Raw genomic sequence first — 57,671 nt, forward strand, 5'->3', positions numbered from 1 at the left:
GTTTCAGTAAAACGAGCTTTTTTCATCATGACCTCTGCAAATTTTAGGGCAGAAAATCTAATTATAGCTGTCTTATTTTAGGGGAAGTGGACAGAACAAATAGCTAAAAACGAAATAACTAAAATTAGCTACCCATGGTTTATATCTCAGATGCTTTTTACATTCGAACAGATTTTAGAAAATCAAAAAAAAGACAAGCAATGGGAAACAGCTATTACACATCAGCTGAAACAACATGCATGGTTCTTAAAGAAATCTAACTCAGCTGCTAGGGATGAATGGTGTTATGAGCTTAAATCTTTAATTACAATTGTAGTCAAAGATTATGAAAAGCTGAATAGCCATACAGTTAAACCACCATCAGGCACCGTTAAAAAACCAAAACTGTTATATTAGAATTCCCAGCAATTAAAATTCTTAAATATGTTTTGAGTTGAATGTTCACTATATCTAATTCAGTATAGCTGTAAAAAATGGGCACGTAAAAGTGCCCAAATGGTTGAAAGAGGCATACTGCTATTTCTCTGAATCAAACATAGGGCGTCGCCTTATTATCTTATAATAAGAAGGATTCTCCTCATCCATTTCAAAATCATAAAATAAATTACTATCTCTTAACGCAGTTAATAAGCCTTGATTACCTGTATTAACCTCAATTTTAGGCTTACCTCGCCCCAAAATTTTACTAAACTCTGATAAACCAAGCAGATCAAGATACGCTTTGCAGACAACCTTACCCAAATCCTTACCTGACAATAAAGCGATTAATAGCGCTATTTTATCCTGTATATCTAGAGCCTCTGAAGTAAACAGATCTTTCAGTAATGGCTCGGGAATGTCATCAGAGGTAGCTATCAATGTTGAGATATGCTCTATAGCCAAGCTCAGAATGAGTAACTGAGTGGACGTTGTCCATGTTTTATATGACGACGTCAGGTTTAAGAGTTCGCCTAGTTCAAAATTATTTTCTAAAATATGGTTATTAACGGCAGTAGAATATTCCTTACCATGAATAGCAAGTGGTGTTTTAACAAACTCGAGTAACTTAATTTTTATATCATCATCAACGTTCCAAGAAATTACCGATATAGCCTCATCTAAGACAAAGTTCTCTACCACCATTAGTTCAACATAGGTTTCGATATTCTTTCTGATATAATAGAAAAGCTGTTCAGGATAGCTTTCTCGTATAAATTCAAGTGAATCCACACTCATACGAATAATTTTTTTATCCACTAATATTTTGAATTTATCACCTACAATACCGTTGATGCCAAAGGAGGATTTATAAATACGCTTTAGCGAACAAATTAATTTTTCATATTTATCATTTAATAAATCGTTACAGATAATAATCGCTCTAAACAGTTTACTTTTTTGCTCATCTTCAATATCAATACTTGCAAAGTTCAACTCTGCATCAGTTCTATTGATAAATCCGATAAGTGAATCATCTAGCCCATCAACGTTTACAAAGTAAGATACTATATTTTCTTCAGAGCAAACTACTTTCTCTTTATCCAACAACGATGACCATAAGGATTCACTCTCAACCGCACTCAGGGAGGTCACGAAAGTTTGCAAAGAATTTATATATTGTTCTTTTTGCTCATCCGATATTTCCTCATTATTGAGAACAGATAAAACAATAGTTTCATCATCCGTAATTGAACCATCACAACTAGATAAAACCATATCCAGATAGTTACTAATATGATTATTAACATATCTAGCCAAGGGAGATTCAGGCTGTGACATCACTAACGTATAGTTTTTATGGCGGATATCATCTTCACTATTAAACTGATAAACCTTACTCAGCATTAAGGTTAGGTTGGCAAAATTAATACCATAAAGTGACTGCTGATAGACCCCATCAAAGAGTGCTTTATTTGCTCTTTCAAAATTAATATTAACAAAAGAGGCGTTAAGCAGCTTAAAGCCACTAATTAATTTGTCAACCTTCGGCTCCTCTATGGCTAAATAATCCGCTGAATCAGAAAGGTAATCAGTCAGACAATTATCAATGTTAATGGTCTCAATGACGTTACTGGCAGAATAATAAAGTGTGCCTATCGAGTAGCGTTTAACCCAATCAGCAGAAAACTCACTTTCTTTAAGGGCATAAGAAAAGAACTCAGGCCACAGCGTATTTAATCGATAAATAAAGCTAGGCTGAGCTTTCTCTAACTCAAAATAATCGCGAATAAACTCAACGCTTTTATTACCTCTTAGCTGTTTAAATAATCGTTTAATTAAATTAAGATGAGCTGGAGTTTGAGTTTGAAGCAGGTAAGTTAATAGATCAAAATTAAGTGTCTCTTCCTGTTCAAAATCCACCTCTCGAAGGCGGGTAACAACCATCTTGGGATTCTTGAGTTGATAGGTAAACTCTTTGCTTTTTTGATCGGTAATACTACGTAAAAACATCTTATCAATGCGACTCAAGCTATTTTCGTAAAAATAGGTCATATAGTCGGTATAGGTTTCATCAATATAGCCATCACGAATAAGGTATTTGAGCAAGTCAAAATACTCACTGCTTTTTATTTCATTAAAATTCCTTTCTTCGCCAATTTCATTGATATATGTGAGTTTAAAGAGTTTATCAATATTTTCTCTTGTTATAATTTCTTTTAGTTTTTTACTTCTGAAGTCAACCAAATCTTCTCTTAACTTTGATAAAATCTCATTAATCTTTTCTATTTTCCCATTAGTTTTATTTTCAACATTTGCTTTCCTAGACGCTCTTCTCTGCGCTACATCAGCTTTTTCTTCCTTATCATAGTAAGGGTTACTATGATACTGAGATAATTCTTTATCATATACAGCATCAACCTCCTGAATAGATCCGAGGACTTCATTATTGATGACCTCAATATCTTTTTTCCTATCACTAATTTCTTTTTCTAGTTTTTCTATTTCCTCAGTAATAATATTTTCTTTTTCACTAAAAATAGCAAAAACAATACCTTGATTAATCTGCAACTCACCGAAATCTCTAGGGAAAATATTTTTATAGGCTATGATAGCTAACATTTTATTACGATCAAGCTCTGTCGTGTTTAATCTATCGTTATACACCAAAAATTCATTATAGATATTTTTCAGTATCCTCATATCATCAATATATAATGAGAGACCTTTTAAGAAACTTTCATTGAATAATGATAAAATCCCACCATCTTTAAAAATAGAGATAAACTGATCGTAGGAGTTAGAACTATCAACAACAGGAATAACTGGGATAATATAATCAAAGAACTTAGTTCTATCCTTAGAAATGAAGATATCATCACGAAGCAGGTAAATAAAACGCAAGGTTGGTTTCTTATGCTTAGTTAAGATCCTAAATAAGAATTCAGGTAATAGTTTAGATGATATCCAAGAATCTTTAACTAAATTACGTTGAATATTAACTAACCTATTCACCTCATGAAGACGTTCAAAAATGTTATTAGCATTAAAGCGGTCCATATCTTCAAAAACAATAGCATCAGCATTAACGTTCTCAAAAAGGTATAATACTTCATTTAAATATCGGTCAAAATAAGATTCTTCACTCTCTTCAAAAATATCTATTTTATTACCCTGCAAACTTATTTTTCTCAGCATGTTCCTATTTTTTTGTGTTCTAATTAAGACATAGATAAATACACAGGATAAAATAGCGCTAATTGTACCACTAATTAGTAGAGAGTCATATTTGGTGGTGAATATTAAAAGCGTTTTTAACCAACCATCAGATAACAACGAGACAAAATCACACCATTTTTCAAATAGCATGACATGCAATATCATTGCAATAAAGAACACCATCCAAAAAGTATTTTTAAAAACGCTTTTAGATGTTACCTTTTTCTTTACTTTAAAGTTTGTTTGAGGAATATCATCAGCATTAATTTGGTGAATTAACTGGTTAAGGATTTTACCTTCTAGTGCAGTTGTACTGATAGGAGGGCTGTTAGGTTCATTAGTTCCAGTCGGTTCCGACGTTCTAAAATGAGCAAGTGAAATATGAACAAATTTTTTATTCGGATGATTTTTCTTATAGGATTCGACAAGGCTACTTTTACCTGCACCATATTGCCCTGAAATTGCAATATTCTTTAGATCGTCATTGTCAAAAGCAAAGTTGATTGCATCTTCATAAATACCTAAATCAATATCACCGACAGGCGTAAGCTTTTGAAATTTAAATTTTTTATCACCCATTACCATTCCTTATTTAACTACCTTCAGTATTATCTAATAATTTTAAACTTCAAAAATATAAGCTATATGAAGTAATTCATCCCTAAATACTATATTAAAAGCACCTATAATCAATTGACAAAAAGAATTTCTTTCCCTATTTTGGGACAAGATTTCACAATCACACTTGTTAACTGTAAAAATTTTTGTGAATCAAACTTGCTTATTTTGAACCAATAAATTCTTCATGGATTAAATGGCTGCTACTTGAAGTAAAGTAGTAATCTCTACATAAACTGATAAAATGCGAAACTATATGTATAGCTGCCCCACTAATATTAGCGTATAAAAATCAATCAAATTGTTTTTAGGCACCTTATTAGGCACTTTTTAAAAGTTGAATTGAACATTAGCACTATAAAATCATTTAGTTAAGCGACGAATTCAGACTCCGCCAGCCCAAATTTGGTGGGTCAGTGATAGGACAACAGGTTTAAAAACAGGAAGTTAGCAAAATCAGTTGGACTAGACACTGGCAACATTAAGACTAGAAAGTGCACGTGAAATGCACGCGCATTTTAAATCAAAAACCCTGAGGGTCATTCCTTGGGGTTTTCTTTTTTGTAAAAAATGAAATTAGATACCTCATCTCACCTGAACATCAACATATGTTTTGAAATAGATGATAAGCCACCAAACGGTAGCTTTTCGCTGTTAGATGGCTTTACTATTTGATAGTATAAATCCTCTAATGTTTCTAGATGATGTAAATAGCTTACTACTTTTTACATATTCATAGAAAAGCTCAAAAACTAGGCATGTAACTTGAGAGTAATTGTCAATATCGGTTCAGTGATGGCCATTAGTGTGTAAGTGCCATATTTTCGGCGCTATAAGCCATCAAATATAGAAATTTAAATCAACCATATGGTAGGTATCCAATTGATTGTTTTTATTATCAACCTAAAAGAAAGTTCTGAGCGTCGAATGAAAATGCAAGCTCAACTCGATAAAACTGAACTAAAATATGAATTCATTAATGCAGTAAACGGGAAAGATCTATCAAACTCTGAACTTAAAGAGATTGTTTATGACTACCCAAATTGCATGCTATCAAAAGGTGAAATTGGATGTGCTTTAAGCCATTTGGCAATTTATAAAAAAATGGTAAACGAAAACATTGAGCAGGCATTCGTACTAGAAGACGATGCTACATTACCTCATAACATTGAAAATGTAATATCTAAAATACAAAAAATAGATAAATTAACTAAGCCAAATATCTATTTATTATCATGCGTTGATAGTTACATAAAAAATCAAAAGATAGATGATAATGTGTTTAAAGTTTACCAAGCTATTCGATCTCATGCATACATTATCAACAAAAAAGCAGCCCAAAGACTCATATCATTCCAAACCCCAATTAAGTACGAAGCTGATATGTGGTGGTATTTTAGATACTTCAATTGTGCTAATATATATTGCTTTATACCTTCCGTTATACCTTATGATGATGAAACTAAAAGTATTTCTTTAATTGAGCATGAGCGTTTACCATTAATAGAATTGAGAGAAAAATACAGAAGTCGTCTGCGAAAAACAATAAGAAATTATCAATATTATAGATTAAAAGATTTATTCTTAAAGAAAATACTACTAAAAATTGAATATAATCAAAAATAATACAAGCTGGAGCCTATCAACAAAGGAAGGCACAAATAAGAGTATTGATAGGTCAGTGCAATAGTCCTACTTGTTTCTTGGTATTGCAAAACATATGTACGTAACGATAGGAAAATATTTAGAAAAAACGGGAGATGGCTATTCTGAAACAGTAAAAATACACTTAATACGATAAGAAGCCGCTTTTTACAACGGCTTAATTTGTTAGGGTTAATTAGCAATATTAATTTAAATCCTTACGCATCTCATTAATTAAGAGACTAACATCAAATTTACTCATAGGATCACCCATCGCAAGACCAAGATTATCACTGGTAGTTAGTTGAATTGCATTCGAGCTATTAGCACCAAAAACAATATTACAATCCTGATTTATAACATTACGCTTGTTATTATAGACACAATATTGTTTTATATTAAAGGCACTTGCCAAATGAACAATCGCCGTATCCACAGAAACAACCACATCGGCATTGCTAACTAGTGCAAAAGAGTTTCCAGCATCGTTAAATGGATTTAACACCACATTTTCTAATAATTCACAATTAATGCTACATCCTAAATTAAAAACAACTGTCTTATAATTTTTTAGTGAGTTTAGATACTCGATTATTTCATTTATTTGCTGCATTGAAAAAGAACGTTCAGTTTGTGACGCATAAGGATTAAATATAATTAGTTTTTTATTTTCTTTTACTGACTTAGCATAGTCATGAGCGAGCGAGAATTCAGAACTATCAAAGGATAATTCGTATTTATAGTTTTTACTTTCTAGGTTTAAGTATTTTAGAACTTTGATCATTCTATCAGTTAAATGAGCTTTACCATCACTGCGTAGATTGATATCGTATATACTTCCTTTAGGCTGGTCAAAACCAATTGATTTTGCAGGATTTAATAGAAATAAAGTTTTTAACCTATGGCGTATAGAATGGTCAAAATCAAAGAGATCAATAACTAGATCAATATTAATTTTTTTTAATTCACACACTAACTCAGGTATTTTATTTTTATCAAAAGGGTAAAAACCATCATTTCCAATGATATCAGAAAATAAAAAATTCAATCCCTCCGGAGCAACAATGTATACCTTTTTACCACTAGACCTAATTTTTTTAATCAGTCCCGATGTAATAATAGAATCTCCTATAGCTTTTGCGTGCATAAAAATGCACACATTATTGCAATTATTTACATCAACCTTTTGTCTTTTATAAAGCAACTTCATAATCCATAGACTAAGTTTAAACTTGATTTTTTTTGTTTTTTCATTTCTATATCTATTTATCTTTCTTAATATATTCATCTTCTAATTTTTAAGCTTAAATTTTATAAGTAATACCATTCCCATTATAATAATTATGATTATAATTTATTCAACTTAAATATTACTATGAATGATTTAAGACCGCATCACCTTACGGTCTTATTATATCAGCATAAAAATATATCAATTATTCCTGCTTGGCATTAACTAACCCTATACCACCCCATCAACATTATATAGGCGTTTGTCACTGTGATTGCACTACCACTACCTTTTTTTCCTGTAGCACCCGATATTGTATGAGTGTGAGCGCCAATTGTGACAGTATGATTATGTGCGCCGGACGAACTAGTTACATTGCCACTTCCGGGTGCAAGAGTTTTATTATTTCGGTCCCCCCAATAAGAATTGATGGGGGTACCGGCTGTATGCGTGTGAGCTCCTGCTGTATTTGTGGTTTTCGTTCCATAATCAAAACTACTCGTTGTTGCCGAAAAGCTATGATTATGAGCTGGCATCTGTGCTTCTGTTAATGTGACCGAATCCGAACCGCCAGTTGTTAACACATTCGCACCACTCGCTGCAGCTAATCGAATAGTTTTATTTTCACTGATGTATTGCCATTTAGTACCAGGGAACAAGGTATTCGGGTTTTTGTTTTGTGCAAACCACATAACAATGCCAACGGGATAAATCGTATTGAGGTTAACCGAGTTTTGTAATGCATCGGTGACGGCCTTCTGGCTCATCACGTTCGTTGTTGATCCGCCCGTTGATTGGGCAACACTGCTCGTATTGAGCTTAGCATTCAACCCGTTATTAAGTGCTGTGTTTGTTGCATAGTCCCCTGACGGCTGATAACTGCCTTTCGGCTGATATCGCCCATCGCCCTCTACTTTAGTGTAGCTTTCACCTTTAAGTGCGTAATTGCCTGCGGGGGCATAGTTGCCTTTGGGTTGATATTTGGTATCAGACTCCGCTTTAGAATAGCTATAACCTGCCGCTTGGTAATTGCCTAATGGCTGAAAGCGTTTGTCGGATTCGGTTTTGGTATAAACATTAATATCACCGGCACTTAAATCCGCTTTCAGTTCCTGCCATGCTGTACCTGCGACAGGTTCAACATTGTTATTTTCAATCTTCGACTGCCACGTTTTGTTTTTATGATAAACGATAGCGCGAATTGGGTATGGCGTACCTTCTGTCGCCCATTTAGGTAAACCAAAGCTCTGCAACTCACCTATTGCTTCCGTAATATCGTGAAACATGCCATTCATCTTTTCACGTTCGATATCTTTAGCTGCAGGATCAGTTTGTTGGTCACGCTCATAATCATAGCTATAACCTTGCGTGTATGAAACTGCGCCATCGGCTTGTACATCATCGGGAATAGAAGTCCTGTCCCCTTGTGTTGCAAAGGGAATTTTAAAGATTTTTGTCATGGATTTTAGGCTCCGAAATTACTGCTAAGGAAATTTTTACGATGTTGACCGTTACCAAAGGCTTTTTTAGTCACAATACGATATTTAACTCCTACCCCTGATGGGCGAGGCATGAGGTCGAAGTTTTCAAGAAGGGCCCGTAAACGTTCGTCCGGGTTGAAATTAAACACGTAATACAAATAGGTCATATCCAGCGGATCAAGCACGAATACTTTACTATCCGCCTGCCAAAAGAAGCGTTTAAGAAATTCATTAATATTGGTGGCCGTTGGGCTTTGCGTAAGGTTAAAATAGCGCATACGCACGATGAGACGTTTTTGGTCGACCGTCAGCGATAAGGTGTAATCGGCATTACGCCGAAAGTTGCCTTTGAAATTGGCATTCTTTTTACCAAAACCAAAGCCGATTTTCGTTTTATCGCTAGGCGGGACATCAATCCCCAACGGCACATCGAGTAACCGTCGATAATAAAAATATTAAATACGCTGAAAGGCTACTTGCTGAAATTCAAAACAACATTGAAAAAGGCACTTTTAATTACGCTAAATATTTTCCTAACTCTAAAAAATTAATGCTTTTTGGTGTTAATAATCGAGAAAAAAGAGTGATTGATTATTTAGAGGAATATTTAGTTATTTGTGAAACTAGAAATTTATCGCCATCAACGATTGGCGGTTATAAAAAATGCAAAAGTGCCTTATCTGATTTGCACCAATTACATGTTTCATCACTCACACCGGCGATCCTAAAAAACTGGATACAAAAGCAAACGACAGTATTAAAAACTATCCGTAACCAGCTCTCATTTTTGCGTAGCTCGCTTGATGAAGCCATTACCGATGGGATCGTATCCATTAACCCAGTCAGCCTTGTATCTGCTTCAAGATATCAATCAAATAACAGTGACAATGAAAGCAGTTATATTGTTGACCCATTGTCACCTAAAGAGGTCTCTGCCCTACTCGCTGCGGCAAGATATGAGCAATGGAAAAACTTATTCCAATTTGCCATTAATACTGGATTAAGAAGTTCTGAATTATGTGCATTGAGATGGAGTGATATAGATTTCATAGAAAATACTGCACACGTGCAATCCGCCAGCGTTGTCGGTGTTATTAAGAAAACCAAAACTAAAGCTGGTACTAGAAAGGTTGGGTTGAATAGTGAAGCCCTGAACGCCCTAAATAACCAGAAGCAATTCACGTTCCTAAAAGATGATGTGATTTTTGAAGACCCAAAAACAAATAAAGCTTGGGCAGGCGCTGATGCAATTAGGAAGAAAGCATGGGTACCAACGCTCAAGAAAGCAGGAATCAGGTATCGTAATCCTTATCAAACACGACATACCTTTGCCACAAGGCATATTAGCCAAGGCGCTAACCTGTTTTGGCTAGCTGGGCAAATGGGGCATAAGGGGCCTGAGATGTTGTTTAGGCACTATGGAGGTTATCTTAAGGAGTATGATGGGGGGACGGTGATTAAGCCCCCTCAATCGTATTGAATTTAGCTAGTTAAATTAATTAAACATAGATAGCTTACCCTTTTAGAAAAATAAGGACGTGAACCTAGAAAATCAATATAAAGAATAAGCATAAAGACGCTAATTTTTAGATACTATCTAACGTATATAAATAGCTTGTAAGAAATTTTAAGGTATTATTGAGTATTAAATTTTACTAAATTAATAAGCATAGGAAGTACAATGAACTCAATAAAAATTGATCATTTTATCAGGGCTATAGATGATTTAGAATCTCATGGCGATAATGATATGTTACCATTTGATATTGATACGGTTTTCATTTCTGATTCAAAAGATAAAATAGCAAAAATAGCATTTAACCTTTTTGAAAGACTTGAAAAAAGTGGGAAAAAAAATACTAAAGATATTTTAAATTCAATACAGATTTATTCAGAAAGACTACTTTCCCCTACGGGGGCTAGCGGTTTTAGAATTTCTACTAAAATTCACTCTTTTTGGAATATTTACTTAAACGGCCTCGCAATTGCAATTGCTGAGAAAAATGAAGTTTATAGAAGCCCTAATGCCCACTCATATCGATTCATAGAAAATGGTTCCAGTATATTTGATAGGAATAAATCATGGAAAGCATATAAAGAAGCTACGATTAAAGATCCTGCGTTAGAAAATAATGATTCAGTAGTTATACAAACAGATATTTCAAATTTCTATGAGCACATCTACCATCATCGCATCGAAAACTTTATTAATGATTTATTTGGATCCAGCTCCACCGTTTCAACCCAAATTGACAGGATTTTAAGCCAACTATCATCAGGAAGATCATTTGGTTTGCCTGTTGGAGGTCAATGTTCAAGAGTGCTTGCTGAACTATTAATGACATCAATAGACAAATTACTTACACTATCAAAACTCAAATGGCATAGATACGTCGATGATTTTACATTAATAGCAGATAACCAAGCAGAAGCTTATAGAGCTATATCAATCCTTTCAAATGTACTGGCAGATTATGGGCTTTCTCTCAATAAAACAAAAACAATAATGCTAAAAGCTCAGCATTATAAGAATTTTGTTTATTCTCAGTTATTCACCGAAGACGACAATTCAAGTAGATTAAAAAAAATAGATCTACATTTTGATCCTTACTCAGATAATCCTATTTCCAATTATGAAGAACTTGTTGAAACAGTTGAGCAACTAAATGTCCAAACCTTACTTGACTTAGAAATCCATAAAAGCCAACCAGATACATTCTTAGTAAATCAAATAAGTAGAACGTTAAAGCTTCATGATCCTAAATTAGCACTACAACTTTGTAACACACTACTTTCACCAGGAAATTTGCACTCTTTCAGAGCCTCTTTCTCCACAATTTTAAAAGGCATTATTTCAATAAGAACAGATACAAAATATACAAGTATATATAGTTCATTAGATCAGATGGTAGATAACATAGCTATCCATTCAGAACACCTGCTTTTGCCTGAAGCTAATTGTTTGCATTACCTGCGAGCTTTAAGAGTAGCTAGCACCTCACAAAGAGCTATATACGTCCATGAAAAATTAGAAACAAGTTCATCTGAAGCTATCAAAAGAGCATGCTTCGAGTGTATTAGGAATTGGAAGGATAGAGCATCATTTATTTCCGCTAGGAATAAATGGCCTAGCTTTACACCTGAAATCCAGAGAATGCTATGGCTAGCCTCTTTTAAGTTTGGAGATGATGGAACTCATTTTAGAAAACAAGTAACAAAATCAATTGATAAAGCATGGGCTTTAGGGATTGAAACAAAAGGAACAGCATCTTTTAGTGAGGTGTATGTTTCATGGTGTGAGAGGTCTGAGAAAAAATGAGATTTTTTAGATTGCCTGTCAAAGATCCCAGAACCGTAGCTCGAGACATTCCTGGAATATGTGATTTACTTTTCCCCCAGCTGCTCCCAGCTATAATTGCTCATTTAAATCGAGAAGCCCAACCTATCCCCAGTTGTACCTTTATAGATGAAAGTTTATTTTTAAAAGTATCTATAAATTCGGCAATGTTATTTGAAGTTGCTTATGCCCGTGCAGAACAATTACTTGAAAATAAAAAAGACGATTGGGATACATGCTTATCAGTAGCCTTAGAAAGGCAGTCCAAGTATTTTGATGCGGTTTTACCTAAAAAATTATTAGACGTAGAGATGCAGATCGCAGATCAAACTGCTAATAATCTAGTTAAATCCATCAAGTATCTTAATAACCAAAAGGGTAATTCACAAATTATAAAATCACCATTAATACCTGGTTATCAATGGATAGCACAAGGAGAAGGCGACTTTGCAATTAGAGATACATTAATAGAAGTTAAATGTGGTAGTAAAAATTTTTCTTCATCCGATTATCGGCAAATTTTAATCTACTGGTTATTAAGTTGTTCATCATCAATTGAAGACGGTATAGAAGAGTGGAAAACGGGTATTTTATTAAATCCTAGGACAAATAAATACATTGAAATTAGTTTTCATGAGCTTGTAAAAATAGCTGGGGCAGGAAGATCTAAGTTAGAATTATTAGAATTATTTTCATCGATTGTTGGTGATTATGCATATAAACTTGATAACTAAGGTCACTCAAACAGCATATAGCAGAACTTAATTATACCTAATAAATTTAATGTATAGCTACGATAGAACCATACACTTACCTCCATGTGCACGCCTAGTGCACATGATTGAAGCTTAATAAAAATACCCTTTAATAATCAAACAATTAATAAATTACGGACTCGGGTTCAACTCCCGCCAGCCGGTAGGCATAGAAGATTTCAAAAAATCTCAATGACCTCTCAATGATGGCGGGAATCTATTTCGCACACTATCAGCGATACCGGATCTTTATACGGGAATACTTCTACTATTTAAATACATAATCATCATATCCGTATATTCATAAAAAGATGCTTGTCAATTAATATACTCACCTCCACATAAAATATTACCTCATCCTAACGGGCGAGGCGGGTTATTTAGAAACCCGACGGAAAATTCAAACAACAATTTGAAAAATTTAAAATTGTTGTTAACACGGGTACGATTTTAAAATTACAAAAAAGTTGTAATGATTTAGAGCATCTACACCCTAAAAACGGTCATGCATTCAATATGTAGACCATCATAATAGATCGTGTTCGCGTTCAATAAATATGCTGGGGGGTTCTGGCAGTATCACAAATACCTGCATTATTCACCGTGAGGTCAATAATTTTATCCTTTTTCCCAGATTGGCAAGCCCGATATTCATAATCTACTTGGAATCTTTGGCGCAGGCTTGGCAGCGATAGCATTGATGCTCAACAATTCGCTATCCATGTTTTTTAACTAAATGCGTTGATTGGCAAAATGCGCATTTTACATCGACTTTGAGCATAAATATCTCTATCTTACAGACTGTTCACCGAATTGAATACGAGCTCCAAAAACACATCTCTCATAAAATATCAGTAATTCAATTATTCTCATTGAAACTGAAGAGTGAAAACTATAGTGTATGAAAAAAGTATTTACGCTATTTATTGGAAATAATAGAAAATATAGTACTATACCTTTTAACAGGCTCTTTTCATGTGTTTTTTGATTTAGTCATAATTTGAACATCGAGCAAACTGAGCCCTTGCTTTTTCATTTAGTAACTAGGTAAATCTATGATTAATTTTTTAGAGAGCTTTTATTTCACATTATGCCTCGTAGTAAGTTTTATTATTACTTATTACATTGCTGGCATTGATGCAACACTATGGAGTTCACTCTCAACCCTGCATGGCTACACGATATTTAATAAAGCTAGCCAATATAAAAATATCACCTATTCACTACTGTGTTCTTTTTTTGTCTTTGTAGGCTCTGCCTTGGGCTATTTTTTGGGTTTCGGCAGCCTATTTTTGGTAATTCTCTTCATAGCACCTTTTATTTACTACCAGTTTTACAATATAGACTCCTCATTGGATATGTCATTTAAATACTTCATGATTTTTTATATCATAGGGGCGACACTCAACAAATCGAGCTTTGATGGCCTAGTAATAGGCTTACTGATAGGAACAATCATAACTCTTGTATTTTGCTACACCATCAGTAACCGTAAAAAAATTACGATGTTCCAAATAAAAAAGTATATATCACTAAAAAAAGACAAATTATCATATAGCCTTATTTTTCAGTCACTAATCTATTCATTTGGGTTGCTTTTATGTGTTTTGACCTCTAGAGCAATTAATATTGACCATTTCTTCTGGGCACCACTGACATATATATTTGTGTTAAATCCTAAATTAACTAACATCATTAAGTTAACTAGAGATCGAGTTATTGGCACATTACTTGTTGTTTTTATTTTATATTTTACGTTTAATTTTACTGCCTTTATGCCGTATGTTGGCTTTGCTTTGATATATCTATTTGCTTTTCTAATCCCAATAAGTAACAGCAAAAAAAACAACGTTTTTGGCACATTTTGCCTTACAGGACTTGTTTTATCCTTAATAGAAATGTCAATTTACTTTAACCATATCGATTACCATCTTTTACTTGAAAGAATAATGGAAACATTGATTGGTGGTATATTTGCGATTATATGTAGCTATTTCCTTAAACTAGCAACACAAAAACAATCCGTTAGCCATATACGAAAAATACATAAATGAATATCTAAAAATGACTAAATTAAAATTACTCAATTTAAATTTAGAATTAAATTGCTATTATTAATAACTATGCCAAATTAAAACCCATTATTATAGACGCAAAGGTAATTGTTCAAGAATACTATAAAATAAAAATAAGTGCCTCGGTATAACAAGGTAATTTTAGAATTTAAAACAAAAATTCTTAGATTAGAGGAAGGTGACGCTCGTTAAACTAGATAGCAGGCAAGACGGTATAAATAGACATAAAAATAACCTATCGGTGCGTTGGGATTTACTTTAACGTTTTCGATAGTTGTTGAACCATCAGTCTTGGTAACCGTAGTGTACAGCACATATCAGATCTACAGACGTCGCCTTTTCTCCGGGCCAACACAACCAGTTGGCTTTGTCACTATCATCGTTGTCACTATCACATTATCATCGGATGATTGAGCTTGTGCTGATAGTGTACCTGTGCCCAAAGCCAATGAAATCCCTATCGCGAAGTGGTGATTATTCATGAAGGGCACCTTAATATTTCATGCAGTAAGATAATACCTTACTGCATGATTTTATGTGATTTTAAGTTTTTCAGAGTGTTTTAAAGGTCTTATAAACACAGGCTAGAATCCGTGATTTACATTGCCCTTACAAGCCCCCTAAAATAACAATCTCATTGCCAATAAAGGTACAGGATGTATCCGTTTGACTGAAATCTATGATGCGGCTTCCTTATGAGTTGGGTCAGAAGCGGGTGATTACACTTCGTGCAATGCCGCCATTTTTAAGCTCCTGATAAGCTTCGTTAATTTCATCGATATCGATCTGTTTGGAAATGAGGTCATCCAAGTTAAAACGTCCTTGTAAATAAAGATTGGCATACATAGGAATATCATGCTTAATATTCGAAGACCCCATGTAAACCCCTTTAATAGTTGCCTGATTAAGCAACACGTCCTCCAAGGCATCAACACTAATGGGGTTATCTGGCTTCGGCATACCAATCACATAGGTAGTACCTCCCTTTCTTAACATCTTGACAGACTGCTCAATGGTAGATTTTGCACCTACCACCTCGAAAGCATGTAAAACTCCGCCATTCGTCATGGTACGAACCGTTTCAACATGATCACCATCTCCCGCCAATACGAAATCAGTCGCACCAAACCGACGAGCGAGTTCCTCTTTAGCCGGTTGAGTATCAATGGCAATAATACGTATAGCTCCAGCAAGCCGTGCGCCAGAGATGACGTTAAGACCCACGCCACCAACACCAATCACAGCGACCGTATCTCCTGGTCTGATCGCAGCGGTGTTAATCGCAGCTCCGGCTCCTGTTACGCAACCGCAGCCTAGAACTGAAGCTTGAGGAAAAGGTAACTCTTTGGGAACCTTAGCCAGCTGATTCTCATGTACCAAAGTGAATTCTGCAAAAGCAGCAGTACCAAACATCGGTAAGACTGGCTCACCATTAAGGGTTAGACGCTGTCCATCCCCTGCACCTCGCATAGTTTCCTCAGGATGCTCGCATTGGTAAGTTCGTCCGTCCAAGCAGGCTTCGCAATGGCCGCAATATTGAACCAGAGAACCAACCACATGGTCACCAATAGCGAACTCTCTGACCTCAGGGCCTATCTCTTTGACAATTCCAGCTAGTTCATGCCCTAGTACGGCTGGCAGCGGAAAGCCGTAGTTATTCTCTGCAATATGTAAGTCCGTATGGCAAAGGCCAGATGCTTTGACCTCCACCAGAACCTCGCGCCCTTTCGGGTGGTCAATCTCAATATTCTCAATCGAAAAGAGCCCGTTAGGCGTATTGAGTACAGCGGCTTTCATCATGGATTCTCCTATCCAAATTTCAAATCACTCAACACTGCTTTTGAGCTTGTTCGCGGCGAGCAATAGCCGCGTTTGCCCACATAAACAGTTTTTCACTCTTCCACGTATTCGACTGGGAAACTATCTACCTTTTCAAGATAGAAAAAGTAGTACTTGCCGTTATCAACAATATCAGGGGAGCCCTCCAACGATTTACCATCCATGACGCCGAGCAGTGTGTTTTCATCAACTTTACGTAAATGATCGAAGATAGGTACACCATCGTAGATCATGGTAGTCGAGACTTTTCCACGGAATTCTACATCCCAAAGCGAGGCTTCACCCTTCATTGCCTGACTTGAAAATAGGCGATTTTGGTCGTCATAACAGATAAGTGGCACTGCGTCCATCTTGCTACGATACCATTTTCCGTACCATTTCCTTTCTATCAGAGCACGATTGCACCAGTGCCCTGTATTGAAATCACCACCTTTCCAGCGCCCCAGAACTTCATCTGTAGAAACGGGTGAAAGCGAATCAAAGAATTCAAACAGAATTTCGTCATTGAGGCGTTCCGTATTCTTAAGTTGGTCGAACCTCTGTTTCGTGTCCATGCATTCCTCCAAATTTGTTTATTTCACACTAATGCTAACAATTGTGGCCGTACGCCAAACCAATTTACCAGTAGTGGATTAGTACAGATTTCGATGGAAGTATCCCTCTATCAAGAAGCCATGTCTAAGACGAATTTTCTCGTAATTAAGTCAAATTTCGTATAAATAACAATATACATGCTAACAGTATAGCGGTTAAGATTTCGTTATAATTCCAATAGGATTTAGTTAAAATGCGACGGTCATTAAACATTACGCTACAACATGCAGATCTCTGCGATATAAATGAGGAATTGCTCAATGAAGCTTGATCCGCGCCTTGTGGTGCAGTTTGCGATAATCGCTGAGGAAGGTTCATTCACTCGAGCAGCTGAGCGTTTACATGTAGCTCAACCGTGGCTGTCTGCCCGATTGAAAAAGTTTGAGGAGCAGTTAGGGTTTCCCCTATTTACTCGGAACACTCGTAATATTGCCTTAACCAAACAGGGCTACGAGCTACTTCAAGCAGCACGCGGCGTACACGCATCAATGATGCTGACCGAAGCTCTTGCGTCCCAATTGCAACACCGAGATGAGCGTCACCTTAGGCTTGGTTCTCCTCCTTACGGCAACCACATTGTTCGCAGACAAGAACTGGTCGACCAATTTGCGTTAATTTATCCCGATATCAGTGTTGAACTCGATATTGGCTGGAGCTCAGGGCTGATTGATCGGGTTCTGAAGGGGGGTTTAGACCTTGCTTTTGTGTTGGGTGAAGTACACCATTCTGAAATTGAGACAATGTTACTCTGTGAGCTCAAGCTTGAACTACTGATGTCTGCCAATCATCCCCTCGCGAAGGTCAATAATCTGAAGCCTGCGGATCTTAAGGGCCAGACTATCGCAGTGTTTACACGGGCACTCCATCCTGAACTGTTTGATTCTATTTTCACTGGATTAAAAGCCGCAGGTGCCACGCTCATTCAGTTTATCGAGTTCAATCAAGCACTCTTAGATCGTACTCACTCAGCGGAACCTACTATGGTGGCCAGCTTTGGACTGAGATATGAATACCTAAATGCTGCTAATATTATCGGAAAGACTCTCGATGAGAGTAACTCGATTCCTTTTTCCCTAATACGAAAGATTGGTCATGCGTCTGAGGAAAGTCAGCTTTTTTGGGATCTTTCACTTTAAGTCTGCAAAATCTAAAGGACAATCACAGTTTAATTTAGAAGAGCCTCAAAGTTTTACATAGTATTTATTTCTATTCTGGATCAGTTGAGTACTGTGTGATTAATGAAGGGCAGCCGAATAGTAGTACTAAACTAGCTTGGCTGCTGGATTTCAACATTTCAGTTCCCATCTCTATGCAATTGGCTGATCAGCCTGAGAGGCAGGTCAAACAAGAACATGTTAATGTGATATGTTAATAACCAACAGGCTTACTTATCTGGTACTGCTATGAGGGTCCTACTATGAACACCTTTCATCAACTGACAGCGACAAGTCTCAATGGGCAACTCATCTCTATGACTGACTACGCGGGTAAGGTGGTTCTCGTCGTTAATACTGCCAGCCATTGTGGCTTTACGCCGCAATACAATGGCCTTGAAGCACTCTATAAGAAATTCGCGCCTCAGGGCTTTGTGGTACTTGGTTTCCCCTGTAATCAATTCGGTAAACAGGAGCCCGGCAGCGCTGAGGAAATCGCGCAGACCTGTTTTATTAACTATGGCGTGAGCTTTCCTATATTCGAGAAAGTAGACGTTAACGGGAGCTCGGCTCACTCAATATTTCGTTACCTGAAAAACGAGCTACCCGGCCTAATGGGGAGTCGAATCAAGTGGAATTTTACTAAGTTCTTGATCGGCCGTGACGGTAAACCACTCAAACGCTTCGCCCCTTTCACTACACCAGAGAAAATGGAAGCAACAATTATTTCGTCGCTTAAAATTTAGCTGTTCGCTAATTTGTGAGATTAAATCGAATTTTAGTCCCCTATCAAAATAACATTTGGCAGACCATATGATCTGCCATTTTTTGATTAGCAAATATGGACAATACAGAAGTTGCCAAAGGCTTTATCAACATATTTATTTTTAAGCCTAATATACTGATAAAGGGATGGAATAACTTATCCGGTGCATAGTTAACTTCCGTTGTATTAGCATTAAAGGGATATCATAATTTCTGATTCTTTTCCTTTGTAAACTTCAGTTGCTATATAATCAAAAATCTCATAAGGAGAGACGTCTAGTATCAGCAAAATAATTAATAGCTTATCTATACTTAATTTATTAATACCTCTTTCATAACGAGACCATTGTTGCTGGCTAATACAAAGTTTTTTAGCGATTTCTTCTCCTGTAAGATCATTACTTTTTCTAATATCCTTGAGAAAGAACCCTATACATTTATTAATATTATTAACTCTTTGACTTGCTTTTAAAAATTGTTCATTAACATTATGCTTAGTCACTGTTTATTCCTATCATTGGTTAATACAAGTATACAGTGGTAATAATATATATGAACCACAGCATGAACATGTGAATAAACTTTAAATAATTATTTTTTAGAAAATTTAAAATATAAAAAGCACTATATGACAATAAAATTATGTTTTTTTGCAAAAAAATTGGGGGATTGTAGTTGTATACATAATGTAGCTATTCTCCCCATTCTCCTTCACATTAACATTAAACCACCCCCCCTTTTCTCGTGTATAACCATACATATAAATATATGCCAAGTTATCTGGTAGATTATCTAAAGGCGATATTTTAATATTAGAAACAGTCATTAAATAAGAATTATTATCAGTGACTTTATAATTTACTTTTATATCTCTCTTTATATTAAAAATGGAGTTTTCTTTTTTTAAGGTTGCTGAATAAGATATTGTACCTTCACCATTTTCTAGCATAAAACCAATACCAGTATCCATCACATCAAACCCTTTATCAGTAAAATAACTATAGCGAACTTGGGCGTAACAATTAAGATCAGGTATACGATTTTTATAGCTATTAAGATAGAAAAATATTGACGATATAAATAAAAAAAGTGAAACAACAGGAATTAATATTCTTTTCATTTTAAATTATCTTTTAAATAATAATAGTACGAACTACATATACTTTCAGATAGATAAATATATTCATTACATTTAATCACTGATATTCTTGGTAGGTTTGAATATACTGAAAAATATAGTTTTTCATTATTATAACAAGCTACCCCACCGATAGTTTTCAATATATTATCTAAGAAATTTTTTGAATAACTTTCACTAGCATAGATACTACAATCATTATAGTTACCCATATATTTATAACTAGAGAAGGGAGAAACAATCTTACTCATATTGTTATAATAAAGAAAAACCATTACCAAACATAGTAATATTAAAAAAACCACTGAAAGATTAACATGATATTTATTTTTTTTAGTGGTGTTTTTCTTAACTAAAGGCTGCTCTATAACTGTCAATGGTTTTTCGATAACTGCCAATGGTTTTTTTTCACTTAAATGATGGTTTTTTACTTTTTTAATATCTATATTTTTTGATATTACAATGCCACGCCGTGGTATTGTAATCAAAACATCAGGTGTGTACCCTAGTTGTTTAAAGGCCTTTCTTATAATTGAAATATTTTGATAAAAAGTATTCGAATTTATTGGAATACCATGAGCCTCCCAAACCTCATGAAATAACTGTTTCTGAGTTGTTACTTCAGGTGAATTTTTTAATACAATGGATAAACACTCATTTGCCGGAACAGTTAATGTTGCCACTTCATTTGTATTTAATAAATTTATAATTTTTGCCGATTCTTTATCATAAAGAATCGTATCATCAAAAATGACTTGCTGTATTTTACTCATACTCCCCCCTAACTCATAATAAGTGTATTTTAACATTTAAACATTTTCAAGATTTAAATTTTCAGTACCAATTAATAATAATTCACATAATAATCATTATCATCAAGGCCTTAACCAAAATATTCTATACCCGACTAAAAAGACTATTTTAAGTAAGATAAAAAACTAAAATTATAAAAAACCATAAATTTAAAAACATCCTTAAGAAGAAGTACATTACAACATATATTTTATTTTTCTTAATTAAATATTCTTAAATAAAAAAAACATATAATTATTCATAAGTTACGAGAGAATTAATGATTATAAAAAAACAAAAATTTAACATTCCCTATCCATATAAATAAAAAATCACAAACATCAACAGCCATAAAAACACCAACAAATATATTTAAGATAATTTAAGAAACAACATAACAACTTGATTTTATTAGATTTTATCCAATGAGATAAAAATAAAATCTTAATTATTAAAATTTAAGTCTTTTTAATTAAACAAATTACAAGCTTAGAGATTAATATTTAAAACAGGCAAGGAGAGGAATGATATTTTATTTAATAATTTTATAAAATTAATTATTGATAAATCTGAAGTCCATTCCATAAGTAAGAAAGCCTACAGAAAACACTAGTAACTTGATTAACTTTATCTGTTACTACTTTAAATTTTAAAATAAATATTAATTAATGGATGAAATATGAAATTGAATAAAGTTTTTTTATCTTTAGCTTTAACTTCAGGTATTATGGCTTTTGGTGCAGCTGCAGTGGAACCAGAAACAGCTACAGCTCCAAAAGAGCAAGGATCAGGTAGTGTGACTTTTACAGGTTCAATTATTGATTCACCATGCTCTATCGCACCAGAAAGTTCTAACCAAACCGTTGATCTTGGTCAAATTTCAAGTGTGTTACTTTCAAATGCAGGAAATTCAACTCCCCGTAATTTTACCATTGGATTAGAAAAATGTGATACTACAACGAAAAAAAATGTAACTATCACATTTGATGGCTCTAAAGATGCAATAAACAACAAGCTTTTAGGTGTAACTGGTAGTGCTAAAGGCGCAGGCGTTGTTGTTACGGACGGTAGCGGTACACAAATTACATTAGGTACGCCGTCAGCAGCACGCAGCTTATTAAATGGGGATAATAAATTAGTATTTTCTGCATACTTACAAGGTAGTTCAGCAACAGGGGAAGTTACCCCAGGCGAATTTAGCAGTGTAGCAAACTTTACACTTGCATACCCATAATTTTCTCTTTGTATAACTAATACATTATTAAATAAATTATAACAACTGCCCATATGAACTAATTAATTCATCTAATTCTTCATTATGGGCAGTATATAGTTATATTTAATTTTATTTATTTTATCGCCTCATTATTAATTATAAAAAACAAAACCAGTTTGTATTACATACAGTCACTGAAATTATAAAAATATTTATGACTTTATCGAAATTAATAACTTAACGGAATTAGCTATGATTAATAGGGAAAAAACTAAATATAAAGCAGTAGTTATCATTCCACTGTTGACCATGAGCTATTGTTTTAATTCAGAAGCGATAGAATTTAATACTGATGTGCTTGATTCAGTTGATAGAAGTAATATAGATTTATCTAGATTTAAAGATTCTGATTATGTAATGCCTGGTGATTACCTGCTAAATATTTTCCTGAATAATCAAAAAATTGAAAATGAAGAACAATCAATTTCATTCTATGCAAATGAGATAGACCCTAAAAAAACAGATATTTGTTTTCCTGTCTAGTTAGTCAATAAACTTGGTTTGACTCAAAATACCCTAGAAGAAGTTAAAACTTGGCACCAACAACAGTGTGCTGATTTCAGCTCTTTAAAAGGTTTAAATATTAAGGCAAATGTTGCAGATGGAACACTATATTTAACCATGCCAAATTTCTATTTAGAATATCGCGACACTAACTGGTTACCACAATCTCAATGGGATGATGGAATAAATGGTTTACTGGTAGACTATAATCTAAATATGGATTTGAACCGCCTTGATAACAATGGGTCCACAAGAAATTTAAGTGTTAGTGGTACTGTAGGTGCAAATATAAGTAAATGGAGAATGCGTGCAGACTACCAAGGTAACCATACTAAAGCTTCGTCATCGAATCATACAATAAATAAATTTGATTGGTCTAGATGGTATGCATTTAGACCAATACCCAATATTCACGCTGTTGCTACCTTAGGTGAGAATTTTTTTCAATCAAATATATTCGACTCATTTAGATATACTGGTGCTAGCTTAGTTACTGATGAAAGAATGCTTCCACCCAATTTAAGGGGTTATGCTCCTGAAGTTAGGGGTATTGCAAAAACTAATGCCACAGTTACCGTAACTCAACACGATCGAGTAATACATGAAACAACCGTCGCATCAGGTCCCTTCCAAATTCGCGATCTGACTAGTGCTGTAAGTGGAAAATTAAAGGTTAAAGTTCAAGAACAAGATGGAACAGAACAAATATTTTATATTGATACTGCTAATGTTCCTTACCTGACGAGACCAGGATCTTTACGTTACAAAATAGCCGTAGGACGACCTTCAACGTTTCAGCATAAAATACAAGGAGATTTCTTTGCTAGCAATGAAATCTCTTGGGGTGTTGCGAATAGCTGGTCTCTTTACGGCGGGGGAATTATGACTGATGGGTTCAATTCTTTATCCGTTGGTATAGGTAGAGATTTATTTCTATTGGGAGCTTTATCTGCCGATGTTACACAATCACACGCACAAATTCCGGGCTCCAATACTAAATCAGGTAAATCTTATCGGCTAAGTTATTCCAAAAGATTTGATGATTACGATAGTGAAGTAACTTTTGCTGGCTACAGATTTTCTGAGCGTAATTATGTAACGATGAATCAATTTTTAAATTTACGTTATCATAATAATGATATAAAACAAAATAAAGAAATGTATACCGTAACAATCAATAAAAACTTCTCAGATGCAAGATTAAGTTTATACTCTACGTATTCACATCAAAGCTACTGGGATAAACCAGAAGAAAATAACTATAGTTTGTCACTAAGCCGATATTTTGATTTTTTAAATCAAAAAAATCTATCCATTAATATTTCTGCGGTAAGAAGTCAAAGAAATCAGCGTACAGATGATAGTATTTCGGTGGGTATTAGCCTGCCTTTAGGAAATGGTCAAAGCCTTGGCTATAACGGTCAAAGCTCTAGTAACTATATTAATCAATCTGTCAATTTCACAGATAATATAGACATAAATAATAACTATAGAATGTCTATTGGTGAGTCACATAAATCAACACAAGAAATAAATACTATGATTAATGGCTATTATAGCCATCGTAATGATATAGCTGATGTTAGCGTCAATGCGTCATATGCTCAACAGCAATATAGCTCCGTGGGAGCTTCAATTCAAGGAGGCCTGACAGCCACAATGAATGGTGCTGCTTTTCATCCTTCAGGTATTAATGGTGGTACAAGATTAATGCTGAGTACAGAAGGTGTTGAAAACATCCCAATTAATAATGGAATAATACATAGTAATTATTTCGGAATTGCTGTGCTCACAAATATCAATAGCTATTATCGCACAGATACCAGTATTGATGTAAATCAAATAGCTGATGACATAGATGTTAATAGTAGTATTGTTGAATCTGCTCTCACAGACGGTGCTATCGGTTACCGTAAATTCAGTATACTTCGGGGGAATAAAGGTTTTGTCATTGTTAGATTAAAACAAGGCAACTATCCTCCTTTTGGAGCTAGCATTCAAAATGAGAAAGGCAGAGAGCTTGGGATCGTTGGTGATAATGGATTAGCTTATATAGCAGGTTTTAATATTGGTGAAACCTTGCATGTTAAATGGAATGGAACACCACAGTGTCAGATTGAAATTCCACAAAAAATCGAACTTAATCAAGATTTGTTACTTCCTTGTGATTTTAAAAGAATTAAATAATTATATTTAGGAGATGAAATGAAAAAGACGTCCATTTATGCATTTTTTATACTTACATTATTAAATTCAGAGTATAGTAGTGCTGCAATAGCATTAGACCGAACACGCGCCATATATGAAGAAGGAACAAAAGCAATAAGTTTAAAAATAAGCAATGAAAGTAATCAGTTGCCATATTTAGCTCAAGCATGGATTGAAGATGAAAACTTCAATAAAGTAACAAAACCATTATTAATTACTCCGCCTATTCAACGTATTGAACCGGGAAGTAAAAGTATGATTCGCATATCTTCATTACCAGAAGTAAAGGATTTACCACAAGATAGAGAAACTCTTTTTTACTTTAACCTTAGAGAAATACCACCTCGTAGTGATAAGCCTAATATTATGCAGATTGCACTTCAAACAAAAATTAAATTATTCTATCGGCCTAGCTCAATAATGACAAACTCAGGCAAACCTTGGCAAAATAAACTTATTTTAACTAAAGAAAAAAATGGCTATACTATTGAAAACCCAACTGGTTATTATATTACCATAACTGACATACAATCCTACAACAATAAAAAAAGTGATAACCAATTTTCTCCTATTACAGTTTCACCAATGAGTAGCACAAATTTAACAACGACTGTTTATGATAATTTCACACTTACATATATCAATGACTATGGTGGTCGTCCAACATTAGATTTTCAGTGTTTAAACCATAAATGCCAAGTTAAATAAATTTGAGAAATTTATGCCAAATAAATATTTATTAATATCATTAATTTTTTTTCATTCTACATCATTATCTTCAATTCTTGGTTATGGAACTGATATGCAGTTTAAGGGCCGTCTATTTGAGCCTGGATGTGAATTCAACAACAAGGTAGATATGGATATTGATTTTGGTATGATTGGATTCAAAAAAGTTGATGGAAAAAAATACGCAAAAAAAATTAATATTCCAATGAAATGTAAAGGTAGTTTAAATAAAAACCTATACATTCAAATTCAAGGAAATGCTGTTAGCGGCAACAACAATGTAATATCAACAAGTAAAGAAAATTTAGGAATTATATTTAACGATAACATTGGTAACCCAATTACACTTAATAAATTTTTAGCAGCTAAAAGTGACAGTATATATGAGTTTACTATTACACCAATAATGTTAGATATGACAAAACCACTTGATGTTGGTTATTTTTCAGCCACGGCAACTTTGGTTTCAACTTATTTTTAATAAGGGACTCTATGTATTATATTTATATCATATTTTTTCTGTACTCAGCTTTTATTTCAAACGCATTTTCTAGAAATGGTGATTTATATATGCATGGGGAAATTGTCTCTGAACCATGTGTATTAAATTTAAACTCTAGAAACCAAACCATAGAAATTGGAAATGTAATTAAAAAAACCTTGTATCTCCACACCCGGACGATTGGATATCCATTTACAATACAATTAGAAGAGTGTGATACTTCATTGGGTAATGATGTGGAAATTAGCTTTATTGGTGATGGAGATTTAATACTTCCTGAGTTATTGGCAATCAATGGTACGGCAAAAGGGATAGCAATAGGTATAGAAACTATTGATGGTGAGCATATAAAAATAAACAAAAGTATTTTAAGAAAGAAAATCACTAATGGGCAAAATACTATAACAATTAATGCATACATACAAGCATATACCGATGCAATTGAAAATAATCAAATTATAGATGGTGATTTTAATGCCAATCTTAATTTATTAATCAACTATCCTTAGGTTGTAATGATATGATATATTCAATAAAAAAAATATTAACCGTAACTAAAACAATATTTATTCTAACTCTACTTAACTTTCTTTTTTTACAAAACTCTATTGCTGCTGATATCGAAAATACTTGCTGGGATTATAAAGAGTCAAATATATTTAATGTAACTCTTAGTGGTAGCTCCTTTACTAATAGCAAAGCTAATTCATCTGTTTTATATAATTATAGGTCTCCTCAAGGTCCTTATCCTATAGTTTGTCGTTTTAAACCTGAAAGTTCAGGTTCAGGTAGTTATATGTATCCAATGGCATATTATAATACAAGAAGTTCACTACCTAAATCCGAATACGGCAATGGTTTTTTAAAACTAAGTGACGATTTGGATATAAAAATTCAAACAACAGGTTTTAATGGAGCCACAATACCTCATACGCCTACCAGTGGTAGTGGTCGTGATGTAGGTTCATTAAGGGAAGGTTTGAATTTTCTTAATGGTTCCTATGGTGTAGAACAGTTAATTACCTTACGATTAAGAAAAGATCAGTTGAACGGTTTTGTCAATGTTCCCCCTGGAATTGAATTATTCTCTGTTTATGATTCAATTTATATTTTTAGCAGCTTAAATAACTCTACTTCAGCAAAATTTTACACAACCGGGCAAACAATTTTATTACCAATTATATGCCAGATTAATAACAACCAAGATATTAACATTGACTTTGGTGATATTGATAATACAAGGATAACTCAAACTGGTGATAGCTATATCAAGACTATCCCACTATTGTATTCTTGCAATACGTCGATAAGCCAAGATATAAAGGTTACTATTATCGCTAACCCTGCTAGTTTTTCTTCTGATTTGGTTTCTACCTCTCTCCGGGATGATATAGGGATCATGATAAAATACAATGGCCTTATTGTGAAGCCGAACACATCATTTAATACTGTGTTGACTAATGGCACGGGGCAAGATGTACTCGAAGTTGCTCCTGTAATAAACGATCCAAACAAATCAATAACTGGGGAATTTACAGCATCAGCAACACTTGTAATGACTATACTGTAGAATATGTACTGCTCTATTTAACGATGGTTGATAGAGCAAAATTCATCTAACTCATGCTGAATAGTAAAATCTCGCGATTTATATCATTACCATCAATTTTCTGTATTTTTTCTTATCGCATATAAACTCCAAATACCTTAAACTTAATAATATTTAATTTAAGGGGACTCGAAGTGGCATTCACTATTACTTATCTTTTGTTTTTTTCTTTTTTATTACTCGTTCTTGCTTATTGGAGTTTTTCAGCGCTACTCCCTAAATCGCCGCCAATCAGCCTTAGCTGCCTTTTTGCTAGGACAATCATTGGTGCTGTTTTGGGAATAGCTGCTTTATATGTGATTATTGTTGTTGCCTCAATCTCTATTTAACCGATTATAATAAGGTTACTTTACCGAAAGTGTCGTTATTTCCAATAGCGCAGAATAGGAAAAAACCGGGTCTATAGGCATAAAGATAATAAATGTTAACCAACCTATGTTTACCATATCATAAGCAAAATTAATATACATAATATCTCCTTGTATTTGGCAACGGTATTTCACTGTATTAAAGTAATTAAAACAATAAGACAAACACTGAATTAATCATTTATATCTCGATTAATAGTCAATAATACGTAAAATTAAGGAGTGGGAAGTAGAAAATAATATTAACGACTGGATGCACTATAATGAAAAAAATTGATATTATATAAAGATGAAGTGCTCAAGCTATTGTAAAATATCGCACAATATTCTCTAATAGAAGAAAGTATACTAAATTTTATACGTTTTTAATCATTGATTCCTTACATGTGATAGAGCATCCCATATTAATATTTGTTCAGAATACAATTACGACAGTTTTAAGTTCATAGTTGATACAAATGTATTTGTATCTAAAATTAACAGTGAATGATTAGAATTATTTAGTCAACTAATTGATTTATATAAACAGCAATCAAAAAGTGGCACTGACTGCGCCACTTTAGCTTCAATAATTACTTATGAGATACGATACCAACCCATTAACATAATATAGGCGTTGGTTACTGTAATTACAGCAGCACTACCTTTATTACCTGTTGTTCCTGAGATTGTATGGGTATGGCCACCTATTGCGACGGTGTGGGTATGGGCGCCAGAAGAACCTGTTGTTTGTTCCTCTTGTACCCACGCAATTCTCCCTCCATTTGTAGCGTTAGGCATTGTTGTTAATCTTTTTACCCCTGTAAATGTATGAGTATGAGCTCCAGTACTATTTGTCGTTTTCGTCCCATAATCAAAACTACTGGTTGTTGCTGAGAAGCTATGATTATGTGCAGGTAATTGTGCTTCCATTAACTTAATCGAATCACTACCACCACTACTTAACACATTATTACCACTCGAATTGGCTAATCGAATCGTTTTATTTTCACCAATATATTGCCACTTCGTGCCAGGAAATAACGTATTTGGGTTTTTATTTTGAGCAAACCACACCACAATACCAACTGGGTAAATTGTATTAAGATTAACCGCATTTTGTAAGGCGTCAGTCACTGCTTTTTGACTCATGACCGCCGTTGTTGAACTGCCCGTTGCCTGAACAACACTGCTGATATTAAGCTTAGTATTTAGGCCGTTAGTTAAAGCACTATTCGTCGCATAATCCCCCGCAGGCTGATAACTTCCTTTGGGTTGATATCGCCCATCTGCTTCTGCTTTGGTGTAGCTTTCCCCCTTAAGTGCGTAGTTCCCAGCAGGGGCATAGTTACCTTTAGGTTGATAAAGAGTATCGGACTCCACTTTTGAATAGCTATAACCAGCAGGAAGATAATTACCTAATGGCTGGAAACGCTTGTCGGATTCGGTTTTATTATAAACATTGATATCGCTGGCAGTTAAATCTGCTTTTAATTCATGCCATGCTGCTCCAGCAGCTGGTTCATTGCTATTATTCTCAACTTTCGACTGCCATGCCTTATTTTTATGATAAACAATGGCGCGGATCGGGTATGGTTTAGCTTCTGCTGCCCATTTAGGTAGCCCCAAACTTTGCAGCTCACCAATCGCCTCCGTAATATCGTGAAACATACCGTTCATCTTTTCACGTTCAATATCTTTCGCCGCAGGGTCCGTTATTTGGTCGCGCTCATAATCATAACTATAGCCCTGCGTGTAAGATACTGCGCCATCCGCTTGTACATCATCAGGAATAGAAGTTCTGTCCCCTTGTGTTGCAAAGGGGATTTTAAATATTTTTGTCATGGATTTTATGCTCCGAAATTACTACTGAGGAAGTTTTTACGATGTTGGCCGTGACCGAACGATTTCTTCGTCACGATACGATATTTAACCCCAACCCCAGATGGGCGAGGCATTAGGTCAAAATTTTCAAGAAGCACCCGTAAACGTTCGTCAGGATTGAAACTAAACACATAATACAGATAACTCATATCCAGCGGGTCTAGCACGAACACTTTGCTATCTGCTTGCCAGAAAAACTGTTTAAGGAACTGATTTATATTGGTAACCGTTGGGCTTTGCGTCAGGTTAAAATAACGCATACGCACAACCAGACGCTTTTGCTCAACTGTCAGGGATAAGGTGTAATCGGTATTACGCCGAAAATTAGCGTTAAAATTGGCTTTCTTTTTGCCAAAACCAAAACCAATTTTCGTTATATCACTAGGAAAAACATCAATCCCCAGTGGTACATCAAGAATACGTGCCCAAATATTTAAACCTAACTCATTAGCGGTATCAATATTGAACACATCACGATACCAACCACTCCAAAACTGCGTTGTCGCACGTTCAAAGTAATTCGCTTTATATTGTGCTAATACCTTAAGATTTTCAGCATCTTCATACTGCCAAAGAATGGCGCGCAATAAATCTGAATGGAAATCAAACGATTGGATTTTCGTCATACCATCACCACTTGTACTGCACTGCGTTTGATTCTTGCCACCTCATTCATATTTATTTTATAGTTATTCGATGACCAAGCTTTGCCATCAGTTGAAAGCTCAACATGCGTAATAAATAAGCGAGGCTCAACCGCATTAATACCCGCTGATATTTCAAATGGCGAAACATCTCGCCCAACCACTAAAGCCCCCTCACCATCGATATCCCCATTAGCCCATGACTCAACCGCAGCTGGGATAATGGTTTGTGCATCAACGGTAGCTTTTTTTACTGTCACACGACAAAACAACACAATCTCTTTCGCCCGATCAAACTTAACGGGATAAGTTTGGCCGCTGATTGTGTCTAAAACATTAACTTCTTCATTGCCATTAAAAGATGCTCCGAGCGTTTTTGTACGTAATAGCGAACGAGCAATCGCATCTTTATCTCCCCCTTCAACACACACATAAATACTATGAGGCACTAGGGTGATCCCCTCAAAAACCATCGGCTGACTGGTATGATTTTCTCTATAAGCAAGGGAACGCACACCTTCTAGTTCATATAATGCAGAGGTAATCGCTTCACCCACGCTGACCGTGTTCTTAGCTAATGTCTGCTTACGCCGCCGCCTTGCCTGTAAGTCTGATTCCGCATTTCTCCCCAGTATTGCATTACTCGGGTTATAAACGGTTTCCCAACCTAATACGGAGCTAGCCACTTTATTCAGTTGCCCAATCCCACACTCAATCGCCCCCGTTTTAATGGCGCGCATATCCCCTGTAATAGTGCCATCCTTACCAATAATCAGAGTGTTGGTGGTTTCAAATAAATCACCACTCAGCGTTGCTGCTTGCGACCCTTTAGGGATCAAGGTGTCGGCAGTACCGGTGAATTTAACCTGTGTCAAAAATGAATGGGTCGCATCAAAACGCTGACCGCCCATTAACGCCCATATTGCATCGAGAAATATACCGCCGGCTAAATCAGGGTTAATTTGATTGGCTAGCTCGGCATTATTTCGTGCGATTGCATCCCGATTCTCAACTTCCATGGTGATAAGTGCACCTTGCGGCGTTTCAGGTGACACATCGAGTTGTTGACCAAAGAGGTTTTTAAATTCATTTTCGACCTCATCACGTAAAGTGCTGGTATCAGGCACAATGACACCTTGTGATGTAATATATTGATAATCAGCCATTAAGTGTTATCTCCCCATAAATAGTTTGGATCACCGCGGTATAATTCAGTGTGTTATCCGCCATCACTGCCGAAAATGACACCACGGAGGTCACATCATCCAGTTCCCCCATTCGGCTGCGAAAAGCAGACTCAAACAAAGGCATGTCCACTTGCCGCCCAAAGGTTGTTTTCCAATACGGGAGCCCCGAATTTAGCTTATGTAACATTTCACCGCGTATCGCTTTGGCGTAATGCTCGCAACGGTTTTGCGTTGCTTTTTCAGCGTTTGCTATCGCTAAGTTGCCACTACTGCCAATATAAATATCGTTATTGTCGTTAACATCGAAGGTCATCATATTGGGGCTCCTGTGTTGCTATTACCGCTTTGAATACCACTATGTTTATGCGTTGAGCCAATATCCTTACCATTATGTTTCATCGTGCCACCGTTTGAGTCGCTGTTTCCATTCACCGCCTGGTTACCATTGATCGTGACATTACCGTTAAAGGTGGTTTCAGGCACATTAACCTCAAAAATGGGTGAATCTAATACAGTTTTTCCTTCATGTAATGACAAACATACTGAGCCATCCATAGACTGAATGACTAGCGCATCGGTATTTTTTCCATCAATCAGCCAGCCTTTAAGTGTGTCCGGATAAAACATAGCATCACTAAAAGTATGTAAGCGCGCTGTATTCGGTTCATCTTCTAAACCGCCCCGTTGAAAGACTAAGCTGATATCGCGGTCATTGGCTTTGAGCCAACCAAAATCCCCTGCTTTAATGGGCATTCGGATAAAAAAACCTCCTCCTCCAAAGCGGAAAACCGGGATGTTCGCTACCGAAGCACGCCCAATTTTTTTCCCCTCGGTAGAAACCATCATCACTAACGGTTTGATAACAGCTCGATTGGTTTTATCGTTATAACTCACCACTGTAGCCGGTAGCATGTCATCAATATTCATCAATAAGTTACGAAACGCAGCCATAAACTGCCCTGCCAAGCTGCCTTCGCTAGCAATATCATTATTTGGTTGGTTCATGGTTTATACTCTTTTGCAGATCGCTTGATAAAAGAAAGGGTCGTCATGGGAAGCAATATCGAACTTGAGTTGCTCAATAATATAATCACCGTTTAAAGCAGGGTTAAACTGACTTTCAAGGCGTAACATTCCCCCCAATGTGGAGCCACTATCAATCAAATAAGTGACATCGACGCCTTTTTCATTAGCTTTAGGAATACCTACCATGCCTGTTTTTTGATTGAGAATACGCAGACGGCCGTTTAATGCTTTATCCCTATCTTTCACATAGAGAGTGTCATCATCAATAAACGCTTTAACATTCGCGGCATCTTGTAACCGCTCCACTTGCTTTAACGCGGAGCCACAAAAATACCAATTAGCAATATTCTTATCGGTAGCCTGGAAATCCAATTTAACGCCACAATCTTGGGCGATATTCTTGGCTAGTTCACTCATTTTGCTCATGGCACCGGCCGATGAAGACACGATATCCCGTGCGTTACCATTGTTAGTTTTCGCTTTTAAGGTGAGAGTTACCTCTGGCGGAGAGGCAATTTCTGCGCTGACGATATCCCCGACATAAATGCGAAATACCCCCGTACTAACGCGCCCTGCTTCTAAAATTAATCGGTGTGGTTTTTTCGCTTTAGCATATGGGCTGGTTTCCGTAAGTAACATATTGCGCGTATCCGCATTCAATCCGTCAATATTCACCGTACATTCATTTTGTAACGAATTAGCATACTTGGTGCCATTAGCACGAATACGCAGCCCTTCATACCACTGTAGTCGCTCATTGACTTCAATGCCGATACGAATACGGCGTAAATCAATCATCGTCATTCCCCCACCACACCAGATAGTGAGATTCTCCAAACTGTTCCCACCACGGGTATTCATCATTATCAGTAATAAACACAAAATTGCCGCCAGCAGATAGATAGCGATAAGGGATCAAAGGTTGATTAGGTATAGCTCGAATGCCTCGCAATAAAACGACATCATTGCGTTTAATATCACAACAGATTGTATTTCGTGCCACCTTGAAAGTGAGTTCCCATTCCTCTCCGCTAAGGCTAATGCGTACGCGTTGATTCGGTACAGTATTTAATGGAATTTCTTGCATTATCCTCCCCCTAGTTTTAAATCACCGTCGACCATTTTTGCCGCTGTCGATTTTTTCTTTTGGTCAGATACTGTGACCGTTTGAACTTTCCCTCGATTTACTGTGCTAGATTGCTCTTTTTTAGTCACTTTTCGTGGCGGTAAATCCCCATACTCAGGCTCAACCGTTCGCCACTCAGTAAAACGTAAAGTGAGCTTAATTGCGTCTGCCATATCTGGAATTTCAGTGTGATTGAAATTGACTAACAGCATGGGTTGATAAGTTTTAACGCGAGTCTGAACCCCCACTAATTGATGTTTATCATAAGCTTGCTGCATGATTTCAAAGGTGCTTTTCATCTCGCCAGTCAGTATGAGATCCATGCTAATCTCAACGGGTTGCTCCACAATATGGTCACTGCGCGTTTCTCCTGATTCAACCGCAAACTGTGTTGCTTTATGTCCATCGCTCACATTAATTTGCATTGGATTAACCGTTTCAAATAATGCCGTGAAATTATCTGTATTGAATATTTTAACTTCAGTGATCATTTGCCTAGCCCCGAATTCATTTGATGACCAAGGTCTTGGCAATGAGAGGCAATAGCATCCTTGCTATCTCTCGCCATACCTTGAGCATCTGTAGCTTGTGTTTCCACTTTAATCTCACCAATTGAGATGTTAGTTTCATTGGTCGAGTTGGATGTGTTATTTATAGCCTGACTGGTCATTGAGTTTAGTGGATTAGATGAAATGCTACTTATGTAGTGATTTGCCCCTTGCAGCAGTTTCATCGCATCCTCTTCCGATAACTGAGGCGATTCTGGCAGTCGGTGTTCAATCGTACCGTCCGCTGACATTTTACGTTCAACCGTTTGGGTGACTTCGGCATCATCAAAACCAAACCAACCTTTAACTGTGCTCCAACCTTTTTTAATGGCATCAAGACCGTCATTGATCCAGCCAAGGTACTGCTTAATTTGAGCCCAAAGCCATTTAAAAATCCCGACAACGGCATCAGAAGCAGTATCAAACACATCTTCAAACGCCTTACCCCAGACTGAAAGCCCATCAATAAATTCATTAAGCCATGTCCACAGTTGTTTAACACCACCAATAATCAAATTAAAGGCAGTAACAGCCGCATCGGAAACTGCGCTAGAGACAGCAATAATAAAGTCAAAACACGCTTTAAAGGCTTCCCATAACGCCATAATCACCGTTTTTAAGGCAGGGTATTTATCCAATATGCGACCTATCATGGAATCATTACCGTCAATAAAATTCATGATATCGTCATAAATCAGTGCGAAGGCAGCGGCAAGGAGCACGACAACTGCGCTAATCGCTAAGATAGGCCACATAGCGGCTAATGTTGATATTCCTGCGGCAGATGCTGCGGTACCAATGGCAATAAAAAACCCCGTAACAAAACCTTGATTGTCACGGCAAAAATCTACAAAAGCTTCTCCCCAAGCAAGCACTTGGGTAAGTGCAGGTAAAGCCGCATTCATAATGCTGACCATCACACTATTAAATACCGTTTTTAACCCGCCAGTCACTTGCTTGTATTTTTGCGCTTGTAATACTAATTCCTTAGTTACGACGCCATTCTCTTTTTGCTTTTTGGTTAATGCTTCGAGTTCAGTCCGCCCTTTTAAGATGGATTCAATGATTTTATTATCGGTAATACCGACTTCTTTAATGCGTAATATGGCTTCTTTTTTGCTCAGTCCTTGTACGGCATCTGATAAACGGTACACCCCTTCCATCGCATCAATAGAATCACCTTGCATATCTTTTAAGCTGATTTTTAAACTGTTAAATACCTCAGCTTTGCCCGACGACGTATCTTGTAAGGCTACACGGATACTGTTAGACATATCCATCAAGGTATCGCGGGCCCCTTGTGCATCTCCTCCCATCGACGTGACTACCTTGCCAAAAGCATCAACCACTTCAACGGGCAAATTTAATGCATCTGCTGATTGCGATAATAAATTAATGTCTTCAGCAGCCGACTGAATAAAGGAGGCAATATGACTAATGGTTAATCCCCCCCCAAACATATTGGCTATTTTGCCTAAAAACCCAGATAGTGAGTGGACTGCTTTATCATAATGGTTCGCCACACCATCGGCTGATTTAGCAAGCTGATCATTGTTATTAGCAAGATTTTTCGCTTCGTTTGCCGCCTTACTCGTCACCATGACCTGATCAGCCAATGAACCTTCCGTGCGTTGAATATTAGATTCCAACGCTTGTATGCCGGTGACCAATTTCTTGTTGTTTTCAATAGAAAGCACATTTGATTGATGAAGTGATTTGGCATATTCAAGATAGTTTTTCATTTCATCCAAATAGGCCACCATTTCTTTTTTAGGCGCATCAAGGTGGAGCTCTACTTTTGCACTCTGCGCCCCCACTTGCAGTGACAAAGTTACTTGGGAAAGAAAATCGGTTAACGAAGCGATCCCGCCTTTTGCATTTTCGCTGACTCGTTTCATATCGGCGATAATGTCATCCGTAGAACGCCGGATTTTTTCAAAGGCACTATCCGCTTGCTTTGTATCAAACTCAAAGACTTGAACAAACGTATCCATTAACGACATAAATCACCTTTTTTAGACATAAAAAAACCGCCTGAGAGGCGGTTTAAATTGTTATATATGGCAATTATTCCTTCAATTGTGTGAGCAGTTGTTCTAAATACTCTGCCTTCACTAAAACTGACGTAATCTTGCCACTTTCAATCATCGAATTAGAAACATCTGATAATCTGAGTTTAATCTCTTTGGCTTCAATTTTAACTCTGCCTATTGAGATCGGTGAATTTTTAGACTCTATACCGGTCATATATACACCGATTGCTGCAATGTTCGGAATGGGTTGTTTCCCTTTTTCCAAAACCAGCGTCATCGCAAGATTTAATTCGCCAGGAGAAGTTTTCTTTGCACTTGCTAATCTCTTTGCTGCATCATCGTCTAAAACAATACCTGCATAAGTAATTTTATTAGAGAAAACATAAATTTCAGTATCTACTGTTTTTGCTTCCCCAACAAAACTACCAATACCAACTGGCACAGAAAAACTAGCATAAGAATTAAACTTCTGCTTATAACATTCTTTAAATTCAACGGTTTTAAATATAGTGGGAAGCTTTTCCTTTATCTGGATTAAGCTCTTAGACTCTTTTCTCGAATCCTCAAAGTCATTACATGAAGGAACCTCTACATTAATATTTCCCTGCACTATTTTGTGATCTAAGGAAAGAAGATCGTCCGTATTAACTTTAGCCACCACATCCACTTTACAACCAGAAAGTAATACGATAGCCGCTAATACTGCAATAGACTTTTTCATATATTCACCAATAAGTTAATGACATATTAAGTAAAGCACACTATGGAGAACTTTAAAGTCATATCACTCATTTCTGTGATGTTGCTAAAGCTTCGTTATAACGATTCGTGATAGCAATTTCCCACAGATCCAGTGCTTCTTCTAAATCTACTGAGTTTTTGAGTTCGGTGAAGGTGGCGAGTCGCTCGCTGATGATGACGGCAAAGAAGCCATCAGCGTTTTTATAATCGACGGGAGTGAACCACTTACCTTGCTGAGTAGGTAATGGAGGAAACCTTGACTCCCGTCGTTGCCGAAAAAACTGGTGTTATATTTCAGCATTTCCAACTCTAGGCGGATCAACGACTCACCATCAGGTATATGGTTATCAATCAATGTTTGGGTTTTAAGCAGAATTTCCTCATCATCGATAACTACACACACATAAGCCATCATTTTTAACATGGCTTCTTTGCTGACCTCATAGTCACCAATTTTAGGGGCATTAGATAATGGGTATTTGGCTAGAATTTCACGACCAACCGTAGCAGGTAACCGACTAATCACAAAAATTTTTTCAACGCCATCAACATCTTTGATGGCCACTTCTTTAGGCTTTATTAACATGATAAATACCGATAAAAAAGGCGGGATTCCCCGCCATAAATGGATGAAAAATTAACGTACGCGTGTACTGTCAAAATCCTGAAACACAAAGGTATAGGCTTTGGATTTCAAACGCCCTGCCGAGGCGGCTGAGTTGCCACGACTACCGTTCGTAATTTTGCCGTTACGCGCTGTCACCGTTGAACCATCACCATAAGATGCGACAAAAGTAATGACATCCCCTGCATGGCGACGACCTTTTTTGGCGATGTTGGCCTCGAACAAAATAGACAGGTTTTGGTCTTCTTCACTACCCGCTAATACGTTGATAGTGACCGTTTGTGGGGTCGGGGCAGACCAGCTCACCAAGTTGCCATTAATATCCATACCCGTTTGTGCAATATCCACCGCCGGTAAATCTAACGGGTCGGCATCATCCGCAAAAGAGGTAATTAAAATTCCCGCAGGAAAGGTTTTGCTCGCTTGAATAGTGAAACTCAAGCCTGTTGCAGAAATATCACTCATTATCAATTCCTTATACTAAGTTATGTGAGCCTTCGACTTTACGTACCCAATCACCTTTTCCGTAAATCAGCACGTATTTCATGACGTATTCAGGTAAACCATTTTCCCCTGTACTTTCAACAATCTGTGCGTTGTACCAATAACCTTTGTCCTGCACGTCATACCATGCAAGGTCATCCCCAGACGCATCAGCAATCGCCAATGTTTGTACTTCAGTCAGCGTTTTACCCGCTAAAATTGTGCCGTTATCCAATGCCTTAGTAACAGCCCCTGCAATAACCATCAGTGCACGAGCTTCACCATCTTTGTTGGCTGGTACACCGCGAGTCGCGAGTAACACACTAAACCATTGCTGCGCGATATAAGCTTTTAACCACTGCTCATTGGCATGCACACTCATATCCAGCGGGTTCGATGGCCCGCCACACAGAAAACCACGTTGATAAAAGCGAATCTGTGAACCAGCAACCGCGGTTTCACCGTAGTAGTTCACACGAAGCTTATCGTAGCGATCCGCATCTTTATCGGTAGTGACTTGGGCAGGAAACGCAATACTAAACTGGCGGAACATGTAATTTGTCGTCGCATTAGTGCGGTCGTAATCCGTTGCCGCCATAACTGCCATGGGTAGGGCTTGGATAAAGAAACTATCATCCGTTTTGAGGTTTAACCCAACAGAAGCCGTTCCCATCAAGGCTGCGCTAAAATCTTCAACCTGCTTTTCGCTAACACTAATGTGCAACTGGTATTTGACGTTCTCACCCGACACATACTGAGCTAAAGCAACCGCTTGTTCTAATGGCATTTCGTCAAGGAATGTCGCGCTACCAAACGAATCTGAAACTTGCTCGGCAACAATGAAAGCCTCTAAAGGCGTTTGCGCGGGATTCCCCTCCGATGCCGTACCGGAAGAAAGCCCCATGGCTTCAGCCAGCGCAGAATACTCGACACTTATCGATGCACTTTCCTGAACACCGCCACTGAGTTCAAACGCGCTTTCCAGTGCATTAAACGTCAGATAGCTACTGGAAAACTGCGGTTCACTCTCAGCATTAAGCTTGCTTTGAATTGTAGACGCGATATCCGAATACGATTTTGCTTCTGATAAATCAATATCTTTATAGCTTTTAGTTACAGCCCCTATCGTGACCGATAGCGTGCCATCGGTAATGATTTTTAAATCCACTAATGCGGCCGCTTTTGCACCAAAGAGCGTAGGCGCACGCCCTACTGGCTCATAGGCGGCAATTTGTAATTCTTTGGGTTTACTGACTGGTGCAGGGCTGACATAGCTAAAATATTGCCGCGCAAAGTGAGCCTCTGGCGCATCAATACCTAATAGCTCATCGACTTGGCCACTGGTAAATTCCAATACTTTACCCGTAGGAATTTTCGGGTTGGTGGAAAATAAACGTGCAGTCAGTTTGCTCATCGGAACAGCAGACGCACCAATGACCGCCGATGCAATATCAACGTATCGTGTTTGTTTAATTGGCATAGTAAAAACCTTATATGCGGTGGAGATTAGGATACAACGCACTAATGGCCGCTGTATCAGGGAAGAGAGAACGTTTAAACGTCACATTAAAATCAAATGAAATGGTTTGTTCATAGTCACCATGTTCGTTCACTATGTAAGGTTGGCGAATATCAGTTGCACGCTGCACACCAATGCCTTGCTTTCTCAATGCGGTGACAAAGGGAAGTGAATTGATGACCATTCGCACCATCGCGGCAATATCATTCGCTGTATACGACCCTAATTGAGTAATAACTGTCTGAACTTGGTATGTTTTTTCAGATAACAGGCTTTCTTGGTGATTGGCATTTTGCCCCTGAATATTGTAGTTGCGCCCCTGCCAACCATGACCTCTTTCATTAATAGAAAAGAACATCACCATATTGTCTTCACTGCCAGGCTTGATAGGTTGAAACCCCGCTTTTACAGGGATATCAAGCCCTATTTCTGTTAACTGCTGCACTAGCTGTTTGTAAATAGCACTATCAATATCATTGTCCGTCATCGTTACCGACCTCAATGCCAATGACCGATATCAAACCGCCCTGTTCATACCAGAGTGCATCACTGATTACAGCGTATTTTTATCGTTGAAAATAAGATAATTAGGTGATGTAGCGCACTGAATGCCTTTGGTATCGAGGGAAGTCTAAAATCGGCAATAAATTGAATATGAATCAACACCCATTGATTGGATATATGGGTTATCTATCGCTTGTTAGCTGCCACGAACTTCAATAGAAATGTGACGTGCCGCAACACGGTATCAATAACCAAATATTATTTGTCCTCCTCTGTAAAATTAACTGCCTGTCGCATCTGCTGCGTATCCCCCGTGGTTTAGCAGGTGATTTGTCTTGGCTGTACTGCCTGATACCGGCTTTTTCTATTGGACTATCCAAAGCCAGTGTGTTTAAAAATTTAACAGCAAGCTTTTTTTAAACATAAAAAACCTCGCTTTAGCATTTAATATATTGTTTTAAATCACTATTTAGTGATATTGAGCACACCCTAGTGTTACATAATCCTGTAACCCTTTAATAATTTGCTCTGACTGCGCAATTCGCTCTCTGAGTAACCAATAATTTCGGATAGCGGAGTCAGTAGGTCTGGCGGTTGTTCCATCATCCACGCGGGAGGTGGAATTGGTTTCGACTTTCGGACAACTGGCTCTGATGTACACCCGCTCAGGATTGCGCTCAGCAGCAATACGCAACTTATCAATTTCAGCATTTGCATTTGTTAGCTCTTGGATATGTTTAGTATCGAGTTTATGAAGCGCTTGAACGCGCTCTTGATAATCTTCATTGATTTTAACTTGCTCAGCTAGTTCAATGAGTAGCTTGGCATTCTTGGTGTTAAGTTCGCCTATCTTCTCGTACTGCTTCCACATTCCCCATATGGCCACCCATGCAGCGACAAATAACAATGCTCTGACTTTATTCATGGCGGTTACCATAGAGAAGATTAAAAGTTAACTTATCGGCCCTTATAATGGTCGATAGCTTTTTGGCAACGCTTTTCTAAGCTGGCTTTATCAATGCCACAAGTGTTGCCTGTTAGACGATAAACACCGAACGCAATCATTGCTATCGCAAATAGCACAATGCAAATTGCAGCGACTACAGGTTTCCATGACATATTGCAGCCTCCGCTTCTCTGCGGTTCACTAACCCGCGCCATACCTTGCCCCCCGCGTAAACCCATCTTTTTAGTTCTTCACAAGCACCGTATTGGTCACCTGCGTTAAGCTTTTTCAACATGGTCGACTTAGCAAATGCGCCAGTGCCAACATTAAAAGCAAATGAATAAAGCGCGGCTTTTGTATGCTCATCAACAGGGACTTTAACTAGGCGGTCTACCTGTAATTTGGTTCTCATAAAATCCAGCTCTAACAGCTCATTGCATTCTTCTTTGGTATAAGTTTTATTGGGAACAATATCTTTCCCTGTGTGCCCATAGCAGACCGTCAGTACACCAATAACATCCTCGTAGGGCTCATATCTAACCCCCTCATAATGCGCAATCACGGCTAAACCGATAGCCGAAGCCCCTGCACCAACAAGCACAGTGAGTTTTTGTTTGAGTGACATTAGATATCCTTAGGCGCTTTCGCCATAAGTTCGGCAGCTTTTCGTGCAGTGGCTGAGGGGTTTTGTGGGTCAGTTTTATTAACGAGTTCTTCAAATAAACGTGTTCGCTTTCGCTGCTCTCGTCGATTCATAAAAAAGGTAATAAGACCAAGAATAATGCTAAACGCCATCCCGATAATAAAGCCCCACTCATAAAGTGATAGACTTGCAAAGAATGCTGTAAGCCCAGCACTGCCGTAGGCTGCGTTGCTGTATTTATCCATACGCATGATTTCACCCCCTACGGAGTGCCTGAGGTTGAGTTAATAAAAAAGGCCACCTAAGTGACCTTGAAGAATTTAATAGAAAAGCAGCACACAATATACTAATTAAAATATTAGTTATACTCTGTCTCAATAATACCCGTTAAATTAAAGTCATAACTACCACCATTACCTTGTGTTTCTGCTAGCCTTATTAAACTAACTTCAACTGGGATTTCTGATGCTCCTGCTTTAGACTTAAACTCTAGTTTTTCATTGGGATTTAATATTTGACCATTTATTTTAGTTTTAACCCCAATATGGCTCGCTGTCGTTTGATATGCTGCACTAGAAAGTTTATGGGCAGCATCAGAAAAATAAACTTTAACATTAACATCCTGCATACATTGATAACTTACTCTGACAAACTCGGCTTGCGTTTCGTATCCAATATTTACATATGTTGGAATGGTATCAAAACCCAAATTAAAGCTCGACTCGCTTGTCAAATTACACGGAGGAACAACCTCTTCAAAAGAACCGTGAATGTGAAATTGTAACGGTGGATTTGCAGCAAAGCTTGAAAATGAGCAAGAAAAGATAGTGATAGCCATTATTTTTTTAAATTTGAAAATACTCACAATAAAAACATCCTTTTTTTAAATAAACAAGAAAGGAAATTATTACATTTAATAAATTAAAAGGCATGAATCTTAATATCAATTAAAAACTAACTATTAGAATAAAAAATTTAACCCACTCAATTTTAGCTTAATTTAAGAATTGCTATTTTATCCATAAAAAATTAACTAGAAATTAGCTTTTTACTATAGACAAAAAAGCCGCACTAGGCGACCTCTTGAATATAAGCTATCCACAAGACTAGATCACTGAACTTGTAAGGGTTACCTTACATATTAGTCGGTTAAACATAGAAAATGGCATCACTGTCCCCTTTAAATTATGAAGTTTCATTTAAATGTTTTTTAATTTCTAGTGAACACTGCTTAGTGTTATTAACTTCAACTATCTTATGCATAACAGCTGGGTTTGAATCAAAAAAAACATTTAATTGGTTATCAAATCGCTTTGCAAAGCGAAGTAATTCAATGGTATTTAGAATCGTTTCCTTATGTCTTGTTTTTGTTATTTTTGCAAGTAGGTAACGCTTTATTATTCTTAACACACATATCCGATATGGGATCTTCAATCTAATAATCAAAGAGCAGTCTTCAAAGAATGGGAGCATCCGACGATCATACGCGCCTTCAACTATCCAATCTCTTTCCGATTTTATGGCAGAAACAAGTGAATTAATTATCTCAGGAGTATTTTTAATATATTCTCCACTCCTTTTATTCCAATATATATCATCATACGCATAAGTAGGGACATTCAGTTCAATGGCTAATTTTTTAGCTAACGTTGTTTTCCCTGCGCCAGAAATGCCTATAATGCAGACTTTCACTTAAAACCTCACTTATCGTGCTAAACCACAGAAGATCACAAAATAAAACCCTGCCGAAGTGAGGTTCTACTCTTAAGAAAACGCAACACTTGTTGAGGTTTTTAGATATAAAAAAACCCCGCAATCGCGAGGTTTTGAATTGGTAAAATGAGACATCGATTTACTTAATTAGGTATAGAATGTCCATTGTGTAAAAATAATAAACCAGCTTCGGACAAAATGCAAGCTTTTTACTGTTTATTTGATCAGTTTATTTTATCGCTTTGCTAAACGCCTGCTCTGCAATACTTTCCTCAATGAAACATTTGCTGGCCAATGTTTCATAAAACGGTTTCCAATTTCGGCGCCATGTTCTTTCGTTAAGCTCTGGTACCAAGTGCTTTATTGCATTATATGCGACAGATGAGGGAACGCGCTTAAAACCGAGGCCTGCACACCGTGGGCAATCTTTGAATACTGGGACGCCCTGTCGTTCTGTTTGTGCTTCATCCAGTACTTTCCCCCGCCCCTTGCATCGACAGCGCTGTGTTAACTGGCCTTTTCCCTTACATGACTGGCAAATCACTTTTTCAGTTTCCACGATCTCACGTTCAGTATTAGTATATCGTTTGGGCTTGTCCTTGGTAAAGGAGGAAAAGACAGCGTCTCTTGTTGAATATTTTGTTGTAGTGACTTGTTTATCAATCATCCCTTTGCCGCTACAGGTTGAACATGGGAAAACGGAACCTGCAGAACGAGCGTAGTCCTCAAATGCGATTTTGGCCAATATGATTAAACAATGACCTAGTTTTTTACCTGCAGCTTTTGCTACCAGCTTTGGGGTCTGTTTTTTCGCATATTGCGTCAAGGCTTCTATGGTAGAAATTTTATCCTCTTCGCTGACATCATTTTTAGCGAGAAAAGCCGTCATGCCAAACTTAGCCTGAGGATCAATCATCCCCATAGCAGCTATGATGTCCGTTCCAGTTAAACGGTCGGGTGATGTACTGCTCGCAGTATCGCTAAATATCAGTGATTTGGGGTGAAAGTTTTTCAGTGCATTTTCGAGTTTCATTGGTCTTGCCTCTAAATAAAATCTAATAACTGAGCTGCCACATTTTCAGCAACCTGTTGGGGGGGAATTTTACGAAATAAAATACAGTTCCAAAGTACATCGAGGGTGGCTTTGTAGAGTTCACCAAAAGCTAGGTCGTTCATTTTGGTAAAACTGATTAATTGGGTGATACGGCGTAGGCTGCCATCGGACATTTCAAAGGTTTCATAATGGCCCAATTGTTCTACTAACCAATAACGGAGAGCATTAAAGAATTTATCAATTGGAGTATTGTCGCCAATTGGCTGCCAATATTTATCCCCTAAATTGAGTATTGCGGAGTAGTTGCGATGGCGTCGTGAATCGCGGTCTTTCTTGAAATCAGCCGAAAGCACACCACCACACTTGATTTTGACGTGCATGAATTCCCTTGCTGGGCGGGAAGCCGAAACAAGAGAGCCGTTAGATATTTTGATAAAGCTATACTGTGCCATACTTTTTCTCTCAGTAGACACAGCGAGTATTTAGATTGGGTGTTCAAGCCAATAAATGGATTATACACAAAACACTGTTTAAATAAACAGTGTTTTGTGTGTTTAACCTACCTATTCCACAGTCGTCTATGATAACAACTTAGATATCCTATTGTTTCGTTTAGAGCCGAATAGCATCACAGTATGTCATCCATTCGAATCAAATTCGCATTCTTACAAGGCTCTCTACTGGCTCTACGTAATGCACAATTTCTTTGAAGCATTTTTACCCCCTGCTTACCAAGAAATAACTCAGCCAGTAATGCCTGATTCTTTTTGCCGCTTACGTTGTTCAGCTTTACGTTCTGTTACTGTTTTTTGTCATTGGCCTGCCACTTCATCTTAGTTTGGTTAATGCACTGAGCAATAACGCTCGATAGATAGCTCATCGACTCGAGCGCCACCAAGATTTGCCCAAAATACGATTGTTGAAAGTACATCTTTTTCGCTTGTTGCGACAAAAAGAGTTATGAAAGATTCTTGGTTCCATAAACCACTTGCTTTATAAACCGATTTTTTCATTTTCACTCCAACTAACGACATCTAATAACCTTATGACAAGACGGCCTTATATCCGTTATAAAATATATAACCATATGATGGGAGCGATTTTCTTTTTTCCAAGTGCATATATTTCAACTTTTAAGCGATGTATTAAACGATTAAAAGATAAATCAAATCACCTCACTTCGGGTTATAAAGCAAGTGGTCTAATAACCCGTTTGTTTTTGATGCCCTGCCAATGCCTTTACAACATTTTGGAATGGAGTTACCTTTGATGACTTAGCTGATATGGCCCTGTATCACGCCAATGGTTTGAGCAAATTCAGACTGATTAAGTTACTGTTATTTTTTAGGTAAATATTTAATCTTATTTGTTAGCTCCTTTTTTACTTAACGATTCAATATTAGCAGTACTAATGACGAAAAATAATAGCAATACTAGTGGCATAATATTAGCAATACAAATAAAATAGATGATATGAATAGAAAAATTTCAGAATCAGACAAAATAGCAGCCCAAAATTTACGTAATATCTGGGAAAGCAAACGTGAATCTCTCAGCTTAACTCAAGAAAAAGCAGCTGAGGCACTTGGCTTTTCTACGCAAGGAGCCGTCAGCCAGTATCTCAATGGCCGTACTGCGTTAAATACAGATACCACATTAAAATTTGCCGCTTTACTTCGTGTTAAGCCTGAAGATATCAACCCCGAATTAAAAATTTTACTCGATTACGTCAGGTCAACAAATAGAAGTGAAGATACCACTCACCCACAACAATCGATTAGAAGCGATCACAACACATTGAGATTAATGGATATATATGCAAAAGCAGGTCCCGGTGGTTTTATTAATAATGACTTCCCTGACACCATAAAATCAATAGAATTCTCTTCCGAAAAGATTTTTGAGTTATTTGGTCGTAAAAGTCTTAAAGGAATTGAGATGATTAATATCAGCGGCGATAGCATGTCTCCGGCAATTAATCCTAGGGATGTTGTTTTCGTTGATACACACAGTGACTTTTTTGATGGGGATGGCGTCTATGTATTTAGTTTTGAAAGCTCCCTATTCATAAAACGATTACAGCGAGTTAAAGGCCGGAAGCTTGCGGTCAAATCTGATAATCCTGCCTATGAAACTTTTTATATTGAAGAAGCTGAGATGCATGATTTACGCGTAATAGGTAAAGTCATAAAGTCTCTTCCAATAAAAATGGTTGATTTTGCTTAACCAAAACAATCAATTAAATACTATCGCTAATATTTTCGGTTTTTTATCGCCTAAAGTAATTAGCAATGCTATTGAATGATAAAAATATCGGTGCTAATATTATTTCTACTAATACAAACACAGCAAGTATTTAGATAAGTGTTCAAACCTAAAAATCAGCCTACCTAGGGAAAAGAGTTAGGCTAACGTAAGAGGCAAGACCAGCCAGTTAGGGCTGACAAGCGTTGATTGATAGGCGTAAAAAAACCCACCTAAATGGGTTTCTTTACCTCGGGTCGCCGACCAAAGCTAACCGAGTATTCTGCTAGCGCGACCAAACGCTAGAAGAGGCAAGACCAATGATAAATCACTGATCAACTTTATTTTAAAGGAGCCGCAATAAAAGCACAACCTAAACGGTCTATGCCCACGCTCTATATGGTGAATTTTAAATTTCATCGGTTTAGGGTAACATTTTAATTGCGTTAGAAAACGTTAGGATATATAGCAAGGATAATGAAAAATAGATTGATAAATGGTACAGTTATTACTGCTTATAGCCCTAGATATTCCCCCTCATCAACTAAATAAACTTGTGTTAAATACCACCTGTTACCCTTAAAATTAAATGATATTCATAAATAGATGAGCAACTTTCTGGCTCGATATATTACATAGTAACAATAATAGATAGCCCTATTGTCTATAATCAAAGCCTATAGGTAAGAAAAAGCCTTTGCAATTAGGCCGTTATGCAGGTTAGTTTTACTCCACCCAAATAAAAAAACGCACTTACCGTGTCATTTCATTGATATATAGTTACCTAAAACATGGTTGATAAGGGGTATCACTGATGCGCAACAAGTACATTAAGTAAAATTTATCAACATGCACAGAGAGATAATAGCCCCTTACTTAAGGTAAATAAGCATTCTTTTCTATATCGATACTTTTCCTACTGATAACCGCTTAACCCTATTATCTTTTTCTATTTTGACAAATTACTATAGATAAAAAATCTATAATATCAAATTTAAAGAAATAATTCCTTATGAAAATAGGCGTAACCCTATCTATAAAGTCGCCATGGCTTATATATAAACTTTCATTAATAAGTACTGCACGCAATTGTTTTCGTTTATTCCAATCAACATCGGATTGCACAGTGATTGTCACCCTATTTTCTTTATCATTTAATGTTGAAAGAGTGATTTTTATTTCTCTTTTTTCTTTATCACATCCATATATTACTCCCAACTTAGGGTATAAGTCATAGTTTATATTTTCAAACAAACCGCTGCTATTTAACTCTCTTAAAAACTTACTAAAAATAATAATCATAGTTATCCAATAAAAAGGTGCCATTAGTTAGCACCATAAATTACAATATAGAATATAAAGTTAAATTTAATAGCTATGTGAATAGTTTTTGTATCTATACCCTTGAGACTTCATACATTCAGCGATGAGTTCTGGCCTTTCATTTGAACTCACTAAAGCAATACCAATATCATATTTACATTTTGCCAAGACATTTTCAGAGTCTTCATAATTTACACCTTCTTTATACCAGCCTGGGCCTACAACACATCCACATAATAAAAACACTGATGCATATATAGTATATTTAATATTTATTTTCATTTGCATGTTCTTTAAAATGTATATGAGAGACCAATTATATTGACTAGCCCATATTTTTGTTTTGTAATTGGGCTATCAGCCGCATCACCAAATAGATAATAACCTCCAGATTTTAAATTAAGGAAAAAATTCTCACTCAACCTATAGTTCAACCCGATTAGAATACCTGCATCTTTAATACCTGCTTTGGGGGTATATACAGCGTAATCCGTCTTAAGAGACTGCTTTTCAGTCACGCCGAAGTAAGCTTGGTTATAATTTTTATTTACGTATCTTGTGGATATATTGGTATCAATAAACCAGTCATCATTTAATTCAAAATGCGAGTTAACCCCAAACTCAACCCTTGTTGCATTATCAACATCTACCCCGCCATAATCCCTATGTCCAAGTGCCGTCAATGAATTAATATAGATAGAATGCTCTTCTATACTATAACTCACTTCAAAACCCGCAGCTATAGCACCTTTAAGGTCTCCCATTCCCTTTAAGTCTTTATTTTTACTACCAGAAAAACCAATTTCCTCTTTTCGACCTTGCATATAAGCGCCAAGAACACCTATATGAAAATTATCAAACAGACTATATTGCCACTTTGCACCACTAGTGCCCAAACTAAATATACCAAAACTGTTTGTATCTACTGTGTATTGGATCGTCGCATCCGGTATTAAAATATATTTATCAGACCCTTCATAGGGTGATGACATTCCAACACCTGCACCTAATATTAATTCATCGGCAAAAGAATTAGTGCATAAAATAGCACCCAACATTGGGACTAAATATTTAACTGTCATGATTTTCACTCTTTATTTACATGATTATAAATGTAATTGGCTTATTAAAGACATTTTGGATTTTTCAACATAACGTTTAAGGCCATTTTCATCATAAAATGCCTTATCATTTCCATTATTTAATTCTTTAAGTTTATCTATAAGGTCAAACTTATCTCCCTTACTTGCAATAAATATATCTACCTTTTGATCATACAAAACCTGATAGCTATACTGGAGGTCTTCAATAATTTCTGGATAATTCAGATTATTAATTAAATAATAGCCAGGAGTTGCTAGGCTATCTGCATATATCAGTGTGTCATTATTATTTAGTTTTATCTTCCATGACGTACTTCCCGGTAAATGCCCTGGCGTTAATAATATAGTAAAAGTTACACCATCAAGACTAAATGATTCATTATCATTTAAGAGTAAATCTGTTTTAACTGAAGGAAATAATAATGCATCACCTAATGCAAAATCATCTGCTCCACCTAAAGCCAATTGCTCAGCATTGAGTTTATTCGAAACGACCTTTGCACCACTTATTTTTTTTAATTTAGCTATCCCACCCGCCTGATCCAACCTAGCATGGCTGTTCAAAATATATTTGATATCCCTAATATTAAACCCTAGTTTTTCAATATTACTTTGAATTAACTCTGCGCTTTCATTTAAGCCCGCATCAATGAGTACATGACCTTTATTTGTTGTGATCAATATAGACGTTAAATTTGTCGTTCCAACATACCAAACTTGAGGGGCTATTTTGAAAGGTGCAATAGGCTTTGCCCATTCCATAAAGACACTTTTAGGTGGAGCGACAGATAATGGTTGCTCAGGATGTAATGAAGCATAAGCCATAGGTTGCACGACTAACCCTTGCATGCAGAGCAATACTATTAATTTTAACTGTTTCATGAATACCGTTACTTGTTTATCATCGAAACAAGATGATAATATAAGTAAATTGAATTCTGCTCATTAATATTGGTACAAAATGAACCTAGCTCAATTTGATTTTAATCTTCTCAAAGTTCTCTATGCATTACTTTTAACAGGAAGTACCAAGGAAGCAGCTTCTAAACTGGGTATTTCATCTTCCGCGGTCAGCCACGCATTGAGTCGGCTACGCTCAGCGTTGGGTGACCCGTTATTTAAACGAGAAAATAATCTTCAAGTTCCAACCCCATTTGCTTTAACACTTAAAGCGAAACTCGTTCCCCTTTTTATTTCCTTGAATGATGATTTATTTACAGATTCCATTGATGGCTCAAGAAGTTTCAAAATTGTCTGCCCCCCAGCATTGATGGATATTATGACCTCTCCTTTATCAGAACTGTCTTTCAAGTTAGATTTTTACGCGGAATGTATTCCATACCAAAGGCGGTCTTGGCGTGAAGAAGTGCTTGATGGCACCATTGATTTAGTCTTTGCTGTCGGTGGAGATCAAAGCCCTGTATCGTCGCTAAAATTTGAAACTATAGGTATTAGCCGATTAGTCATTATCTACGGAGCGCCATTAAGACCAGCTTTAGAGCACGTTAAAGAATTAAGCCTTGAACAACTCGTATCTTATAAACATGTCTATTGTTTACCTTGGCCCCAAGATGACAACGAACTAGATAGGCAATTACGTCGAAGAGGTTTATTTAGAACTATTGGCTTTAAATGCCCAGAATATTCGCAAGTGATATCAGCAATAAATAGCAGCCCATATTTAGCGATTGTGCCAGAACCTTGGCTAGAAAATCAGTCACTAAAACATACCATTTACCAAACGAAGCTTACTGATAGCCTTGCCATTGGTAATTTATTTATGATGCACAGAAAATCAATGCAACCTTGGAAGAAAAAAATTGTTGCGTCACTTAAATCCAAAATAGAATCGTATTATAAGACGACTAATTTATAACGATATCAGAGCATCTGTTAATAAAAGTATATAAAATCGCTATCCAAGCGAGTAAAAATAAGTAAGGCGGGAATATCCCGCCTTTTGTTATCATTTTAATGGTGAGTTTAATAATGCTATGGCGTTACCAGAAAAGTGCGTATAAAACACACAAAACAACCATAATAACGTAAGCGGAAATATTGAAACCTGTTGACGTTTTAAAGGTCTCGGAAGTTAAAATAATAGCGCCATCACAATCATCCCCTTTTGCCGTTGTAAGGCTAATCAACCCGATCACTACAGCAGTAAAGAAGAAGGTGTACATCATTTGATCAAGGAAAGGCATACCTAATGGCATTAATTTCAAGAATAAAGCAAATGGAATAGACAATAATACCCCGATGATCGCGCCTTTCGCATTTGTTTTCTTCCAGAATAAACCTAACAAGAATACCGCTAAGATCCCAGGGCTCACTAAGCCTGTATATTCCTGTATATATTGGAAAGCTTGCCCAATATTACCCAGTAATGGTGCAATAAAGCAGGCGATGATCAATGCAACAACCGCACTGACTCGGCCAACATTAACCAATTTATGGTCCGTTGTTGCAGGTGCAATATATTCCTTATAGATATCCATGGTGAAGATAGTCGCTACAGAGTTCAACATAGAAGCTAAAGACGATACGATAGCGGCTGCTAATGCTGCGAATACTACCCCTTTCGCGCCTACAGGTAAGAACTGGGTTAGCCACGGATAAGCTTTATCCGCTTGCGCTAATGTCGGTATATGTTCTTGTGCCATAGTCCCCAAACCAGCAAGCAATGCAGGGTCTGAAACTATCACAAAAGCAGCGATACCAGGCACAACAACTAAAATCGGTACAATAAGTTTTAGAAACGCAGCAAATACTAACCCTTTTTGAGCTTCATTGATGGATTTAGCGGCTAATGCACGCTGAATGATATATTGGTTAAAGCCCCAATAGTATAAGTTGGCAACCCATAAGCCACCGATTAACACGGCTATCCCCGGTAAATTACTAAACTGAGGGTTATCTTGGCTTAGGATCATTTCAAAATGAGTAGGCGCTTCGCTTGCCATACGGCTCATTCCAGCAAACAAACCGGCGTCCCCACCAATATAACTCACTGCCATAATTGTCGTTAACAAGCCACCTAAAATCAGGAAGAATACTTGCACGACATCGGTCCATGCTACTGCGGATAAGCCACCATAGAGGGAGTAAATTACCGCAAATAATGCTAAACCAAAAATAGCATAATTCATTGGTATACCTAGGATTGTTTGTAACGCTAACGCACCTAAATATAGGACTGAGGTTAAGTTAACAAAGATAAATAATGCTAGCCAGAATACCGCTAAAATGGTTTTTAATGTTTTATTAAAGCGTTTTTCAACAAATTCAGGAATAGTATAAATACCTTTATCAATAAACACAGGCATAAAATACTTAGCGACAATAATCAAGGTAAGTGCCGCCATCCATTCGTAGGATGCAATTGCCAGACCAATCGAAAAGCCTGATCCAGACATGCCGATAAATTGTTCTGCGGATATATTTGCTGCAATTAATGATGAACCGATAGCCCACCAAGGCAATGTTTTACCTGCCAAAAAATAATCTTTAGTTCCTTTTTTTTGCCCGTTTTTATCTCGTGATACCCAGAGCCCAACACTAATAATAACAAGCACGTACAGGATGAAGATCCCGTAGTCTAAAGTGCTTAGTCCAACCCCTTCTGTCTGCATAATAAAATTCCTTCGCCAAATGATAACGAAGTTAGTGTAAACGTTACCACAAATAATCACCGTTACTTAAATCACATATTTTCACAATATTCTTAAGAATATTCACTGAATTAACTAAACATTAGATTTAAACCTAGAAATCGCGTCATAAAGGGCATAAATAACAGAGAGAATCTGAAAGTCAGCAGGCTAAAATCTAAAATACGTGATGACCATCAAAAATAAATGATAACGTTTACATAAAAAGTGAATGAGTGCTCAATTCATGGCTCTAATGGCATTACCACTAAGAATGCAATGGTCGAACGGAATTGCGCTGAACTAAGGTCGGGGAGTAAATTAAGCTATCCCCTAAGATTTTTTCACCCCGAGCTAAAGAGAGGGCTAATTGAGTTGCTTTTTCAGCCATCATTTGAATAGGATAACGTACAGTGGTTAAACGCGGGTGAATATACCGAGCAATCAAAACATCATCAAAACCAATTACTGAAACCTGTTCTGGTGAGTGAATTTCATTTTCATCCAATACGGCAATCGCCCCTGCTGCCATAAAATCGTTATAGCCAACCACGGCGGTGATCTCCAATGACTTGGTTAGCAAATTAGTCATTGCTTGTTCCCCGCCTTCACCGTAAGGGACACCATATTCGACATAACTTTCTGAAAGAATAATACCATTATTTTTTAACGCATCGCGATAGCCCATTAAGCGCTGTACCGCATCCTCAATTTGATGATTTGAAGAAATATAAGCGATTTTAGTATGCCCATGACGAATTAGATGTTCAGTCGCTAAATATGCCCCTTTATAGTTATTTAATGAAATACAACGGTGAGCGATTTCATCAATATGCCGATTAATCAGCACCATACTCGGAACTTCTTTCGCGTATCCAATCAGTTCATCATCCGAAAGGGCTTTTGAATGAATAATCAATGCATCACAGCGGTTATTGATCAATAACTCAATAGATTGGCGCTCTTCTTTGGCATTATGATAACCATTGCAAATCAAAATATGTTTGCCATTTCGATGAGCAACGCCATCAACGGCTTTAACCATTACCCCAAAAAATGGGTCGGATACATCATTAACCAGTACACCTATTGTATTAGAACTTTGGTTCACTAATGCACGAGCAGCAGCATTTGGCCGGTAACCCAACTTATTCATTGCACTTTTTACTGATGCAATAGAAGCTTGACTCGCTTTCGGCGATTGGTTGATCACCCGTGAAACCGTTGCAACAGAAACGCCGGCTTCTTTTGCTACATCTTTGATTGTCGCCATCGTATACCTCTACAATTAGGATGGCTTATTAAACAATGAGCTAGGATTAAAAACAATGGCATAACGCATATTAAAATCATTTAAATGAAAACAACGGATTATTCATGCCTAAATAGCAAAACACCGCATCACTGCGGTGTTAATAATTATGCGAAATAATACATTAAAAAATAAATTGATAGCATGTTTCGCTAGTATAGCGTTGATTTGAGTATGAAATTGGGCTGTATTTAGCCCCCCATTCAGGGTGGTTTACCGCATCAGGTGGAAATTGAGTTTCAAATGCAACGCCAGAAAACGGGGTATATTCCTTTGTTTTTCCCGCGACAGAAGTCAAATAATTCCCTGTATATAATTGCATTGCTGGCATGGTTGTTGAAATATTCATCTGAACATCCCCCGCAGGTGCACGAAGTGAAGCGACCGTTTGCTTCCCATCAATACGAGTGCTATCAAGGATAAACGTATGGTCATATCCCCCAACCATTATTTGGTCTTCATCTTGTAAAAAACCACGGCCAATTGGCTTTCCTTGGCGAAAATCAAAATAGCTGCCAGTAACACCGCGCCACGCCCCTGTTGGCACCCCGTCTTTGTCTGTCGGTACATAATCGTTACTGTGGATTTTAAGCTCGTGCTCAAATAACGTTTTTTCCGTATTTTCCCCAGCAAGGTTAAAGTAGGTATGGTTAGTCAAGTTCACAGGGCAAGTAGCCGATGTTTGGTACTGATAACGAATAATGACCTGATTTTCATCTGTTAATTCATAACTCGTATCAACTCGCAACTCACCGGGAAAGCCTTGGTCACCATGAGGGGAAATCAGAGTAAACACCACCTGTTGAGCATGACGCTGTGAAATAGCCCAAACCCGATAACTGAAATTATCTTCCCCCCCATGTAAACAATGCATTCCTTGATTACTAGACACTTTATAATTTTCACCATCAATCGAAAATTGTGCGTTCGCGATTCGGTTGGCAACACGGCCCACTGTAGCCCCTAAATAAACCGTCTGCTGCATCTGCTGCGCAATATTTGGCGAACCTAAAATAACATCACGCTGACCACTTGCTAAGGGTAAGATACAGCTCATCCAGCTTGCCCCCAGGTTCGTCAAAGTAATTTTCATACCATTTTGATTGGTTAGCTCAATAATTTTAGCGGCTTGTAACGCAAGACGTTGCTCGTGAGTAAATTGCATTTTTTCCCTCAATTTGTCAGGTTCTATGATCAACTCAAACTCACTACGCCAGCGCCGGCACTTGGCTGACAAACATAAATATCCGCCTGTAAGCCTGTCATTTTAGAATATTGGGCTTCAACAGCCTCAATCACTGGTTGCACAAGTTGTTGTTGCATTAAGGCCACCACACAGCCTCCAAAACCACCACCGGTCATACGCACACCACCTTGAGCCCCTAAAATAGATTTCACAATGTCGACTAATGTATCAATCTCTTTTACGGTGATTTCAAAATCATCGCGCATGGAAATATGTGATTGCTCCATCAATTGGCTTAACAAGGGTAAATCATTTTGTGTCAACGCGATTGCGGCTAACTGTGTACGCTCATTTTCACTAATCACATGCTTAGCCCGTTTGGCAACTAATGGCGGTAATTGATGTTGTTTTTGCAAAAACTCATCATAGGTCACGTCACGCAATGCCTTTACAGCCAAGCGCTCAGCAGCTTCTTCACATTGTTTACGCCGAGTATTGTATTCACTTCCCACTAGCCCCCGTTGTTTATTTGAATTGATTATCATCACAACTAGGTCGTCAGGGATAGAAATTGCCAGTAAATCCAAACTACGACAATCAATCAATAAGGCATGCCCCTCATCACCACAGGCTGAAATTAATTGGTCCATGATGCCACAGTTACAACCGACAAATTGGTTTTCCGCCTGTTGACCATTCAGCGCAATATCTTGCTGACTAATATCTAATTGATACAAGGCCTTCATTGTTTGCCCTATAACCACTTCTAATGAAGCTGAAGAACTTAACCCCGCTCCTTGCGGTACATTGCCACTGACTGCGATATCACATCCGTTAAACTTAAACCCACGTTGCAGCAAGAACTTAATTACACCGCGAATATAATTGGCCCACATTTTTTCAGGTAAAAATGTAATTTCTTGGTCTAGGCTAAACTCGTCACAATCATTATTATAATCGGCAGCAACTACTCGAATAATACGGTCATCACGTTTTGCCGCCGCAGTCATTGTTAGGTAATTAATGGCACACGGCAGCACAAAACCGTCATTATAGTCTGTGTGTTCACCAATCAGATTCACTCGCCCTGGAGCCTGAACATAAATATTCGCTGGATAACCAAAGGTTTTCTCGAATGAATTAGCAACCGTTTTTTTCAGCATTTCCATTGTTTGCTTTCCTTAATCGTAAAATTGATTTACTCGAACAATAAAATCCAAGCAAATATTAATTTGAATAATTCCTTAACTATTTCGTTAGGTTTAGCGTTGTTTGTAATGTATTTCGCTAACCTCTCTTAAACGCTGGGCTGCCTGTTCTGGCGTTAGGTCACGCTGGGTTTCAGCTAACATTTCATAACCCACCATAAATTTTTTGACCGTTGCAGAACGCAATAGCGGCGGATAAAACAACGCATGTAATTGCCAATGTTCAATATCTTTATGTGGTTTAAAATAAGGGGCAAAGTGCCACCCCATCGAATAAGGGAAGGAACACTGAAATAAATTGTCGTAGCGGCAAGTCAGTTTTTTTAGCGCCAAACTCAAGTCTGTACGGACGGTCTCATTCATTTCATCCATGCGCCTAATCGGTTGTTTAGGTAACAGCATCGTTTCAAACGGCCAAGCGGCCCAATAAGGTACAACTGCTATCCAATACTCTGTTTCCACCACAGTACGCGCACCAGATTTTTGTTCTGCATTGACATAATCCATCAGTAGATTACTGCCATGGCGCTGATAATATTGTGCTAAAAAATGGTCTTTTCGTTCGATTTCATTTGGCAGAAAATCACTCGCCCAAATCTGCCCATGAGGGTGCGGTTGAGAGCACCCCATGATTTCACCTTTATTTTCAAATACCTGAACCCAAGTAAATTGTTTACTGAGTTCCGTAACCTGCTGTTGCCATGTTTCCACCACCTTTTCAATTTCTGGAAGTGA

At 37.0% G+C, this 57,671-nt stretch carries 57 protein-coding genes and 4 pseudogenes (1 of these 61 running past the window's edge); 18 read left to right on the plus strand and 43 right to left on the minus strand.

Features of this window, described 5'->3' with window-relative positions; translation table 11 throughout:
* The first annotated feature begins 150 nt into the window (after nt 1–150).
* Nucleotides 151–396, plus strand: a complete 246-nt coding sequence (locus ACPEH5_RS19255) for a hypothetical protein (protein WP_423727134.1) — start codon at nt 151–153, stop codon at nt 394–396.
* A gap of 120 nt (nt 397–516) precedes the next feature.
* On the opposite strand, the gene ACPEH5_RS19260 is transcribed toward ACPEH5_RS19255, so the two are convergent.
* The gene (locus ACPEH5_RS19260) at nt 517–4,215 is read right to left on the minus strand and encodes a hypothetical protein (RefSeq protein WP_423727135.1); all 3,699 of its coding nucleotides are present in this window, start codon (nt 4,213–4,215) and stop codon (nt 517–519) included.
* Nucleotides 4,216–5,121: 906 nt separating this feature from the next.
* Between ACPEH5_RS19260 and ACPEH5_RS19265 the strand changes: the two genes are divergently transcribed.
* On the plus strand, nt 5,122–5,880 hold the full coding sequence (locus ACPEH5_RS19265; RefSeq protein WP_166687107.1) for a glycosyltransferase family 25 protein: 759 nt from the start codon (nt 5,122–5,124) through the stop codon (nt 5,878–5,880).
* 223 nt (nt 5,881–6,103) lie between these two features.
* Here the strand turns inward: ACPEH5_RS19265 and ACPEH5_RS19270 are convergent, their stop codons facing one another.
* From ACPEH5_RS19270 to ACPEH5_RS19280, 3 genes and pseudogenes are all read right to left on the minus strand, one after another.
* Nucleotides 6,104–7,186 carry a glycosyltransferase family 9 protein gene (locus tag ACPEH5_RS19270; RefSeq protein ID WP_240133665.1) on the minus strand — a complete coding sequence of 361 codons (1,083 nt, stop codon included), beginning with the start codon at nt 7,184–7,186 and terminating at the stop codon, nt 6,104–6,106.
* A gap of 164 nt (nt 7,187–7,350) precedes the next feature.
* Nucleotides 7,351–8,589, minus strand: coding sequence for a phage baseplate protein (locus tag ACPEH5_RS19275; protein WP_206226808.1), 1,239 nt, complete (start codon nt 8,587–8,589; stop codon nt 7,351–7,353).
* Nucleotides 8,590–8,594: 5 nt separating this feature from the next.
* Nucleotides 8,595–9,056 (minus strand): annotated as a pseudogene (locus ACPEH5_RS19280) (DUF2612 domain-containing protein); the annotation flags it as partial.
* On the opposite strand from ACPEH5_RS19280, the pseudogene ACPEH5_RS19285 reads away from it, so the two are divergent.
* The 3 genes and pseudogenes from ACPEH5_RS19285 to ACPEH5_RS19295 all read left to right on the plus strand — a co-directional run.
* A pseudogene (locus ACPEH5_RS19285) lies at nt 9,050–10,090 on the plus strand (tyrosine-type recombinase/integrase); the annotation flags it as partial. The pseudogenes ACPEH5_RS19280 and ACPEH5_RS19285 sit on opposite strands and share 7 nt — an antisense overlap.
* Before the next feature lie 201 nt (nt 10,091–10,291).
* Complete coding sequence (locus ACPEH5_RS19290) at nt 10,292–11,929, plus strand: RNA-directed DNA polymerase (protein WP_423727136.1); 1,638 nt, start codon at nt 10,292–10,294, stop codon at nt 11,927–11,929.
* Nucleotides 11,926–12,681 carry a hypothetical protein gene (locus ACPEH5_RS19295; protein WP_423727137.1) on the plus strand — a complete coding sequence of 252 codons (756 nt, stop codon included), beginning with the start codon at nt 11,926–11,928 and terminating at the stop codon, nt 12,679–12,681. The genes ACPEH5_RS19290 and ACPEH5_RS19295 overlap by 4 nt, the downstream gene beginning before the upstream one ends.
* Before the next feature lie 590 nt (nt 12,682–13,271).
* Here the strand turns inward: ACPEH5_RS19295 and ACPEH5_RS19300 are convergent.
* Nucleotides 13,272–13,483, minus strand: a pseudogene (locus ACPEH5_RS19300) (IS1-like element transposase); the annotation flags it as partial.
* A 274-nt stretch (nt 13,484–13,757) separates the two neighbouring features.
* Between ACPEH5_RS19300 and ACPEH5_RS19305 the strand changes: the two are divergent.
* Complete coding sequence (locus tag ACPEH5_RS19305) at nt 13,758–14,756, plus strand: FUSC family protein (RefSeq protein ID WP_210814501.1); 999 nt, start codon at nt 13,758–13,760, stop codon at nt 14,754–14,756.
* Between the two features lie 344 nt (nt 14,757–15,100).
* Here the strand turns inward: ACPEH5_RS19305 and ACPEH5_RS19310 are convergent, their stop codons facing one another.
* From ACPEH5_RS19310 to ACPEH5_RS19320, 3 genes are all read right to left on the minus strand, one after another.
* Complete coding sequence (locus ACPEH5_RS19310) at nt 15,101–15,259, minus strand: hypothetical protein (protein WP_155405735.1); 159 nt, start codon at nt 15,257–15,259, stop codon at nt 15,101–15,103.
* Between the two features lie 223 nt (nt 15,260–15,482).
* Nucleotides 15,483–16,487, minus strand: a complete 1,005-nt coding sequence (locus ACPEH5_RS19315) for a Zn-dependent alcohol dehydrogenase (RefSeq protein ID WP_423727138.1) — start codon at nt 16,485–16,487, stop codon at nt 15,483–15,485.
* A 182-nt stretch (nt 16,488–16,669) separates the two neighbouring features.
* A complete protein-coding gene (locus tag ACPEH5_RS19320; protein ID WP_042844948.1) occupies nt 16,670–17,170 on the minus strand; it encodes a DUF4334 domain-containing protein in 501 nt (166 codons plus the stop codon).
* Between the two features lie 300 nt (nt 17,171–17,470).
* Between ACPEH5_RS19320 and ACPEH5_RS19325 the strand changes: the two genes are divergently transcribed.
* Complete coding sequence (locus ACPEH5_RS19325; RefSeq protein WP_166687103.1) at nt 17,471–18,346, plus strand: LysR family transcriptional regulator; 876 nt, start codon at nt 17,471–17,473, stop codon at nt 18,344–18,346.
* A 281-nt stretch (nt 18,347–18,627) separates the two neighbouring features.
* Nucleotides 18,628–19,110, plus strand: coding sequence for a glutathione peroxidase (locus ACPEH5_RS19330; RefSeq protein ID WP_166687102.1), 483 nt, complete (start codon nt 18,628–18,630; stop codon nt 19,108–19,110).
* A gap of 212 nt (nt 19,111–19,322) precedes the next feature.
* On the opposite strand, the gene ACPEH5_RS19335 is transcribed toward ACPEH5_RS19330, so the two are convergent.
* The 3 genes from ACPEH5_RS19335 to ACPEH5_RS19345 form a co-directional block, all read right to left on the minus strand.
* Nucleotides 19,323–19,631: a helix-turn-helix domain-containing protein gene (locus tag ACPEH5_RS19335; RefSeq protein ID WP_034782279.1), complete on the minus strand. Its 309-nt coding sequence runs from the start codon at nt 19,629–19,631 to the stop codon at nt 19,323–19,325.
* Nucleotides 19,632–19,769: 138 nt separating this feature from the next.
* The gene (locus ACPEH5_RS19340) at nt 19,770–20,249 is read right to left on the minus strand and encodes a hypothetical protein (protein ID WP_166696626.1); all 480 of its coding nucleotides are present in this window, start codon (nt 20,247–20,249) and stop codon (nt 19,770–19,772) included.
* A complete protein-coding gene (locus ACPEH5_RS19345) occupies nt 20,246–21,040 on the minus strand; it encodes a winged helix-turn-helix domain-containing protein (protein WP_423727139.1) in 795 nt (264 codons plus the stop codon). The genes ACPEH5_RS19340 and ACPEH5_RS19345 overlap by 4 nt, the downstream gene beginning before the upstream one ends.
* Nucleotides 21,041–21,738: 698 nt before the next feature.
* Here ACPEH5_RS19345 and ACPEH5_RS19350 point away from each other — a divergent pair.
* The 8 genes and pseudogenes from ACPEH5_RS19350 (at nt 21,739) to ACPEH5_RS19385 (ending at nt 28,216) form a co-directional block, all read left to right on the plus strand.
* Nucleotides 21,739–22,293 (plus strand): fimbrial protein, encoded by a 555-nt coding sequence (locus tag ACPEH5_RS19350; RefSeq protein WP_166687099.1) that lies wholly within the window; start codon nt 21,739–21,741, stop codon nt 22,291–22,293.
* Nucleotides 22,294–22,584: 291 nt separating this feature from the next.
* Nucleotides 22,585–23,043: pseudogene (locus ACPEH5_RS19355) on the plus strand (FimD/PapC N-terminal domain-containing protein); the annotation flags it as partial.
* 12 nt (nt 23,044–23,055) lie between these two features.
* Entirely contained in the window at nt 23,056–25,026 is a 1,971-nt protein-coding gene (locus ACPEH5_RS19360; protein WP_423727142.1) for a fimbria/pilus outer membrane usher protein, read from the plus strand.
* Nucleotides 25,027–25,044: 18 nt separating this feature from the next.
* The gene (locus tag ACPEH5_RS19365; protein WP_166687097.1) at nt 25,045–25,755 is read left to right on the plus strand and encodes a fimbria/pilus periplasmic chaperone; all 711 of its coding nucleotides are present in this window, start codon (nt 25,045–25,047) and stop codon (nt 25,753–25,755) included.
* Between the two features lie 13 nt (nt 25,756–25,768).
* Entirely contained in the window at nt 25,769–26,257 is a 489-nt protein-coding gene (locus ACPEH5_RS19370) for a fimbrial protein (protein ID WP_166687096.1), read from the plus strand.
* 11 nt (nt 26,258–26,268) lie between these two features.
* Entirely contained in the window at nt 26,269–26,787 is a 519-nt protein-coding gene (locus ACPEH5_RS19375) for a fimbrial protein (protein ID WP_166687095.1), read from the plus strand.
* Nucleotides 26,788–26,798: 11 nt separating this feature from the next.
* The gene (locus ACPEH5_RS19380) at nt 26,799–27,848 is read left to right on the plus strand and encodes a fimbrial protein (protein WP_166687094.1); all 1,050 of its coding nucleotides are present in this window, start codon (nt 26,799–26,801) and stop codon (nt 27,846–27,848) included.
* Nucleotides 27,849–28,021: 173 nt separating this feature from the next.
* The gene (locus ACPEH5_RS19385; RefSeq protein WP_166687093.1) at nt 28,022–28,216 is read left to right on the plus strand and encodes a hypothetical protein; all 195 of its coding nucleotides are present in this window, start codon (nt 28,022–28,024) and stop codon (nt 28,214–28,216) included.
* A gap of 615 nt (nt 28,217–28,831) precedes the next feature.
* Here the strand turns inward: ACPEH5_RS19385 and ACPEH5_RS19390 are convergent.
* From ACPEH5_RS19390 to ACPEH5_RS19500, 23 genes are all read right to left on the minus strand, one after another.
* Nucleotides 28,832–30,079: a phage baseplate protein gene (locus tag ACPEH5_RS19390; protein WP_166687092.1), complete on the minus strand. Its 1,248-nt coding sequence runs from the start codon at nt 30,077–30,079 to the stop codon at nt 28,832–28,834.
* A gap of 5 nt (nt 30,080–30,084) precedes the next feature.
* Complete coding sequence (locus ACPEH5_RS19395; RefSeq protein WP_166687091.1) at nt 30,085–30,744, minus strand: DUF2612 domain-containing protein; 660 nt, start codon at nt 30,742–30,744, stop codon at nt 30,085–30,087.
* Nucleotides 30,741–31,928: a baseplate J/gp47 family protein gene (locus ACPEH5_RS19400; protein ID WP_166687090.1), complete on the minus strand. Its 1,188-nt coding sequence runs from the start codon at nt 31,926–31,928 to the stop codon at nt 30,741–30,743. The genes ACPEH5_RS19395 and ACPEH5_RS19400 overlap by 4 nt, the downstream gene beginning before the upstream one ends.
* Nucleotides 31,921–32,265, minus strand: coding sequence for a hypothetical protein (locus ACPEH5_RS19405; protein WP_166687089.1), 345 nt, complete (start codon nt 32,263–32,265; stop codon nt 31,921–31,923). The genes ACPEH5_RS19400 and ACPEH5_RS19405 overlap by 8 nt, the downstream gene beginning before the upstream one ends.
* Nucleotides 32,262–32,954, minus strand: a complete 693-nt coding sequence (locus ACPEH5_RS19410; protein WP_166687088.1) for a Gp138 family membrane-puncturing spike protein — start codon at nt 32,952–32,954, stop codon at nt 32,262–32,264. The genes ACPEH5_RS19405 and ACPEH5_RS19410 overlap by 4 nt, the downstream gene beginning before the upstream one ends.
* Nucleotides 32,955–32,957: 3 nt before the next feature.
* Nucleotides 32,958–33,773, minus strand: a complete 816-nt coding sequence (locus ACPEH5_RS19415) for a baseplate hub protein (protein WP_166697058.1) — start codon at nt 33,771–33,773, stop codon at nt 32,958–32,960.
* On the minus strand, nt 33,766–34,062 hold the full coding sequence (locus ACPEH5_RS19420) for a phage baseplate plug family protein (protein WP_423727140.1): 297 nt from the start codon (nt 34,060–34,062) through the stop codon (nt 33,766–33,768). The genes ACPEH5_RS19415 and ACPEH5_RS19420 overlap by 8 nt, the downstream gene beginning before the upstream one ends.
* Nucleotides 34,062–34,592 carry a phage baseplate protein gene (locus ACPEH5_RS19425; protein WP_071548258.1) on the minus strand — a complete coding sequence of 177 codons (531 nt, stop codon included), beginning with the start codon at nt 34,590–34,592 and terminating at the stop codon, nt 34,062–34,064. The genes ACPEH5_RS19420 and ACPEH5_RS19425 overlap by 1 nt, the downstream gene beginning before the upstream one ends.
* Nucleotides 34,589–36,652, minus strand: a complete 2,064-nt coding sequence (locus ACPEH5_RS19430; protein ID WP_206227119.1) for a hypothetical protein — start codon at nt 36,650–36,652, stop codon at nt 34,589–34,591. Before ACPEH5_RS19430 ends, ACPEH5_RS19425 begins: the two co-directional genes overlap by 4 nt.
* 64 nt (nt 36,653–36,716) lie before the next feature.
* Nucleotides 36,717–37,403 (minus strand): DUF7424 family protein, encoded by a 687-nt coding sequence (locus tag ACPEH5_RS19435; protein WP_071548260.1) that lies wholly within the window; start codon nt 37,401–37,403, stop codon nt 36,717–36,719.
* Nucleotides 37,404–37,550: 147 nt separating this feature from the next.
* Nucleotides 37,551–38,009 carry a hypothetical protein gene (locus tag ACPEH5_RS19440; protein WP_071548261.1) on the minus strand — a complete coding sequence of 153 codons (459 nt, stop codon included), beginning with the start codon at nt 38,007–38,009 and terminating at the stop codon, nt 37,551–37,553.
* 51 nt (nt 38,010–38,060) lie between these two features.
* Nucleotides 38,061–38,513 (minus strand): phage tail fiber protein, encoded by a 453-nt coding sequence (locus tag ACPEH5_RS19445; protein ID WP_071548262.1) that lies wholly within the window; start codon nt 38,511–38,513, stop codon nt 38,061–38,063.
* 10 nt (nt 38,514–38,523) lie between these two features.
* Complete coding sequence (locus tag ACPEH5_RS19450) at nt 38,524–40,011, minus strand: DUF3383 domain-containing protein (protein WP_281110398.1); 1,488 nt, start codon at nt 40,009–40,011, stop codon at nt 38,524–38,526.
* Between the two features lie 10 nt (nt 40,012–40,021).
* Nucleotides 40,022–40,537 carry a phage gateway protein gene (locus ACPEH5_RS19455; RefSeq protein ID WP_048607791.1) on the minus strand — a complete coding sequence of 172 codons (516 nt, stop codon included), beginning with the start codon at nt 40,535–40,537 and terminating at the stop codon, nt 40,022–40,024.
* 486 nt (nt 40,538–41,023) lie between these two features.
* Complete coding sequence (locus ACPEH5_RS19460) at nt 41,024–41,479, minus strand: lysis system i-spanin subunit Rz (RefSeq protein WP_226619128.1); 456 nt, start codon at nt 41,477–41,479, stop codon at nt 41,024–41,026.
* 32 nt (nt 41,480–41,511) lie between these two features.
* Entirely contained in the window at nt 41,512–41,673 is a 162-nt protein-coding gene (locus ACPEH5_RS19465; protein WP_164975504.1) for a hypothetical protein, read from the minus strand.
* Nucleotides 41,655–42,125 (minus strand): lysozyme, encoded by a 471-nt coding sequence (locus tag ACPEH5_RS19470; protein ID WP_048607794.1) that lies wholly within the window; start codon nt 42,123–42,125, stop codon nt 41,655–41,657. The genes ACPEH5_RS19465 and ACPEH5_RS19470 overlap by 19 nt, the downstream gene beginning before the upstream one ends.
* The gene (locus tag ACPEH5_RS19475) at nt 42,125–42,394 is read right to left on the minus strand and encodes an HP1 family phage holin (protein ID WP_042844233.1); all 270 of its coding nucleotides are present in this window, start codon (nt 42,392–42,394) and stop codon (nt 42,125–42,127) included. Before ACPEH5_RS19475 ends, ACPEH5_RS19470 begins: the two co-directional genes overlap by 1 nt.
* Nucleotides 42,395–42,501: 107 nt before the next feature.
* A complete protein-coding gene (locus ACPEH5_RS19480) occupies nt 42,502–43,008 on the minus strand; it encodes a hypothetical protein (protein ID WP_042844957.1) in 507 nt (168 codons plus the stop codon).
* A 320-nt stretch (nt 43,009–43,328) separates the two neighbouring features.
* Nucleotides 43,329–43,835: a hypothetical protein gene (locus ACPEH5_RS19485; RefSeq protein ID WP_042844959.1), complete on the minus strand. Its 507-nt coding sequence runs from the start codon at nt 43,833–43,835 to the stop codon at nt 43,329–43,331.
* A gap of 250 nt (nt 43,836–44,085) precedes the next feature.
* Nucleotides 44,086–44,889 (minus strand): antitermination protein, encoded by an 804-nt coding sequence (locus ACPEH5_RS19490; protein ID WP_166687085.1) that lies wholly within the window; start codon nt 44,887–44,889, stop codon nt 44,086–44,088.
* 11 nt (nt 44,890–44,900) lie between these two features.
* Entirely contained in the window at nt 44,901–45,362 is a 462-nt protein-coding gene (locus ACPEH5_RS19495) for a DUF1367 family protein (RefSeq protein ID WP_129466188.1), read from the minus strand.
* 390 nt (nt 45,363–45,752) lie between these two features.
* Nucleotides 45,753–45,923, minus strand: a complete 171-nt coding sequence (locus ACPEH5_RS19500) for a hypothetical protein (RefSeq protein WP_164975505.1) — start codon at nt 45,921–45,923, stop codon at nt 45,753–45,755.
* A 460-nt stretch (nt 45,924–46,383) separates the two neighbouring features.
* Here ACPEH5_RS19500 and ACPEH5_RS19505 point away from each other — a divergent pair, with 460 nt between their 5' ends.
* Nucleotides 46,384–47,136, plus strand: coding sequence for a LexA family transcriptional regulator (locus tag ACPEH5_RS19505; protein WP_071548264.1), 753 nt, complete (start codon nt 46,384–46,386; stop codon nt 47,134–47,136).
* A 957-nt stretch (nt 47,137–48,093) separates the two neighbouring features.
* Here the strand turns inward: ACPEH5_RS19505 and ACPEH5_RS19510 are convergent.
* Genes ACPEH5_RS19510 through ACPEH5_RS19525 form a run of 4 tightly spaced genes read right to left on the minus strand, consistent with a single transcriptional unit; the run spans nt 48,094 to nt 50,462 of the window.
* A complete protein-coding gene (locus ACPEH5_RS19510; protein WP_042844968.1) occupies nt 48,094–48,480 on the minus strand; it encodes a hypothetical protein in 387 nt (128 codons plus the stop codon).
* A 42-nt stretch (nt 48,481–48,522) separates the two neighbouring features.
* Entirely contained in the window at nt 48,523–48,759 is a 237-nt protein-coding gene (locus tag ACPEH5_RS19515; protein WP_042844971.1) for a hypothetical protein, read from the minus strand.
* An 11-nt stretch (nt 48,760–48,770) separates the two neighbouring features.
* Nucleotides 48,771–49,559: a MipA/OmpV family protein gene (locus tag ACPEH5_RS19520; protein WP_129466190.1), complete on the minus strand. Its 789-nt coding sequence runs from the start codon at nt 49,557–49,559 to the stop codon at nt 48,771–48,773.
* Nucleotides 49,560–49,583: 24 nt separating this feature from the next.
* Nucleotides 49,584–50,462, minus strand: coding sequence for an HARLDQ motif MBL-fold protein (locus tag ACPEH5_RS19525; RefSeq protein WP_129466191.1), 879 nt, complete (start codon nt 50,460–50,462; stop codon nt 49,584–49,586).
* A 79-nt stretch (nt 50,463–50,541) separates the two neighbouring features.
* Between ACPEH5_RS19525 and ACPEH5_RS19530 the strand changes: the two genes are divergently transcribed.
* Entirely contained in the window at nt 50,542–51,456 is a 915-nt protein-coding gene (locus ACPEH5_RS19530; protein WP_042844974.1) for a LysR family transcriptional regulator, read from the plus strand.
* 124 nt (nt 51,457–51,580) lie between these two features.
* Here the strand turns inward: ACPEH5_RS19530 and ACPEH5_RS19535 are convergent, their stop codons facing one another.
* The 5 genes from ACPEH5_RS19535 to ACPEH5_RS19555 all read right to left on the minus strand — a co-directional run.
* A complete protein-coding gene (locus tag ACPEH5_RS19535) occupies nt 51,581–53,212 on the minus strand; it encodes a sodium/sugar symporter (protein WP_042844975.1) in 1,632 nt (543 codons plus the stop codon).
* Between the two features lie 286 nt (nt 53,213–53,498).
* Entirely contained in the window at nt 53,499–54,503 is a 1,005-nt protein-coding gene (locus tag ACPEH5_RS19540; RefSeq protein WP_042844978.1) for a substrate-binding domain-containing protein, read from the minus strand.
* A 163-nt stretch (nt 54,504–54,666) separates the two neighbouring features.
* Nucleotides 54,667–55,707, minus strand: coding sequence for a galactose-1-epimerase (gene galM, locus ACPEH5_RS19545; protein ID WP_166687083.1), 1,041 nt, complete (start codon nt 55,705–55,707; stop codon nt 54,667–54,669).
* Between the two features lie 29 nt (nt 55,708–55,736).
* On the minus strand, nt 55,737–56,897 hold the full coding sequence (gene galK, locus ACPEH5_RS19550) for a galactokinase (RefSeq protein WP_042844983.1): 1,161 nt from the start codon (nt 56,895–56,897) through the stop codon (nt 55,737–55,739).
* Between the two features lie 93 nt (nt 56,898–56,990).
* Nucleotides 56,991–57,671 carry the 3' portion of a UDP-glucose--hexose-1-phosphate uridylyltransferase gene (locus ACPEH5_RS19555; RefSeq protein WP_048607805.1) on the minus strand. 372 nt of this gene lie beyond the right edge of the window, so only the last 681 of its 1,053 coding nucleotides appear in the window; its start codon lies off the right edge, out of view — the gene reads right to left on this strand; it ends in the stop codon at nt 56,991–56,993.

Origin of the sequence: Providencia sp. NPDC089933 (assembly GCF_049545585.1) — a bacterium.
GTDB classification, from domain to species: domain Bacteria; phylum Pseudomonadota; class Gammaproteobacteria; order Enterobacterales; family Enterobacteriaceae; genus Providencia; species Providencia huashanensis.

Excerpts from the sequence above, each read along its gene's own strand:
- ACPEH5_RS19255 (WP_423727134.1), top strand. The coding sequence starts at position 151 with ATGCTTTTTACATTCGAACAGATTTTAGAAAATCAAAAAAAAGACAAG.
- ACPEH5_RS19260 (WP_423727135.1), bottom strand. The coding sequence starts at position 4,215 with ATGGGTGATAAAAAATTTAAATTTCAAAAGCTTACGCCTGTCGGTGAT.
- ACPEH5_RS19265 (WP_166687107.1), top strand. The coding sequence starts at position 5,122 with ATGGTAGGTATCCAATTGATTGTTTTTATTATCAACCTAAAAGAAAGT.
- ACPEH5_RS19270 (WP_240133665.1), bottom strand. The coding sequence starts at position 7,186 with ATGAATATATTAAGAAAGATAAATAGATATAGAAATGAAAAAACAAAA.
- ACPEH5_RS19275 (WP_206226808.1), bottom strand. The coding sequence starts at position 8,589 with ATGACAAAAATCTTTAAAATTCCCTTTGCAACACAAGGGGACAGGACT.
- ACPEH5_RS19290 (WP_423727136.1), top strand. The coding sequence starts at position 10,292 with ATGAACTCAATAAAAATTGATCATTTTATCAGGGCTATAGATGATTTA.
- ACPEH5_RS19295 (WP_423727137.1), top strand. The coding sequence starts at position 11,926 with ATGAGATTTTTTAGATTGCCTGTCAAAGATCCCAGAACCGTAGCTCGA.
- ACPEH5_RS19305 (WP_210814501.1), top strand. The coding sequence starts at position 13,758 with ATGATTAATTTTTTAGAGAGCTTTTATTTCACATTATGCCTCGTAGTA.
- ACPEH5_RS19310 (WP_155405735.1), bottom strand. The coding sequence starts at position 15,259 with ATGAATAATCACCACTTCGCGATAGGGATTTCATTGGCTTTGGGCACA.
- ACPEH5_RS19320 (WP_042844948.1), bottom strand. The coding sequence starts at position 17,170 with ATGGACACGAAACAGAGGTTCGACCAACTTAAGAATACGGAACGCCTC.
- ACPEH5_RS19325 (WP_166687103.1), top strand. The coding sequence starts at position 17,471 with ATGAAGCTTGATCCGCGCCTTGTGGTGCAGTTTGCGATAATCGCTGAG.
- ACPEH5_RS19330 (WP_166687102.1), top strand. The coding sequence starts at position 18,628 with ATGAACACCTTTCATCAACTGACAGCGACAAGTCTCAATGGGCAACTC.
- ACPEH5_RS19340 (WP_166696626.1), bottom strand. The coding sequence starts at position 20,249 with ATGAAAAGAATATTAATTCCTGTTGTTTCACTTTTTTTATTTATATCG.
- ACPEH5_RS19345 (WP_423727139.1), bottom strand. The coding sequence starts at position 21,040 with ATGAGTAAAATACAGCAAGTCATTTTTGATGATACGATTCTTTATGAT.
- ACPEH5_RS19350 (WP_166687099.1), top strand. The coding sequence starts at position 21,739 with ATGAAATTGAATAAAGTTTTTTTATCTTTAGCTTTAACTTCAGGTATT.
- ACPEH5_RS19360 (WP_423727142.1), top strand. The coding sequence starts at position 23,056 with ATGGATTTGAACCGCCTTGATAACAATGGGTCCACAAGAAATTTAAGT.
- ACPEH5_RS19365 (WP_166687097.1), top strand. The coding sequence starts at position 25,045 with ATGAAAAAGACGTCCATTTATGCATTTTTTATACTTACATTATTAAAT.
- ACPEH5_RS19370 (WP_166687096.1), top strand. The coding sequence starts at position 25,769 with ATGCCAAATAAATATTTATTAATATCATTAATTTTTTTTCATTCTACA.
- ACPEH5_RS19375 (WP_166687095.1), top strand. The coding sequence starts at position 26,269 with ATGTATTATATTTATATCATATTTTTTCTGTACTCAGCTTTTATTTCA.
- ACPEH5_RS19380 (WP_166687094.1), top strand. The coding sequence starts at position 26,799 with ATGATATATTCAATAAAAAAAATATTAACCGTAACTAAAACAATATTT.
- ACPEH5_RS19390 (WP_166687092.1), bottom strand. The coding sequence starts at position 30,079 with ATGACAAAAATATTTAAAATCCCCTTTGCAACACAAGGGGACAGAACT.
- ACPEH5_RS19395 (WP_166687091.1), bottom strand. The coding sequence starts at position 30,744 with ATGACGAAAATCCAATCGTTTGATTTCCATTCAGATTTATTGCGCGCC.
- ACPEH5_RS19400 (WP_166687090.1), bottom strand. The coding sequence starts at position 31,928 with ATGGCTGATTATCAATATATTACATCACAAGGTGTCATTGTGCCTGAT.
- ACPEH5_RS19405 (WP_166687089.1), bottom strand. The coding sequence starts at position 32,265 with ATGATGACCTTCGATGTTAACGACAATAACGATATTTATATTGGCAGT.
- ACPEH5_RS19410 (WP_166687088.1), bottom strand. The coding sequence starts at position 32,954 with ATGAACCAACCAAATAATGATATTGCTAGCGAAGGCAGCTTGGCAGGG.
- ACPEH5_RS19415 (WP_166697058.1), bottom strand. The coding sequence starts at position 33,773 with ATGATTGATTTACGCCGTATTCGTATCGGCATTGAAGTCAATGAGCGA.
- ACPEH5_RS19420 (WP_423727140.1), bottom strand. The coding sequence starts at position 34,062 with ATGCAAGAAATTCCATTAAATACTGTACCGAATCAACGCGTACGCATT.
- ACPEH5_RS19425 (WP_071548258.1), bottom strand. The coding sequence starts at position 34,592 with ATGATCACTGAAGTTAAAATATTCAATACAGATAATTTCACGGCATTA.
- ACPEH5_RS19430 (WP_206227119.1), bottom strand. The coding sequence starts at position 36,652 with ATGTCGTTAATGGATACGTTTGTTCAAGTCTTTGAGTTTGATACAAAG.
- ACPEH5_RS19435 (WP_071548260.1), bottom strand. The coding sequence starts at position 37,403 with ATGAAAAAGTCTATTGCAGTATTAGCGGCTATCGTATTACTTTCTGGT.
- ACPEH5_RS19440 (WP_071548261.1), bottom strand. The coding sequence starts at position 38,009 with ATGTTAATAAAGCCTAAAGAAGTGGCCATCAAAGATGTTGATGGCGTT.
- ACPEH5_RS19445 (WP_071548262.1), bottom strand. The coding sequence starts at position 38,513 with ATGAGTGATATTTCTGCAACAGGCTTGAGTTTCACTATTCAAGCGAGC.
- ACPEH5_RS19450 (WP_281110398.1), bottom strand. The coding sequence starts at position 40,011 with ATGCCAATTAAACAAACACGATACGTTGATATTGCATCGGCGGTCATT.
- ACPEH5_RS19455 (WP_048607791.1), bottom strand. The coding sequence starts at position 40,537 with ATGACGGACAATGATATTGATAGTGCTATTTACAAACAGCTAGTGCAG.
- ACPEH5_RS19460 (WP_226619128.1), bottom strand. The coding sequence starts at position 41,479 with ATGAATAAAGTCAGAGCATTGTTATTTGTCGCTGCATGGGTGGCCATA.
- ACPEH5_RS19465 (WP_164975504.1), bottom strand. The coding sequence starts at position 41,673 with ATGTCATGGAAACCTGTAGTCGCTGCAATTTGCATTGTGCTATTTGCG.
- ACPEH5_RS19470 (WP_048607794.1), bottom strand. The coding sequence starts at position 42,125 with ATGTCACTCAAACAAAAACTCACTGTGCTTGTTGGTGCAGGGGCTTCG.
- ACPEH5_RS19475 (WP_042844233.1), bottom strand. The coding sequence starts at position 42,394 with ATGCGTATGGATAAATACAGCAACGCAGCCTACGGCAGTGCTGGGCTT.
- ACPEH5_RS19490 (WP_166687085.1), bottom strand. The coding sequence starts at position 44,889 with ATGAAACTCGAAAATGCACTGAAAAACTTTCACCCCAAATCACTGATA.
- ACPEH5_RS19495 (WP_129466188.1), bottom strand. The coding sequence starts at position 45,362 with ATGGCACAGTATAGCTTTATCAAAATATCTAACGGCTCTCTTGTTTCG.
- ACPEH5_RS19500 (WP_164975505.1), bottom strand. The coding sequence starts at position 45,923 with ATGAAAAAATCGGTTTATAAAGCAAGTGGTTTATGGAACCAAGAATCT.
- ACPEH5_RS19505 (WP_071548264.1), top strand. The coding sequence starts at position 46,384 with ATGAATAGAAAAATTTCAGAATCAGACAAAATAGCAGCCCAAAATTTA.
- ACPEH5_RS19510 (WP_042844968.1), bottom strand. The coding sequence starts at position 48,480 with ATGGCACCTTTTTATTGGATAACTATGATTATTATTTTTAGTAAGTTT.
- ACPEH5_RS19515 (WP_042844971.1), bottom strand. The coding sequence starts at position 48,759 with ATGAAAATAAATATTAAATATACTATATATGCATCAGTGTTTTTATTA.
- ACPEH5_RS19520 (WP_129466190.1), bottom strand. The coding sequence starts at position 49,559 with ATGACAGTTAAATATTTAGTCCCAATGTTGGGTGCTATTTTATGCACT.
- ACPEH5_RS19525 (WP_129466191.1), bottom strand. The coding sequence starts at position 50,462 with ATGAAACAGTTAAAATTAATAGTATTGCTCTGCATGCAAGGGTTAGTC.
- ACPEH5_RS19530 (WP_042844974.1), top strand. The coding sequence starts at position 50,542 with ATGAACCTAGCTCAATTTGATTTTAATCTTCTCAAAGTTCTCTATGCA.
- ACPEH5_RS19535 (WP_042844975.1), bottom strand. The coding sequence starts at position 53,212 with ATGCAGACAGAAGGGGTTGGACTAAGCACTTTAGACTACGGGATCTTC.
- ACPEH5_RS19540 (WP_042844978.1), bottom strand. The coding sequence starts at position 54,503 with ATGGCGACAATCAAAGATGTAGCAAAAGAAGCCGGCGTTTCTGTTGCA.
- galM (WP_166687083.1), bottom strand. The coding sequence starts at position 55,707 with ATGCAATTTACTCACGAGCAACGTCTTGCGTTACAAGCCGCTAAAATT.
- galK (WP_042844983.1), bottom strand. The coding sequence starts at position 56,897 with ATGGAAATGCTGAAAAAAACGGTTGCTAATTCATTCGAGAAAACCTTT.